We start from the raw sequence: 55,850 nt of genomic DNA, 5'->3' as shown, positions 1-55,850 counted from the left end.
GATGATTCCTGATTCTCGCCCTACGTCACACGGCGGACTTGCTATTAGCTACTGGCCTCACCCAACCCTGGCACGTAGGGGGTCGGCCGATCCTCTAATCTCAGGATGTGGCAACAATCGTCGAATACTCAGTGAATAAGGTTGATAAGAAGACTCTTGAGCTCAAGAAAGTCAAGCGTTGGCGGGTACGGTACCGGACGAAGGACGGAAGATCCGCTTCCAAGGGTTCGTTTGAGACCAAGACCGCAGCAGAGGCCTGGGAACGGAAACAGAGTCAAGCCAAGGCGGACGGCACCGCTACGCTCCCATCAGACCTGAAACTACCTCTCGGTCCGTTCATCGAGGCCCACGTGGCACGCACAATCCGCCTCAGTCCGTCAACAATCGCAAACCGGCGGGCCATCGCCAAGACGTGGGTGTTCCACGACTGGTCTGAGAAGAAACTCGGCACCATCACTCGGGCGGACGTCAATACGTGGATAGAGAGGATCACGGTGGAAAACGCCAAACCCTCCACCGTTCAGAAAGCCCATGGGATCCTCCTCGCATCGTTGCAGAGGGCTGTAGACAGCGGGGCCATCGCAGTCAACCCTGCAGCGGGCGCCACTCTGCCGCGGATCGAAGGGAGGGAACATCGTTACCTGACACATGAGCAGGTTCTTGAACTGGCAAATGCTATCGACCCACGGTCGAAGACGCTTATCGGGGTCTTGGCATACTGCGGCCTGCGATTCGGGGAGTTGAGTGCTCTCCGGGTTGAACGCGTGGACCTCGGGACGCGACGACTTCGCATTACTCGTTCTGTCACTTCGGTAAATGGACGTATGGAGGAGGGTCCACCGAAGTTCGGCAAGGTTCGAACCGTCCACTATCCGGAAATGTTCGATGCCATGATTCGCGAGCAGATTGAAGGGAAGGCGCAGTCAGAGCTCGTGTTTAGCGCGCCGCGGGGCGGCTTGGTCCGGCTTGACGACTGGCGTCCGAGAACGTTCGCGGACGCCAAGGCGAAGATAAACGCCGCACGCCTTGAGGCAGCGGAACTAGTGGGCTTCAGCTTCGAGCCGTTTCCTGATATCACGCCGCACGACCTGCGACACACGGCCGTTTCTCTCAGCGTTTCGGCCGGCGCCAACATCAAGGCGCTCCAAGTGATGCTCGGTCACTCCTCAGCATCGATGACCTTGGACGTTTATGCGGACCTGTTCAGCGAGGATGAGGAAAATGTTGCCAAAGCGTTGAACGCCCAGGCGACAAAACGCGTGGGGACGGGCGCTTGGGAAACTGCATCATCTCTCGAGTTGAGTAGATAGCTCCCAGAGCAACGCCTCAGAGCGCCGTGAGAGCGATCTGTGAAGTAATTGGGTACGCGCTCCATCCTCCGTTTCTTGTGGGTGCTGAGGGCTTCGAACGGCGTTCTGCAGCCTGAGTTGCAGCCTCGGGTCCGCAGATAGTCGACACACGCGTGAATGTCGAAGGTTCACCGCATTGAGCGAGGTGAAGAACTGCGTGTCTTTTGTGTCTTTTCAACCGAACCGCGTGGGCTCAGAGAACGACGCGTTCACCAGTATTCATGACGTTTTGTGTTTTTTCGGGGTTTTTCTGATCAGAATAGAGTCTTCGAAATCCGCATTTATTCATAAAAAAACCCCCGCTGACCGGGGGTTTCTCTTTGTGGGCGATGCGGGACTTGAACCCACGACCTCTTCCGTGTGAAGGAAGCGCGCTACCAGCTGCGCCAATCGCCCAATTACTTTTCGCACAACAGCCAAGGCTTATCTTGCGACTTTTGATACTAGCCCAGACTGGCGCGCCGTCGCACATCGAGACCGCTTTGGGAGTGGCGCGGGTGCCGTGCGCGGCCAGCAGTCAGGTCACGGCAGGCCGTCGCGCCGACCGACGCAACACGCCGTAAACGGCTCGGTTTGGTTTCCGTCTTGCTATTCGGCTAGAGTCTTCAAGTACGCAGAAATGCGGACAGTTGCGGATGTGGCGCAGTGGTAGCGCATCACCTTGCCAAGGTGAGGGTCGCGAGTTCGAATCTCGTCATCCGCTCGAATGAACTGGAATCGGTCGAAAGGCCGGTTCCTATTCGTTTGGTATGAACCCATATGGTGTAAACCCACATGGTGGATTGGCCGAGAGGCGAGGCAGCGGCCTGCAAAGCCGTTAACACGGGTTCGAATCCCGTATCCACCTCCATTCTTTGTGCACGTCCTGAAGAATAGATAGTTCCCAGAATCTTGGGCGATTGGCGCAGCGGTAGCGCGCTTCCCTGACACGGAAGAGGTCACTGGTTCGATCCCAGTATCGCCCACAGAGCTTTTCCAGCTGAATGAGAACCCCGGTCATCCGGGGTTTTTTTCTGCCCGAAGCCTCGGCGCACGTCGCCGACCGGCCGGGAGCAGCGGGGTTCTCGGCACCAATTTCGTGATTGAACGCTCGACGGAATCGGAATCGGAATCGGAATCGGAATCGGTGTGAGGTCGGAGCCCGGACATGACCGGGCTGCGCCCTCACACCCCCTGCTACCGAACTACCCGCACGATTTTCGGCACGGTCAACGCCTGAGCGAAGTTCGACGTGCCCAGGTAGCGGGCGACCAGCACGTGAGCGCCGACCTTGAGCGACGCGTACCGAAACGTGGCTGAACCGTTCTTGAGCGCCACCGGGGTGCCGACCTTCGTTGTCACGTCGTAGAACTGCACGAAACCGGTCACCACGGCGGTGCCGGAGCGCGGAGCGAATTTCGCCACAGCCGTGACGGCGGTACCGACATTGACCTCACCTCTCGGCGAGAGGGTCAGCGTTCCAGCTACTTTGCTGGCCCCGGCGGTCTTTGCCAGAACCGTGACCGTCACCGCCGGCGACGTCGACGACTCGTAGAACACGGCGAAACTTTGGGCGGTGATGCGGTGCACCCCCACGGACAGACTCGTCGTGGTCAGGGTGGAGTGCCATTCGCCGAACACCTGGTTGCCAACGAGTGGCTGGCCGTTGTCGTAGAAAGTGATCTCTTCGCCTGATCGGTCACCGTTTAGGGCGCGCCCCTGACTGTCCGTGACGTTCGCCGTGAAAGTGATGCGCTGCCCGGCCGTTACGGTGCCGGAGGGCGCCGCGGTCAGCGTCGTTTTCGTATCAGGACCGGTCGGCACGAAGTAGTTGAAGGTTTTCGAGGCCGGGGCAAAGTTCTTATCCCCGAGGTAGTCCACTCGAAACTGGCGCGTTCCGGCCACGCTGGGATGAGCGTCGGAGTAGAACACACCGGCCGTGTCGCTCGGCAGGAGCGTCGGCGTTTCGGTGGGGTTGCCCGGCTCGAGGGAGACGACCCGAACAGTCCCCGTCGGGACGCGTGTGGCGGGGGCGGTGGGCGTGATCTCGCCATAAACGGACGCGGCCTGCCCGGCGAAATAGATATCGAAAGTGCCGGCCACGATATTGACCGTGGCCCGCCCCGTGGAAAGGGCCGTGGCATCCGTTACCGCTGATGCTGCCGGCGCGGCGATGAGGGCGCCGAGCATCACGGCGGCCGGTAATATCAGCGCAGGAAAACGCCACGAGCGCCTCGCGCCCGCATGGCTGGAATGGGATGGGTGCGGTGCAAGTATCATCTTTCGCTTCTTTGCGGTCGGTAGTGATCGGCCCCCCAAATTACGGACAAGATACTCCGATATCGGCGGGGCTAGAAGTGCGGGCGTGCGTTTTCGCGGCCGCGCGCTCTGGCAACCGACGAGCGCACCCGCGCACGCCGCTAAAGTTGACGGGTAGGCAAACAACAGGGAGTTATACACGTGGCTGACGGCTTTGCGCTTTTCACCGATCGATCCATTGTCGCCATGCGCGTCAACGGCGAGTTGAAAGACCTGGCCGCCACGGTGTTGCCAACGGATGCCGTCGAGCCGGTCAGCATAAATTCTCCCGACGGCCTCAGCATTCTGCGCCACTCAGCCGCTCACGTGCTCGCCCAGGCAGTGCAAACGGTCAACCCGACCGCCAAGCTTGGCATCGGCCCGCCCATCACCGACGGGTTCTACTACGACTTCGACGTCGAGGTTCCGTTCACCCCGGACGACGTGAAATCACTGGAAAAAGCGATGGATCGCATTATTCGTCAGGGTCAGCGCTTCGTGCGCCGAGTCGTGACCGATGACGAAGCCCGAGCCGAACTGGCTGCCGAACCGTACAAACTCGAACTCATCGGGCTGAAGGGCGGCTCCACCACCGAAGACAACGAGTCCGTCGAGGTCGGCGGCGCCGAACTCACCATCTACGACAACGTTGACCCTAAGACGGGGGAGACGGTCTGGAAAGACCTCTGCCGCGGCCCGCACCTGCCCAACACCCGCATGATCGGCAACGGCTACTCGCTCACCCGGCTGGCCGCCGCCTACTGGCGTGGCTCCGAGAAGAACCCGCAGCTGCAGCGCATCTACGGCACCGCCTGGCCCACCAAGGACGAACTGCGCGCCTACCAAACCCGCCAGGAAGAGGCCGCCAAGCGCGATCATCGCAAGCTCGGCGCCGAACTCGACCTGTTCAGCTTTCCTGAGGAGATCGGCTCGGGTCTGGCCGTGTTCCACCCCAAGGGCGGCATCATCCGTCAGGAGATGGAAAGCTACTCCCGCAAGCGCCACGTTGAAGCCGGCTACGACTTCGTCTACTCGCCGCACATCACCAAGTCGACCCTGTTCGAGACCTCGGGCCACCTCGACTGGTACCGCGACGGCATGTTCCCGCCGATGCACCTCGACGAGGAACGTGACGAGACCGGCCATGTCACCCGCCAGGGCGTCGACTACTACCTGAAGCCGATGAACTGCCCGTTCCACAACCTCATCTTCAAGTCCAGCGGCCGCAGCTACCGCGAGCTGCCGATGCGCCTGTTCGAATTCGGGTCGGTCTACCGCTACGAGAAGTCCGGCGTGCTCAACGGGCTCACCCGGGTGCGCGGCATGACCCAGGACGACGCCCATATCTACACGACCAAAGAAGGCATGAAAGAGGAGCTCACCAGCACGCTTAACTTCGTGCTGCAGCTGCTCGCCGACTATGGCCTCGAGGACTACTATCTCGAACTGTCCACCAAAGACCCGAAAAAGTTCGTCGGCAGCGACGACGCCTGGAATGAAGCGACCGAGACACTGCGGGAAGTCGCGGAGGCATCCGGTCTCGATCTGGTCGCCGACCCGGGCGGGGCGGCGTTCTACGGCCCCAAGATCTCGGTGCAGGCCCGCGATGCCATCGGCCGCACCTGGCAGATGTCGACCATTCAGCTCGACTTCAACCTGCCCGAACGGTTCGACCTCGAATACACGGCGAACGATGGCAGCCGCCAGCGCCCGGTCATGATCCACCGCGCCCTGTTCGGCTCGATCGAGCGCTTCTTCGCCGTGCTCACCGAGCACTATGCCGGGGCGTTCCCGGTCTGGCTGGCGCCGGTGCAGGTCGTCGGCATCCCCGTCTCCGAGCAGTACGGCCCATACCTCGACGACGTGATCGCCACACTGAAGAAGGCTGGAGTGCGCGCAGAAGTCGACCATTCCGACGACCGCATGCAGAAGAAGATTCGCACCCACACCAAAGCCAAGGTGCCGTACCAGCTCATTGTGGGCGAGGACGACCAGGCCAACGGAGCGCTGAGTTTTCGTTTTCGTGACGGTACGCAGCGAAATGGCGTACCGATCGCCGAGGCCGTGCGCCTCATCGTGGAATCGATCGAGAACCGCGCGCAGGTCACCACGAGCCCAGTTACCCCGATCGCGGCCGAAGTACAGGCGTAGCATGACGGAAATTCCGGACGATCGGCTGCGCGGCTCGGACACTGGCGACGCGGGTGCGAGCGAAACCGCTGCCGAGTTCGCGGCGGTTCCGGATGCCTTCCAACGGCTCTGGACACCGCATCGGATGGTCTATATCCAGGATGGGCAACAACCGCACCCGGATGACTGCCCGTTCTGCATCGCTCCGGGTCTGGACGATGAGAAGGCGCTGATCGTGGCGCGCGGCACCCACGCTTATGTGCTGCTCAACCTATTTCCGTACAACAGCGGTCACCTGCTGGTCTGCCCGTATCGGCACGTTGCCACCTACGACCAGGCCACACCAGAGGAGGTCGCCGAGATCGGCGAACTGACGCAGATCGCCATGCGGGTTCTGAAGCAGGTGTCCAATTGTGACGGATTCAATATCGGCATGAATCAGGGACGCATCGCCGGGGCGGGCATCGCCGAGCATCTGCACCAGCACATCGTGCCCCGCTGGGCCCTCGACTCGAATTTCTTTCCGATCATCGCCGGCACCAAGGCCATTCCGCGCCTGCTCGGCGATGTGCGGCGCGAAATCGCTGACGGCTGGCCAAGCGTCGCAAAGCCCGCTGCGGCGACCCGCTAACTCGATTCACACCGGACGCGTGTCGGCGCGTCCGTTCTTCCCCTGTCAGTGCACCAGCCACCGACGAGACCACTACCGTGCAAGGAATACAATCGTGTTATGACTAAATCAACCTCCGCCGAGCAGTTCGGCTCGAGCCGCGTCAAGCGTGGACTCGCCGAGATGCTCAAGGGCGGCGTCATTATGGACGTCGTCACCGCTGCCCAGGCTCGTATTGCTGAAGACGCCGGCGCTGTCGCCGTCATGGCTCTTGAACGCGTGCCCGCCGACATTCGCTCACAGGGTGGCGTAGCCCGGATGAGCGACCCCGACCTCATCGACAGCATCATCGCGGAGGTCAACATTCCGGTCATGGCCAAGGCTCGTATCGGCCACTTCGTCGAGGCGCAGATTCTTGAAGTGCTCGGCGTTGACTACATCGATGAGTCCGAGGTGCTCAGCCCGGCCGATTACATGAACCACATCGACAAATGGAATTTCACCATTCCCTTCGTCTGCGGTGCTACCAACCTCGGGGAGGCGCTTCGCCGCATCAATGAAGGCGCGGCCATGATTCGTTCCAAGGGAGAGGCCGGCACCGGCGACGTCTCCGAAGCCACCAAGCACATCCGCACCATCAACGGCGAGATCAAGCGTCTCACCTCACTCAGTCGCGACGAACTGTACGTCGCCGCCAAGGAGCTGCAGGCACCCTACGAGCTCGTCGCCGAGATCGCCTCGACCGGTAAGCTGCCCGTCGTGTTGTTCACCGCCGGAGGCGTGGCCACCCCGGCCGACGCTGCCATGATGATGCAACTCGGCGCTGACGGCGTTTTCGTCGGCTCCGGCATCTTCAAGTCGGGTAACCCTGAGCAACGCGCAGCGGCCATCGTCAAGGCCGTCACGTTCTACGACGACGCCAAGGTCATCGCAGATGTCTCGCGTGGCCTCGGCGAAGCCATGGTCGGCATCAACGTGTCGGACATTCCCGCGCCGCACCTCCTCTCGACCCGCGGCTGGTAACTGAGCGGTTCGTGACGATCCTCTCCGTGCGCACCCGACTGGCAGAAACCGCTGTACCGGCAGGTCTGCGGGTCGGGGTGCTCGCCCTGCAGGGCGATTTTCGCGAGCACGCGCACGTGTTGCACGAACTCGGCGCACACGTCGACCCGATACGCCGCCCAGAAGAACTCGACCGAATCGACGGTCTGGTCATCCCGGGCGGTGAGTCGAGTGTCATGGACAAACTCGCCCGCACGTTCGGTCTCGCTGAGCCACTGAAGGCCGCCATTCGGGGTGGATTGCCGGTCTACGGCACGTGCGCCGGCCTCATCATGCTTGCCGACACGATTATCGACGGTATGAACGGTCAACAGAGTCTCGGAGGACTCGACATCGTGGTGCGCCGCAACGCCTTCGGGTCGCAGACGGCCTCCTTTGAGACCGACCTCGACATTCCGGTGCTCGGTCAGCAGCCGGTGCATGCCGTGTTCATTCGAGCGCCGGTCGTGGAGACCATCGGTGTGCGGGCGACTGCGCTGGCCACCCTCAATGACGGGCGCTGCGTCGCTGTCGAGCAAGGAAACCTGCTCGGAACCTCCTTTCACCCGGAAATCACCGGCGAATACCGTTTTCACCAGTATTTCCTGCAGAAAGTGTTTTCCGCGGCACAGTAAGAAGTCGGCTTAATTGTGCCGGGTGCGTGAGTGTGGCTAGGGTTCAGACATGACTCAGACAACCGGTGGTCAATGATGACCCGATATGTAGCACTGCTCCGCGGCATCAACGTCAACGGCATCACCATAGCCATGACGGATCTTGCTGAAACATTTCACGAACTCGGTTACACCGACGTCAAAACCGTGTTGGCAAGCGGCAATGTGATCTTCAGTATCGACAGTCCGCTCGTCGATAAGACGGATGCGGCCGCGCTCAAGGCCCGCATCGAGAAGGCCCTGGCCGCTCGGTTTGACTACGAGGCGTGGATCGTACTCGTCGACGCCGAATCCCTCGACCGGATCGTTCGCGCTTACCCCTTCGACGCGGACCGCGACGGCTGGCATCCGTATGTGATGTTCTCCTCCGACCCGGGACATCTCAGCGAGCTCGCCGGACACCGCAAAGAACTCGCGGCCGCCGAGGAACGCATCGAACTCGGCCATGGTGTGCTCTACTGGGAGGTTCGCAAGACGGTCGGCATCAAGAGTGCTTTCAGTAAGAAGAGTGCCAAGCTCAAATACCGCAACACGACGACCACCCGCAACCTGCACACTCTGCACAAGCTGCTGGAACTCACACCGGGATAGACTGGTTTAGCACCTACGTGTGCACCAACCACGCACTGCCGCCGCCCGCAGCGTAACGGCCACATGGCCACGGGCCGCCGGCGCCTGCTGCACCACGTCCAAACGATCGAGCACAACAACGGGAGATGTATGTCCGGGCATTCCAAATGGGCCACCACTAAGCACCAGAAGGCGGTCACCGACTCCAGGCGGGCCAAGGCGTTCGCCAAGCTCATCAAGAACATCGAGGTTGCGGCTCGATTGGGCGGCGCTGACCTCTCGGGCAACCCAACGCTGGTCGACGCCATTCAGAAGGCCAAGAAGACCTCGGTACCCAACGACAACATCGACCGCGCGGTCAAGCGCGGTGCCGGCCTATCGGGCGAGCAGGTCGACTACACGACCATCATGTACGAGGGCTACGCCACGCACGGTGTCGCGATCATGATCGAGTGCCTCACCGACAATAAAAACCGCGCCGCGGCCGAGGTGCGCACCGCGATGGCTCGCAACGGCGGGGCCATGGCCGATCCGGGCAGCGTGGCCTACAACTTTCACCGCAAGGGCGTCGTTGTGGTCAAGCACCTGCCGACGCTCACCGAAGACGACATCATGCTTGCCGTTCTCGATGCCGGTGCCGAAGAGGTCATTGACGAGGGTGAGACCTTCGAGATTCATTCCAATGTGAGCGACCTGGTCGCCACCCGCACCGCGCTGCAGACCGCTGGAATCGACTATGAGTCAGCGGATATTGCGTTCATTCCCTCGCTCAAGATCGAGGTTGACGCCGAAACCGCTCGTAAGGTGTTCCACCTGATCGACGCAATGGAAGATCTCGACGACGTGCAGAACGTGTATTCCAATTACGACCTGTCGGCCGAGGTGCAGGCGGCACTCGCGAGCGAGTCCGAGTAATTCGATGGCGGTACGGGTTCTCGGCATCGACCCGGGCCTCACCCGTTGCGGTGTGGGCGTGGTCGACGTCGAGGGTAACCGCTCGGCTCGCCTGGTGGATGTGACGGTTCTGCGCAGTGCACCCGACCTGCCCCTGGAGCAGCGGCTGCTGCTCCTGGCCCAGGGTTTGGAAGACATGCTCGACCGCCATCGGCCTCAATTCATTGCCATTGAACGCGTCTTCGCCCAGCACAACGTGCGTACCGTCATGGGTACCGCGCAGATCAGCGGTGTCGCCCTGCTGCTCGCCGCGAAGCGCGGTCTGCCGGTAACCCTGCACACCCCGAGCGAAGTGAAGGCGGCGATCACCGGCTACGGTGCTGCCGACAAGAAACAAGTCGGCACTATGGTCGCGCGGATCCTGGGGCTCACCGAAATTCCCAAACCGGCCGACGCAGCGGATGCCCTCGCCCTCGCGATCTGCCACGCCTGGCGTACCGGGGCATCCGGTGGCACTCTGCCGACCGTCACCTCCGTGAAAGCGGCCACCGTCATGCCCGGAGCACCCACCCCCGCCCAGAAAGCGTGGCGCGACGCCGAACGCAAATCGGTGACAGCAGTGTCGGCGGTGCCCCGTAGTCTTAAGCGGTGATCTCCTCCGTACGTGGCCCTGTCCGCTCAGCTGTCGGCTCAACTGTCGTGATCGAGGTCGGCGGTGTCGGTCTCGCCGTGCAGGTGACGCCAGCCACCGCACTCGGCCTGCGCATCGACGAGGAAGCCCGGCTGGTGACCATCCTCATCGTGCGCGAGGATTCGCTCACGCTCTATGGCTTTCCCACTGCTGATGAGCTCGCCGTCTTCGAATTGCTCGTCGGTGTGACCGGTGTGGGCCCCAAGTCCGCTCTCGGCGTGCTCGCGGTGCTCACCCCCAACCAGATCGCGCAGGCTGTCGCCGGTGATGACGACGGCGTGTTCCGCAAGGTCAGCGGCATCGGACCGAAAACGGCAAAGCTCATCGTGCTCTCCCTGGCCGGCAAACTCGCTGTGACGGCGGCAACTTCTCCACCCCGGGCACGAGGGGCCTCGTCGGTCGCTGCCAGCGTGCTGGCTGCACTGATCGGCCTCGGCTGGTCGGAGCGAGTCGCAGCGGAGGCGGTCGATGAGACCCTGTCCGAGCTGGCGGATGTCGCCGGCACAGACTCCGCGCCGCCGGCGGTTGCCGCTGTGCTCCGGTTGGCCCTCGGCCGGCTTGGACCGGCAGCGCACCACGTTACCGGTGCGGCGGCCGCGGCGAGCACCGGAACGGCTCGCTCGTGACAACCGATCCATCCATCGAGAACCCCGCCGTCAAGGTGGTCGACCCCTCGCTGGAAAGCGAGTCAGAGCTAGCGTTCGAGGGCGCCCTGCGCCCGGAGAGTCTGGCCGAATTCGTCGGACAGAAGAAGGTTCGTGGACAGTTGCAGCTGCTGCTGACCGCCGCCACAATGCAGAATCGCACCCCCGACCACATCCTTCTGGCCGGCCCTCCCGGCCTCGGCAAGACCACCCTGGCTATGATCGTCGCCTACGAGGGCAACCGACCGCTGCGCATGTCGAGCGGTCCGGCCATTCAACACGCTGGCGATCTCGCGGCCGTGCTGTCGTCCCTGGTGCCCGGCGAGGTGCTCTTCATTGACGAGATCCACCGCATGGCTCGCTCCGCCGAAGAGATGCTCTACCTTGCCATGGAGGACTTCCGCATCGACATCATGGTCGGCAAGGGCGCCGGCGCTACCTCCGTCCCGCTCGAACTGGCCCCGTTCACCCTGGTCGGCGCTACTACCCGCTCCGGGCTGCTGCCAAACCCCTTGCGTGACCGATTCGGTTTCACCGCCCATCTCGAGTTCTACGCTCAGAGCGAGCTCGAACAAGTTCTGGCTCGTGCAGCACACCTAATCGACCTGCCGATCAAAAAAGATGCCCTCGCCGAGATCGCTGGGCGATGCCGCGGCACGCCGCGCATCGCGAATCGCCTGCTGCGTCGGGTACGGGACTATGCGCTCGTGCACGGGGGAGCGGCCGATATTGCCGCGGTGCACGCGGCTCTCGAACTTTATGACGTCGATGCGATCGGCCTCGACCGCCTCGACCGTGAGGTGATGAAGATCATCCTGACGCGGTTCGGGGGAGGGCCTGTAGGGCTCAACACCCTGGCCGTGTCCGTCGGTGAAGAGTCCGAAACGGTGGAGGCGGTCGTAGAGCCGTTTCTGGTGCGGATAGGATTTCTCACGCGCACCCCGCGAGGTCGAGTTGCCACCAGCGCAGCGTGGCAACATTTCGGTCTGACCTCTCCTCAGGGCAGTGCGACCCTTCTTGATCTATAATTCAATTTGGCCCGTCTGCCTATAGCTCTAATTCAGTAGGCGCGTCCCCGCAAATCGGGCCCCCATCACAAGCTTCGGCCACTCGTGCCGCAATCGAAAGGTAATACAATTTTATGGATTCATTGACTCTCGTCATGTTGGCCGTTCTGGCCGTTCTCGTCTTCTTCATGTTCCGCAATGGCCGCAAGCGCAAGAAAGACCAGGAAGCGCTGCAGGCCACCATGGTTGCCGGCGCAGACGTCATGACCAACTTCGGCATGTACGGCACGATCATCGCTATCGATGAAGAGGCCAACAAAGTCGAGCTGCAGATCGCGCCCGGCGTCGTCGTCGAAATTCACCGTCAGACCATCGCCCGTGTGGTGGAGCCGGTCGTCGTCGACGTTTCCGAGGACTCTAATGTTGATAGCATCGACTCGCTCACCGAGCCGGAATTCGGCCAGCGCGTTGCCGATGCCGACACCGACACAACCGAGCAGCCCAAAAAGGGTGACGCGTAGTTTCTCACTTTTAGGCAATACTTCGCTGGCACCATAGTTAACACAACGCACGTACTGCATCACGCGGCGCGCCCACGCATTCTGGCGTGGGCGCCAACAGAAAGCTGAGTTCATAGGTGGCTAAGTCGTCTCCGGTTAAGAAGGCCTGGCGTTCCCTGACCTGGCTTGGCGTGCTTATCGTCGGCCTGATCGCCCTCAACGCTTTCGGCGTATTCACCCAGAGCGGATCGTGGACGCCGAAACTGGCACTCGACCTCGAGGGTGGAACACAGATCATCCTCGCCCCACAGGTTGAGAGTGGCGCGACCGTGACTTCGGAGCAGCTCACCGAGGCGGTGGGCATCATCCGCCAGCGTGTCAACTCCTCGGGAGTATCCGAGGCGGAGGTCAACACTCAGGGCGGACGAAACATTGTCGTGTCGATCCCCGGTACCCCCGATGACGCCACCCTGGACCGCATCAAGTCGTCGGCCAAGCTCGAGTTTCGTGCGGTGCTCGTCGCCGGTCAGCCGTCCGGCCAGACCGTCGGCGCTGACGGTACCGCAACGCCTGCACCGCAGGCTCCTGTCGATCCGAGCCTGTCGACCACGCCCGCCGTCGAACCGACCGACGCGAGCGATCTGAACTACGTCACCCCCGCACTCCAGGCCGAGTACGACGCCTTCGACTGCGGCAAAATCAACACGACCAATGTTGCGCCGGCCAATCAGCCCCTGATCACCTGCGAAACCGACGGCACGGTCAAGTACATCCTCGGCCCGGTCGAGGTCGACGGGTCAACGATCGCCGACGCGACCAACGGCCAGCGCACCACGCAGAGCGGCGCGACCACGGGCGAGTGGGCTGTCAATATCGTCTTCAACAGCACGGGAACGTCGAAATTCGCTGATGTCACAACACGACTGTTCAACCTCACCGGTGTGCAGAACCAATTTGCGATCGTGCTCGACGGCCGTGTTATTTCGGCGCCGGCCACCCAGGGCGCCATCCTCGATGGCAGGCCGCAGATCACCGGTTCCTTCGATCAGGACAGTTCCAAGGCTCTGGCTGACCAGCTGAAGTTCGGTGCTCTCCCCATCAGCTTCACCGTGCAAAGCCAGGACACCATCTCGGCGACGCTCGGTTCGACGCAACTCCTCAATGGGCTCATCGCCGGCCTGATCGGTTTGATCCTCGTTGTCATGTACTCGCTCGCGCAGTACCGCCTTCTCGGTCTGATCACGGTTGCGTCCCTCGGCGTGGCAGCGGTGATCACCTACCTTTTGATCACCATCCTGTCCTGGCGCGAGGGCTATCGCCTGTCCCTGGCCGGTGTCGCCGGTTTGATCGTGGCCATCGGTATCACCGCCGACTCATTCATCGTCTACTTCGAACGCGTGCGAGACGAGCTGCGTGACGGCCGCGGGCTGGAGTCCTCGGTCGAGGCCGGCTGGAAGCGAGCCTTCCGCACCATCGTCGCCTCCGACGTTGTCAACTTCCTTGCCGCAGCCGTACTGTTCGTGCTCGCCGTCGGCAACGTGCGTGGTTTCGCACTGACCCTCGGCCTCACCACGGTCGTCGACCTCCTCGTGGTCGGCTTGTTCACCCACCCGATGCTTCAGCTGGTCGCTCAGACGAAGTTCTTCAACGAGGGCCACAAACTGAGCGGGCTCGATCCGCGAGCGCTCGGTGCCGTGTACCGGGGACGCGCTCGATTTGAGCCCTCGGCAGCCGTATCGGGGACCAAAGCTTCCTCCTCCAGCAAAGAGGCGGCCAAACGGCAGACCATCGCCGAACGTAAGGCATCGGAACTCGTCGGAACCAGCACTGATCGATCGACAGACAGGAAGGATTCCTGATGGCCAGTTTCTCGCAGTTCGGAAATGACCTCTACACGGGCGCGCGCTCGCTCAATATCGTCGGGCGCCGCAAACTGTGGTACCTCATCGCCGGTGGCATGATTCTCATCGCCATCGTCGGTCCGTTCCTGCTGCGCGGAGGCTTCGTCTTCGGTATCGAATTTACCGGGGGCAGCGAGTTCGTTGTTTCGCAGACGACGAGCCAGTCCGAGACCACGGCAACGGATGCCGTCGCAAACGTCGTTCCCGAAGCTGTGGCGAAGATTTCCACCATCGGTTCTGATGGTGTCCGGGTGCAGACTGATCAGCTGTCGGAAGGGCAGACTTCGGAAGTGCGTGACGCTCTCGCCACGGCGTATGACGTGCCCGTCACTGAAGTCGCGACCTCCTTCATCGGTGCGACCTGGGGTCAGGACATCACCGGACAGGCCCTGCGGGCGCTTGTGGTGTTCCTGGTACTCGCCGCCATCATCATGGCCGTGTACTTCCGAACGTGGAAGATGTCGGTGGCGGCCATGGTAGCGCTGCTGCACGACCTCGTCATCACGGCCGGTTTCTACGGAATCACGGGTTTCGAAATCACGCCGGCGGCAGTCATCGGATTCCTCACGATTCTTGGCTACTCGCTTTACGACACCGTTGTGGTCTTCGATAAGATTCGCGAGAACACCAATCTTGACGGTTCAGGCTCGAGCCGAACCTTCTCCGAGTCGGTCAATCTCGCCGTCAACCAGACGCTCGTTCGCTCGATCAACACCTCGGTCGTGGCTGCCCTGCCCGTGGCATCCATTTTGTTCATCGGTGCGTTCGTTCTGGGTGCCGGCACCCTGCGCGATATCTCGCTCGCGCTGCTCATTGGAGTTCTGGTTGGTACCTACTCGACCATCTTCATTGCCACACCGCTGTACGCCCAGCTGCGAAACGGTGAGGATGCCATTCGCAAGCACGACAAAAAAGCCCTCGCCGCTCGTGCCAAGGCATCAGCTCCAACCGCGGGGATGGTCACGGTGTAGTCGCACGAACGTGCACGACGAGAAGCGGCCGGCCCTTTCGGGTCGGCCGTTTCCGCATGTGATCGATACGTGATCGCTGGGGGCGTACGGGTGAGCCTCAGAGAACCGGCATAATTGACAGTACGCACACCCGCCCCTGCAGAGCGTGAAGTACGAGGTGAGATTATGACCGACACGACAACCCCATCCCCGGCCTCGCTGCGCCGACTAGTGCCGCGCATTTTCTCGCGCGCGCAGCCTGCCGGTGCCGTCGATCGCTTGATCAAGACAGTCCGGTCGAACCACCCCAAGGTCGATCTATCGATCATCGAACGCGCGTATACCGCTGCCGAGCGAGCACACGACGGGCAGTTTCGGCACAGCGGGGAGCCGTATATCACGCACCCGGTTGCGGTAGCTCAGATTCTGGCCGACCTGGGGATCGGTACCAAGACCATCGCCGCAGCGCTGCTGCACGACACCGTGGAAGACACAAAATACACCCTCGACGCACTCCGGGCCGACTTCGGTGATGAAATCGCGATGCTGGTGGATGGGGTCACCAAGCTCGACAAGGTGAAGTACGGCGATTCGACCCAGGCTGAGACCGTGCGCAAGATGATCGTCGCAATGTCCAAAGACATTCGGGTGCTCATCATCAAACTCGCCGACCGGCTGCACAATGCGCGCACCTGGGGCTTCGTGCCCAACGCATCCGCCGTGCGAAAAGCGACAGAGACGTTGGAGATCTACGCGCCCCTAGCGCATCGGCTGGGTATCCAAACCATCAAATGGGAACTCGAAGACCTGTCTTTTGCGGTGCTGTACCCCAAGTTGTACGCCGAGATCGAAAGTCTGGTCAAGCAGCGCACGCCGCAGCGCGAAGAGTTCGTTCAGCAGGTCATCGATACCATCAACGATGACCTCAAATCGGCACGCATTCGCGGCAAAGTTGCCGGTCGACCCAAACAGTACTACTCGATCTACCAGAAGATGGTCGTGCGCGGCCGGGAATTCGATGAGATCTACGACCTTGTCGGTATTCGCGTTCTCGTGAACTCTGTGCGGGACTGCTACGCCGTGCTGGGTTCCGTCCACGCCCGGTGGACACCGCTGCCCGGCCGGTTCAAGGACTACATCGCCACCCCGAAGTTCAACCTGTACCAGTCCCTGCACACGACCGTGCTCGGCCCGAGCGGTCGCGCAGTGGAAATTCAGATTCGCACCACCGAAATGCACCAGCGTGCTGAGTTTGGCGTTGCCGCGCATTGGAAGTACAAGGAACAGGTCAACGGTAAGAGCACCGGCGGGCCAGGTCTCCAGAGCGATACCGATATGGCGTGGCTCGCGCACATCTCTGACTGGCAGGCCGAAACGGCCGACCCGGGCGAGTTCCTTGACTCCCTGCGTTATGAGATCGGCGCCAAGGAGGTTTACGTCTTCACGCCGAAAGGCCGGGTCATTGGCCTGCCCTCCGGCGCCACCCCGGTTGACTTCGCCTATGCGGTGCACACCGAGGTTGGCCACCGCACCATGGGTGCCAAAGTCAACGGCCGACTGGTGCCGTTGGAGAACGAGCTGATCACCGGCGACGTCGTCGAGGTGTTCACTTCCAAGAACCCTGACTCCGGCCCGAGCAAGGATTGGCTGAACTTCGTCAAGAGCCCCCGGGCGCGCAACAAGATCCGGCAATGGTTCACGAAAGAACGCCGCGACGAAGCCATCGAACAGGGTCGCGACGCCATCGCGCGTGCGATGCGCAAGCAGAACCTCCCCCTGCAGAAGCTGATGAACCAGGATTCCTTCGCGGAGGTCGCGGCCCAGCTCAAGTATGAAGACGTATCGGCGCTCTATGCCGCTGTGGGTGAAGGTCACGTTTCAACCCAGTCGGTACTTGAAAAGGTTGTCTCCTCGGTGCAAAGCATCGACGACAACGACAACAACGACTTTCCGGTCGCCGCACGGGGTCGCACCCAGTCCACCCGCAATACTGATTCGGGTGTGCTCGTGCGCGGTGCGCCCGACATTCTGGTCAAACTCGCCCGTTGTTGTACTCCGGTGCCCGGTGACAAGATCGTCGGGTTCGTCACTCGTGGCGCCGGCGTTTCGGTGCATCAGGCTTCCTGCCACAATGTGCAGTCGTTGCTCAAAGAACCTGAGCGCATGATCGAGGTCGATTGGGCACCCACCTCCAAGAGCCTCTTCCTCGTGCATATACAAATTGAAGCTCTCGACCGTGCCGGGCTGCTCTCCGATGTCACCCGGGTACTGTCAGAGCACCACGTGAATATTCTCTCGGCTAGCGTCAACACCTCGAGTGACCGGCTGGCGCTGAGCCGTTTTGTATTCGAAATGGGTGACACGACTCATCTCGATCGCGTATTGAACGCGGTGCGTCGCATCGATGCCGTTTATGACGTGTACCGGGTCAGCGACGGCTAACCTGCGGTGATGGTGGCAGCATGCTGCGGGCCCTGCAGCCGCAGGGCCTGCAAGGGCGCCCGAACGGCCGCCAATCGCTCCACGGCGAGTGTGCTGTGAGCGGGGCTGCCGCGTTTGCAGAGGCGAATGGCGGCCGAGACATCGGGGTACTCGCCGTAGTGCAGGAGGCGGGCCAGCAGGGCGGTGAGTCCGGCGGCCGACGTGGTACCGGGCGTGTAGCGCGCAAGGTCGACCGCGGTACGCAGGGGCGTGGTAACCCGCACCCCCGAGATGGTGCGGACGTCATCGGGAGAACGCACGATTTCACGCACCTGCGCCCGCGGAGACCACACAGCGGTGGCGCGCGCGCTGATCAGCACACAGAACTGGTGGCGACGCGGCTCCGGTGCGAGGCCGTAGATCCACGCGGCGGTGAGTTGTTCGGCGATGGCGCGGGGCGGGACCAACTGGCTGGCGGCGATAGCCCGAGTATCACATCCGTCTATCTCATCGATCACGCACCAGGAATCAGCTACTTGAAAGACCTGGCCATCGAGGCGGGCGCTGTAGAGCTCGGTGAGCGGGAGATCGTTTATGGTGAGCGGTCGTCCCGGTAGATTCGTCATGCTCCCAGAGTGACGGCCTTACCGATTCAGATCCCTTGAGGGGCCGCATCTGTGGATAAAGTGCGGACCCCCGTGGAGTGTGCATAACTCCGCGGGAGTCCGCTGCCGCTCTGGCTACTGGCCGATCGCCTTCAGCCAGGCCTTGCGGGCCTCGAGCGCTTCGGTGGCGTCCTTGATGGCGCGGGCGTTTTGGCCTTTCTGCGCCGCGACCAGCTCAGCTTCGAGCTTGGCAATCGCGTCGTTCAGCTGGCCGGCGAGGCCCTCCGTACGGGCCTTCGTCTCCGGGTTGTTGCGCTTCCAGTGGTCGTCATCGAGTTTGCGGACGACGGCTTCCACCTTGCGCAGACGATCCTCGATCGGCTTGACCTGATCGCGGGGGACCTTGCCGATTTCATCCCACTTACGCTGGATCACGGTAAGCGTGTCGCGGCCGGCGTTACGGTCACTCGTGGTGAGCAGGGTTTCGGCCTCGGTCAGCAGCTCGAGCTTGAGCACGAGGTTCGCGGAGAACTCCTCGTTGTCCTGGGCTTCGACCTCGCTCTTGACCGAGTAGAGCACATCGCCGGCGGCCTTGAACTTCGCCCACATGGCGTCGTCCTGCTTCTTGCCGCTGCGACCGGCCTTCTTCCACTCGTCAAGCAAGTTTCGGTACGTCGAGACGCCATCGGCACCCTGCGGGGCCAGGGCCTCCGCCTGTTCGATCAAGTGCTGCTTCTTGGTGCGCACGTCTTTGTGAGCGCTGTCGAGCTCGGCGAAAAAGGCCTTGCGGTTCTGCTCGATCGTCGTGCGTGCGGCACGGAAGCGCTTCCAGAGGTCGTTGGCTTCCCCCTTGGGAATGCGCGGGGCATCGTGCTGGTGTGCCTGCCATTTAGCAAACAAGTCGTCTAGGGCAGCGCTGGTCTGCTTCCACTGCGTCTTCGCCGGATCTTCGGCGGCGAGACGCTCGGCCTCGGTCACGATCTCGGCCCGCTCAGCGACGGCGGCAGCGGACGCGGCCTTGGTCTCGATGCTCTGCTGCTCGGTGAGCTCACTGACGGCCCCGTCGAGAGCACCGAGACGTTCGGCCAGTGCGGCGAGATTGCCAACGGCGTTGGCGTTGGCAACGGCGACGGTGAGGTTGGCGACCGACTTGGCGATATCCGCCGCCGGAGCGCCACCCTTCGCACGCTGTTCGAGCAGGGTGACCTGCCCGTTGAGCTCAACGTACTTGCGTTCGAAGTAGGCCAGGGCCTCTTCCGGAGTGGCATCCGGGTACTGGCCGACGGCGCGTTCGCCATCGGCCTCGCGCACGTAGACCGTGCCGGTTTCGTCTACGCGACCCCATGGTTGCTGATCTGTCGTAGTCAAGAGCCTCACCTTTGCTGAGTTGTTGTGTGTGAATCCGCGGGAGTGACGAGTGCGGAGCCAGGAAATACCCTGATAAGCCTATTGCAATAGCGCAGGCGGGTCGATTGATCCTACTGAACTGTTATGCCCGTGATCGTCGTTGGCACCTTCGGGGCACCGTCGCCGGCACCATCCGCGGTTCCGGCATCCGTGATCTGGGCCTTGAGCTCGTCCAGGCCACTCGTCACGTGGCCGAGCACGGTATAGCCACCGCCCGCGTCCGATGGGATGGTCGTGTCGTCATAGACCACGAAGAACTGACTCCCCATGCTGTACCCATTTCCGCCTTGACGGGCCATCGCGAGTGTTCCGGCGGGGTAGATATTGTCGGCCGGGGCGTTCTCCACAGGCCCATAACTGTAACCCGGGCCGTGCGTGGCATCTGCGCTGGTTTTTTCGGCGTCAGGATCGCCGCACTGCAGCACGAAGAACCCACCCGTGGTGAGGCGATGGCACGTGACACCGGTGTAAAAACCGGTCTGGGCGAGGCTGATGGTGGAAGAGACTGCCTGTGGTGCCAGGGCACCGTCAAGCTCGATGCCGAGGTTGACATCGTTGAGGGTGAGGGTTCCAGTCCAGGTGCGACCTTCGGCGAGGGTGCTCGCGGGGACGTCTCCGCTATTCTCACCCGCTGCTGCTGTGCCGGGCGCTGTCGGAGTGGCACTCGCTGCTGCTGTGGGTGCCGGGGTGCCGGGGCCGCCGTCGAAGTAGAAGACCTGAGCGATTACGATCAGGGTCGACACCACGAGCAGACCGCCACCGGCGATCACGTTGTCGCGCACACGACGCTTCTTCTGGTGCTCGTGCACGGCCCGTCTGGCTTGGTAGGAACGAACGCGTCCGCGCTCTTCACGTGCCGCACGCTCAAGCTTGTAATTCGAAGCCACTAGAACCCCTCCAGGGTCGTCGGGGTTGGCGACGACCGAACACAAAGCAATCGGACGCGTCGTGCCCCCGACCTCGTAGAACTCTACGCACAAACTACGCTGGAAGAATGTCGGATGCTCAACCGGGTCTGCGCAGTGGTGCGACCCCCCTCGCCGTACGAATGCGCCCAAAAACTCTTGACGAGGTCGCCGGTCAGCGCCACCTGCTGACGCCGGGTTCGCCACTGGTGAGTCTCGCGAGCGACAAGACCGGGGAGCGCGGCAGCGTATCGGTCATCTTGTGGGGACCGCCCGGTACCGGAAAAACAACGCTCGCGCAAGCCATCGCGCACAGCTCAGGGCGACGATTCGTCGAGTTGTCCGCCGTGACGGCCGGCGTACGTGACGTGCGGCAGGTAATGGAAGATGCCCGTACCAATCGCGATTTGTACGGCCTTGCGACGGTGCTGTTTCTCGACGAGATCCACCGCTTCTCCAAGGCCCAACAAGACACCCTGCTGCCCGGGGTCGAGAACGGCGTCGTCATCCTGGTCGCCGCGACGACCGAAAACCCGTCGTTCTCGATCATCTCCCCCTTACTGTCTCGTTCCCTGTTGCTCACCCTCGAAGTTCTCAGCGACGACGACCTCGGCATCGTCGTCGATCGTGCCGTCACCGATGCGCGCGGCCTGGCCGACCGGTTCGAACTCGAACCAGAAGCCCGCGGCGCGATCATTCGACTCGCCTCCGGTGATGCGCGGCGGGCACTGACCGCGCTGGAAGCAGCATCCGTTTCGGCCGAATCAACGCTCGAAGCGGGAGCGACCAGCAAGCCCGTCATCACGACCGATGTTGTCGCCCTCGCCGTTGATCGTGCCTTGCTGCGCTACGACCGCAACGGTGACGAGCACTACGACGTGATCAGCGCGTTCATAAAATCGGTGCGCGGCAGCGATGTCGACGCTGCACTGCACTACCTGGCGCGCATGATCGAGGCCGGCGAAGACCCGCGCTACATTTGCCGGCGCATTATCGTTCTCGCCTCCGAGGACATCGGTATGGCGGACCCGCAATCGCTCCTGATCGCTGTAGCCGCTGCCGACGCCGTGCAACTGATCGGCATGCCTGAGGGCCGCATACCCCTGGCTCAGGCCGTCGTGCACCTCGCGACCGCACCCAAGTCCAATGCCGCCTACATGGCGCTCGACGCGGCGATTGCCGATGTGCGGGCCGGCAAGATGGGCCGAGTGCCCAAGGGCATGCGCGACGCGCATTACCCTGGTGCCAAACGACTCGGTCATGGGAAGGGGTACCTGTACCCGCACGATGATGCGCTCGGCGTGGTCACCCAACAATATCCGCCGACCGAATTGAAAAACACCCGCTACTACGAGCCCACCGAACACGGCCACGAACGCGACATTTCTGCGCGCCTGCTCAAAATTCGTAGAATAGTGCGCAATCAGTAAGAGTGCCCCCGTGTGCTAGCCTTATCTCTGCCTACAACTGGTTTCGGCATGCGGCTGCGTCCGTTTCCAGTTTGGAGGGGAATCGTTCTGTAGCCGAACGTCCCGTGGCACCCAATCCTCTGATCTCCCATGACCTGTGTCGATTACGTCCACACTCGCCCTGGTATCCCTGTTATTGAGTCCGATCGAAAGGAAACCGTGTCTACCAAGTCACGTACCCGCAGTAAAACTCGCCTCTCGCGCGCCCTGGGCATTGCCCTCACGCCGAAGGCAGCCCGCTTCCTCGAGAAGCGCCCCTATGCACCTGGCGAGCACGGCCGCACCAAGCGCAAGACCGATTCGGACTACGCTGTGCGTCTTCGCGAAAAGCAGCGCTTACGCGCCCAGTACGGCATCCGCGAAGCCCAGCTCAAAATTGCCTTCGAGCAGGCTCGTCGTCGTCAGGGACTGACCGGTGAGAACCTCGTGGAGATCCTCGAGACCCGTCTCGACGCCCTTCTCGTTCGTTCCGCGATTGCGCGCACCACGGCCCAGGCGCGTCAGATGATCGTGCACCGTCACATCCTCGTTGACGGAGAGCTCGTCGACCGGCCTTCCTTCCGCGTGAAGCCGGGCCAGCTCATGCACGTCAAGGCTCGCAGCGAGGGCATGGAGCCCTTCCAGGTTGCAGCAGCCGGCGGACACGTCGACCTGCTCCCCAAGCTCCCGCCGTACCTCGAGGCTGAGCTCGACAAGCTACAGGCCCGCCTCGTGCGCGCCCCGAAGCGCATCGAGATTCCGGTGACCTGTGAAGTTCAGCTCGTCGTGGAGTACTACGCAGCTCGCTAAGTACCTGACCGATTGAGGGCAGCCCCCGGCTGCGTGAAACGGTACGCTGAAAGGCGGATCACCCCAGGGTGATCCGCCTTTTTGTATACCCGAGCTCCGCAGGAGCCGATCGAACTGAGTGGAGTCATCGTGTCAGGTGGAGATATTGCCGGTCTTATCGCAGCCGGCGTGTTCGCGATTCTGGTCGCGGTCATCGCTGTTCCGCTGGTCAAATTGGGTCGAGTGTTTGATGAAACCACCGCGGCCATCCACGAACTCAGCGAGGGAATCACTCCGATGCTGACCGAAACGACCGATGCCATTCGCGGGGCGAATCAACAACTGGCGCGGGTGGACACCATCACGAGTAACGTGGCGGATGCCACCGGTAACGTTTCCGCGCTCGTCGCGTTGTTCGCCGCGACGGTTGGCGGCCCGCTGATCAAGCTCGCCGGGTTCTCTGCTGGCGTGCGGGCGGCCGTTCGCGCCGGGCGGCCTCGGCGTGATCGGGGTTGACCGGCTACTCTGGAAACGGCGCTGATATTCTCGCGCCCGACTTATCGATGGCTACGGCTAGCGCAGATTCAGGGAGAAGTGCAATGAAGAACGTCATCTGGTTGGTCATCGGCGTGGCCGCGGGCTTCGTGGTGGCCCACGAGGTCAATAAGACCCAGCAAGGTAAGCAGTTCTTCACCGAACTCGACACCAAGGCCCGCGAGTTCGGCGAGGCCATCTCCGAGGGCTACCGGCAGCGTGAGGCAGAGCTGCACGCCGCACTCGGCGACGCGCCGACGCCCACCGCGCCGTAGGCGTCCCGTTACACAGAACCACAGTCTTTCGCACCACCACACTCACGCACCATCAAAGCTACGGACACCATGCAGACTGCTGACATTCGCGGGCGCTGGCTCGACTTCTTCGCCGATCGTGGACACACCGTTGTGCCGTCCGCGTCACTGGTGAGCGACGATCCCACCCTTCTTTTCACCGTGGCCGGCATGGTACCGTTCGTGCCATACCTCACCGGGCTCGTTCCAGCGCCATATCCGCGCGCCACGAGCGTGCAGAAGTGCATTCGCACTAACGACATCGAAGAGGTCGGCAAAACACCCCGGCACGGCACCTTCTTTCAGATGAACGGCAACTTCAGCTTCGGTGACTACTTCAAGGAAGAAGCCATCGGCTTCGCTTGGGAGCTGCTCACCACCCCGGAGAACCAGGGCGGCTACGGCTTTCGCGAAAGCGAGCTGTGGGTCACCATCTACCTCGATGACGACGAGGCCTACCGCTACTGGCGTGCCATCGGCGTGCCGGACAACCGCATCCAGCGCCTCGGCATGGAATCCAACTACTGGTCCACCGGCCAGCCCGGCCCGGCTGGCCCCTGCTCAGAGATATTTGTCGATCGTGGCCCAGCGTATGGAGCCGATGGCGGCCCGGCCACGGACGATGACCGTTATGTCGAAATCTGGAACCTCGTCTTCATGCAGTACTTGCGCGGTGAAAGTACCGGAAAAAACGACTTTGAAATTCTCGGCGACCTGCCCAAGAAGAACATCGACACCGGCATGGGCCTCGAACGCGTCGCCTTCCTCAAACAGGGCGTCGAGAACATGTACGAAATCGACCAGGTGCGCCCGGTACTCGACCGTGCCGCCGCACTCACTGGCCGCCGCTACGGCGCCGACCACGACGATGACGTGCGCATGCGCATCGTCGCCGACCACGTGCGCTCCTCCCTCATGCTCATGAGCGACGGAGTCATGCCGTCCAACGAAGGTCGCGGCTATATTCTGCGCCGCCTCCTGCGTCGTAGCGTGCGCGCCATGCGCCTGCTCGGCGTCGACACCGTCAGCCTGCCCGAATTACTGCCCGTCTCGCGTGACGCCATGAGCGCCGCCTACCCCGAGGTCAAGAGCGACTTCGGGCGTATCAGCCAGGCCGCCTTCGCCGAGGAGGAAACCTTCCTGCGCACCCTCGCGAGCGGCAGCACCGTGCTCGATCTTGCGGTGGCGAAGACGAAAAAAGCCAACAAGACCGAACTGGCCGGCCCAACGGCCTTCCTGTTGCACGATACCTACGGGTTCCCCATCGAGATCACCCTCGAGATTGCCGAAGAAGCCGGTCTGAGCGTCAACCGTGACGCCTTCGACGTGCTCATGACCAAGCAGCGCAGCCTGGCCAAGGCCGACGCGAAGTCCAAGAAGACGACCCTCGCCGACCTCGGCGTCTACAGCCCGTTCCGAGCCCTCGGTGAGACCGTCTTCACCGGGTACGACAACCTGCGGAACGAGTCAAGAGTGCTCGGCCTCATCGTGGACGGCGAGTCCGTCACGAACGCGGTTGCCGGTCAAACAGCCGAGGTTATCCTCGCCGAGACCGCGCTCTGGGCCGAATCCGGCGGGCAAGAGGCGGATTCCGGCCTCATCGTCGGCGCCGGTTACGAGCTCAAGGTGCTCGACGTGCAAAAGCCGGTCAGGGGTCTGATCAGCCACAAGGTGCTCGTGCAGTCCGGCGAGGTCGGTGTGGGCGAGCGCGCCACGAGCGTCGTCGACGAAAGCTGGCGTCGCGGCGCCCGCCAGGCGCACTCGGGAACGCACGTGCTGCACGCCGCCCTGCGCCAGGTGCTCGGCCCGAATGCGCACCAGTCCGGCTCCTACAACAAGGCCGGTTTCTTTCGGCTGGACTTTTCCTGGAACCAGGCACTCTCCCCGGCGACCCGCACCGAGATCGAAGAGATCTCCAACAACGCCATTCGCGACAACCTGCCGGTGACTACACGCGAACTGCCGATCGCCGAGGCGAAAGCGCTCGGTGCCATGGCGCTGTTCGGTGAGAAGTACGGCGATGTCGTGCGCGTCGTCGACATTGGCGGTCCGTGGTCGCGTGAACTCTGCGCCGGAACGCACGTGTCCAGCAGCGCTGAGATCGGCATGATCAACCTCATCAGTGAAGCTTCGGTCGGATCGACCAACCGCCGCGTCGAGTCTCTGGTCGGCCTTGAGGCCTTCCGCGATCTCGCCGCCGAACGAGCCCTCGTCTCGCAGCTCACGTCGAGCCTGAAAACGCCGCGCGAACAGCTGCCAGAACGCATCAGTGACCTCGTGACGAGCCTCAGGGCGGCGGAGAAGAAGATCGCCGCCTTCGAAGCCCGCGCCCTGACCGACCGTGTTCCGGCCCTGCTGACACGGGCCCGCCGGGTCGGCGCCGTGACCGTTGTCGCCGAAGACGTCGGCGTGCTCGGGTCGCCGGACGATCTGCGCGTGCTGGCTCTGGCAACCCGAGATCGCCTCGGCACCGACGCGGTCGTCGTGGCGCTCTCCGCCACTGCCGCGGGTAAGCCCGTCGTGATCGTCGCCACCAACACGGCTGCGCGAGCTGCCGGTCACAAGGCCGGAAGCCTCGCCAAGACCGTTGCGGGAATTCTCGGCGGAGGCGGTGGCGGCAAGGATGACGTCGCGCAGGGGGGTGGCCCCAACGGCGACGCCATTCCGGCCGCGCTGCAGGCCGTCGTAGCAGCGATCAGTCGCTAACGATGCGGTCAGGGGTGCGTGTCGGCGTCGACGTCGGCAAGGTGCGCATTGGCGTCTCCCGCAGCGACAACCACGGGATGCTCGCTACACCGGTCGAAACCGTTGCCCGCGACCTGGCCGGGCTGACCGACCTCGTGCGCATTCGAGCCGTGGTGCTCGAGCTTGACGCGATCGAGGTCATCGTCGGTTTGCCCCTGGCATTGTCGGGAAACGTGACCGCGTCGACCGACGACGCGATCGATTTTGCAGCGCGGCTCAACCGAATTCTCGACGTACCGGTGCGCTTGGTCGATGAACGGCTCTCGACAGTGTCTGCGCAGTCGGCGTTGCGGGCGTCCGGTCGGTCCACGAAAACGCACCGGCCAGTGATTGATCAGGTGGCCGCGACTATCATTCTGCAACACGCGCTCGACAGTGAGCGTGCCTCAGGGCGGCCGCCAGGGTCGCCCGTCGAACCGACAGAGAGGCCGTAACCGTGCCGAGTTCCACCCCGGAAGAGCCGCTGCCGAGCCGTCGGCAGTTGCGCGCGCAACAGGCCGCAGCGGAACAAGCGGCCGTGGGAGAGAGCCAGGCTGCGCCGCCTCCTGTCGCCGTCGTCGGAGACGGACCGCTGTTGCCTCGATTGGCCGGCGAAGCAGCCGTGCCCCCTACCGACGCCACCATTTTTCGGTCGGCACACGAGAGTGGCGGCTCCGGCTCCGGCTCCGGCCGCGGCCGTGCAAACCGGCGCTCACTCCTGGCCGACGAACCTCCACGAGAAAAGCACAGTCGTAAGGGGGCCTGGGGTTGCCTCATCGTCATTGCCGTGCTGGCTGCGCTCGTGGCCGGGGCCTACTTCTTTCTCCAAGGTCCCATCTCGCAAATCATCGCGGCCACACAGGGGCCCGCCGATTTTACGACCGAGGAAGCGGCCTCCGGTGAAGACGTGGTCGTTATGATTCACGGTGGTGACGGCGGCTCCGACATCGCCACCACCCTGGTAGACCGGGGCGTAGTGAAGAGCTTCGATGCGTTTTACACGCTTCTCTTACAGGCTAGCCCGGAGCCGGTTTTCCAGCCCGGTGCCTACCAGCTGAAGACCAAAATGGTCGCGAGCACAGCCCTGGATGCGCTGCTCGTTGACGGTACGCGACTACGCCAGACCGTCGTCGTTCCGGAGGGAACCGCGGCCGCCGACGTGTTGCAATCGATATCCGAGGGCACTGACATTCCTCTCACCGACGTGCAAGCCGCTGCGGCCAACGTGGGCTCGTTTGGGTTACCGCCCGAAGCGACCACGCTCGAAGGTTTCCTCTTTCCTGCCACCTACACGTTCTCACCGGGGGACACCGCCCAGGTCGTCCTGCAGGCCATGGTTGATCGGCAGTTTGAGGCCCTCGACTCGGCCGGGGTCGCTGTTGCCGACCGCTGGTCGACCGTCGTGTTCGCCTCACTCATTCAGCGAGAAGCTGGCCTCGCCGACGATTACTACAAGGTGTCCCGGGTCTTTCTGAACAGGCTGGAGCCGGCGCGGTGGGCGAGCGGTCTGCTCCAGTCCGATGCGACCGTCGCTTACGGCACGGGAAACACCCACCTCGTGACCACGACCGACGCCGAACGCGGCGATGCCGGCAACCCGTACAACACCTACGTGCACCCCGGCATGGTCGTCGGCCCCATCTCGAACCCGGGTGACCTGGCCATTGACGCCGCCCTGCACCCGCTGGATGGTCCGTGGCTGTTCTTCGTGACCGTCAACCTCGATACCGGCGAGACGGCCTTCTCCACGACCGCGGCAGAACACGACGCCGCGGTCGTTGTCTGGCAGAACTGGATGAGGGAGCACCCCGAATATGGATAGCCCCACCTCGAATCGACTTGCGGTGCTCGGCTCGCCGATCAAGCATTCTCGTTCGCCGCTGGTGCACCGAGCCGCCTACCGGCAACTGGGACTGGACTGGTCCTACGATGCCGTCGAGGTCAAATCAGGATCCCTCGCCATGTTCCTGAGCAAGCTCGAGCCAGAATGGCGAGGTTTGTCACTCACGATGCCGCTCAAGCAGGAGGTTCTGCCGTTCATCGACGACTGCGACCGGGTTGCCCAGCTGACCGGTTCTGTCAACACAGTGCTGCTGCGCCGGGTAAAGGGGCGCGGCACACTGAGCGGCTTCAACACGGATGTTGCGGGTCTGGTGCGCGCCCTCGCCGAAAGTGGAGTCACCCAGGCGACGCACGTGACTCTGCTCGGAGCTGGCGCGACGGCGTCATCCGCTCTGATGGCGGCAGCAGAACTCGGCGCCGAGTTCGTCACGGTGCTCATGCGGGACGCACGAAGAGCGCAGCCACTGGTCGAGCTCGGCCGAACGCTGGGCGTGGTCGTCGACCTGCAGGATTTCAGTGGGGTGAGCCGGGTCGACAGCGATGTCGTGATCAGCACACTGCCGGGAGGAACCGTGCTGCCGTCGCTGCTTCCGCTGGAACTGCGCGAACATGCCGTCTTGTTCGACGTCGCGTACTCACCGTGGCCGAGTGGGGTCGCCACGTCGTGGCAGGCGGCGGGGGGCACGGTGGTGAACGGACTTGGAATGCTGCTGCATCAGGCACTCATCCAAGTGCGGGTCTTTGTTACCGCTGACCCGTTTGAACCATTACCCGACGAGCCGTCCGTGCTTGCGGCCATGCGTGGTGCGCTCACCCGTGACACTGGCTTCGACGATGCTGTGGAAAGATAGGAACCATGCTTCGTTGGCTCACCGCCGGAGAATCTCACGGCCCCGAACTCATCGCCATTGTCGAGGGTTTGCCCGCTGGAATCCCGGTCACCCTAGAATCGATCCGCCTCGATCTGGCGCGCCGCAAGCTCGGCTATGGCCGAGGTGCGCGCATGAAATTTGAAGAGGACGAGCTCACCCTCTCGGGTGGTGTGCGGCACGGGCTCACCCTCGGCGGTCCGGTCGCACTGCGCATTGGCAACTCGGAGTGGCCCAAATGGGTCGACGTGATGAGTGCAGCACCGGTGGACCCAGGCACGATCACACGCGGTCGTGGGGCGCCGCTGACCCGGCCCCGGCCCGGTCACGCCGACCTGGTCGGCATGCAGAAGTACGACTTCGACGAAGCCCGCCCGGTGCTGGAACGCGCCAGCGCTCGGGAAACGGCCGCACGGGTGGCGCTGGGCGCTGTCGCCAGGTCCTTTCTGAACGAGCTGGGGATTCACCTGGTCAGCCACACGATCGCCATCGGACCGGTGCGCGTGCCAGACGGCGCGCCGTTGCCGTTGCCCGGAGACGTGGACGCCCTTGACGCTGACTTGCTGCGCTGTTTCGACGCCGCGACATCCGCTTTGATGGTCGCTGAAGTGGATGCCGCGCACGATGATGGTGACACCCTCGGCGGCGTCGTCGAAGTGCTCGCCTACAATCTTCCCCCAGGCCTCGGGTCATTCGTGCACTGGGACCGTCGTCTGGATTCGCAGCTCGCCGCTGCCCTCATGGGCATACAGGCGATCAAGGGTGTCGAGGTTGGCGACGGTTTCGAGACCACCCGTCGTCGCGGGTCCGACGCGCACGACGAACTCGTGCAAGCGGATGGCGTGATTGTGCGGGTCAGCGACAAGGCTGGCGGCACAGAAGGCGGTATGAGCACCGGCACGGTATTGCGCGTTCGCGCCGGCATGAAGCCGATCGCCACGATTCCCCGGGCACTGCGCACGGTCGACGTGGCAACGAGCGAGCCGGCAGCGGCGCACCACCAACGCTCCGATGTCTGTGCGGTTCCGGCGGCCGGTGTTGTCGCCGAGGCCATGGTGGCGCTTGTGCTCGCGAATTCGGTGCTCGAGAAGTTCGGCGGCGACTCGATCACAGAGACCCGTCGTAACCTCCAGTCTTATTTGGCCGAAATTCCCGCCAACCTGCGCACGGGAGCGTCCAGCGACGCGACACTATGACGAGCTTTCGGCCCGAGCGATGCTGAGTCTGCGTAACTCGTTGCTGCCGATCGTCTTCATCGGGCCGATGGCCTCCGGCAAGACCAAGATCGGTCGACGAGTGGCGCGCGGCCTGAACGTGCCCTTCATCGACACCGATAAACGCATCGTTGAACGCTACGGTCCGATTGGTGAGATCTTCGCTCGCGAGGGCGAAGAATATTTTCGCATCATCGAGCGCGAAGCCGTCGATTGGGCTCTCGGCGAGCCCGCCATCGTGTCGCTCGGCGGGGGAGCGGTGCTGAATGCCGACACCCAGTCCGATCTCGAAAACGCGACGGTCGTCTACCTGAGCGTGACGACGGCGGCCGTGCAAGCGCGCCTGGGGGGCAGCAAAAGGCCGCTTCTGGCGGGGGGAATCACCGACTGGGAACGAATTTACAACGTTCGTCGCTCCACCTATGAGGCCCTCGCGACGATTCAACTGGATACTTCCAACCGGCCCATCAGCGGCATCGCCGATGAAATCGTGAGCTGGGTACAAGAAAGAAATGATGAGTGAGATTTCCAGGATGACCGAGATGACCGAGCAGCCCGCCACTACCGTGATCACCGTGACGGGGGTCGATAGCTATCAGGTCCACGTGGGGCGTGGCCTCGTGACCACCGTCGCCGAGCAGCTGGGCAGCGGCGTCACCAAGGTACTTATCGTGCACACCTCCACCGTCGGTGCCCGCGCCGTTGCACTGCGGGACAGCCTGCTCGAAACCTATTCCGAAGTGTTGCTCGCTGAGATTCCTGACGCCGAGGCCGCCAAGCGCGTCGAGGTGGCAGCGTTCTGCTGGGGCGTGATGGGTCAATCCGACTTCAGCCGCACCGACGCCGTGATCGGACTCGGCGGCGGCGCGGTCACCGACCTCGCCGGTTTCGTCGCGGCTACCTGGCTGCGCGGTGTGAAGCTCGTGCAGATTCCCACGAGTGTGCTCGGCATGGTCGACGCCGCCGTTGGCGGTAAGAACGGCATCAACACCGCCGAGGGCAAGAACCTCGTCGGCACCTTTTATGCGCCCGCCGCCGTGCTCTGCGACCTGGACCTGCTCGACGCGCTGCCGAAGAATGAGATCCTGGCCGGTTTCGCGGAAATCGTGAAGGCCGGCTTCATCCAGGTTCCCGAAATTCTCGACATCATTGAAGCGGATGTCGACCGCGCTACCGACCCGACCACCCCCGAATTTCGCCGGCTGATCGAACTGTCCATCGCGATGAAAGCCCGCATCGTGGGGGAGGACTTCAAGGAGGTCGGCCTCCGTGAGATCCTCAATTACGGCCACACCCTCGGCCACGCGGTCGAGCACGCCGAACGGTACGGCTGGCGCCACGGCGCTGCCGTTGCCGTCGGCATGATGTTCGCGGCCGAGCTTGGCGCCCTGAGTGGCCGGCTCCCGGTCGAGGTCGTCGACCGGCACCGCAGCATTCTCGAATCGCTGACCCTGCCGACCGGCTATCCGGTGGGCCGCTGGCCCACCCTGCTCGCCACGATGCAGCGCGACAAGAAGACGCGCAGCGGCATGCTGCGCTTTGTCGTGCTCGACGATGTGGGCAAGCCGACCATCCTCGAGGGCCCGGACGCATCCCTGTTGTTCAGCGCGTACCAGGCCATCGGTCAGTAGCCAGGCGCCAGGCGCCAGGCGCCAGTAGCCAGTAGCCTCAGGCTGGAACAGCCTTCGTGGCACTGGCCACGGCATCTTCTCCGGCGGTGTCGCTGTCAGCCGAGTCGGCAAACGGGGTCATCGTGGTCATAAGCTCGGAGCGGATGAGAAAGCGCACACCGCGCGGGGCTTCGGCGCTGAAGCCGCTCCCGCGACCCGGTACGACGTCGACAGTGAGAAAGGTGTGGCTCCAGTACGTGAACTGTTCGGCCGACATCCAGAAGTCGAGGGGCTGGCTGGGCTCATTGGCCGGAGCGATATCGAACTGGCCGAGGCGCACGTCCTGGTCAGAGGTGATGAACTCGCCGGCCATGAACAGCATCGGGGAACTACCGTCGCAGCATCCGCCAGACTGGTGGAACATGAGGGGCCCGTGCTCCTCCCACAGGCTGCGGAGCAGATCGACCGCGGCCGGGGCAAGTTGCACGCGGGGAACGGTTTCATCGGCGATCGTGACCGATGCGGTGATCGTGGGTGTCGACATTGACTGACCTCCTGCTAGACGGATGATGATAAAAGGAGCTGCCTACGACGTTACGTCGTTGGCAGCCCCCGGGCCAGATCTCCAGCGAACTCCCACCGATAGGGCTGCTCGGCGGCCCGATTGATCGGTTTAGAAGAAGCCGAGCTTATTTTCGGAGTAGGAAACCAGCAGGTTCTTGGTTTGCTGGTAGTGACCGAGCGCGAGCTTGTTGTTCTCCCGGCCGATGCCGGAGCTCTTGTAACCGCCGAATGCCGCGCCGGCCGGGTAGGCGTGATAGTTGTTCACCCAGACACGGCCGGCCTGGATGTCGCGGCCGGCCCGGTAGGCGACGTTGCCGTTGCGCGACCAGACACCGGCTCCGAGGCCATAGATGGTGTCGTTGGCGATGGAGATAGCGTCGTCATAATCCGTGAAGCTCGTCACGGCGAGTACCGGTCCGAAGATCTCCTCCTGGAACAGGCGCATCTTGTTGTGGCCCTCGAAGATGGTCGGCTGCACGTAGTAGCCGTCGGTGAGGTCACCGCCAAGATCGGCACGTTCACCGCCGAGCGCCAGTTTCGCGCCCTCCTTGGTGCCGATATCGATGTACGACAGGATCTTCTCGAGCTGGTCGTTGCTGGCCTGTGCGCCCATCTGGGTGTCCGTGTCGAGCGGGTTGCCCTGGATGATCTTTCTGGCGCGGGTGACCGCGTCCCCGAGGAAGCTGTCGTAGATCGGCTTCTGCAGCAGCGCCCGGCTGGGGGCCGTACAGACCTCGCCCTGGTTGAAGGCGAACAGCACGAAACCTTCCTGCGCCTTGTCGTAGAAAGCATCCTTCGCTTCTGCAACGTCACTGAAGAAGATGTTCGGGCTCTTACCGCCGAGCTCGACGGTCGACGGGATGATATTGGCCGAAGCGTACTGAAGAATCAGGCGGCCGGTGGTGGTTTCCCCGGTGAAGGCGATCTTGCGGATGCGGTTGCTTGAGGCGAGCGGCTTGCCGGCCTCGAGGCCGAAACCGTTGACGATGTTGACCACTCCCGGGGGGAGGATGTCGCCGATGAGCTCCATTAGCACGAGAATCGAGACCGGGGTCTGCTCTGCTGGCTTGAGGACGACCGCATTGCCGGCGGCGAGGGCGGGGGCCAGCTTCCAGACGGCCATCAAAATGGGGAAGTTCCACGGAATGATCTGGCCGACGACGCCGAGCGGCTCGTGGAACTGATACGAGACCGTGTCGCCGTCGAGCTGGGCGTGGTCGCCATCCTGGGCGCGGATCGCCGCGGCGAAGTAGCGAAAGTGGTCGGCGGCGAGGGGAATGTCGGCATTGATCGTTTCGCGAATGGCCTTGCCGTTGTCCCAGGTTTCGGCGACGGCGAGCATTTCGACATTGGCGTCGATGAGGTCGGCGATCTTGCCCAGCACCGCGGCGCGCTCGGCGGGACTGGTCTTACCCCAGGCGGGAGCGGCCTTGTGGGCGGCATCGAGCGCTAGTTCAATGTCTTCGGCGGTGCCCCGAGCGACTTCGGTGAACGCCTTGCCGGTGACCGGGGTGATGTCTTCGAAGTACTGGCCTTTGACGGGGGCGACCCACTCGCCGCCGATCCAGTTCTCGTAGCGGGACTTGAAGGTAATTTTGGAGCCGGGTGCTCCTGGGACTGAATAGACGGTCATGTCACTCCTCTTTCGACGACGGTGTCGGGCTCGCAAACCTGCGGCCTAACTCGACTCTAGGAGGGGGGACGTTGCGAAATGTTGCGACGGCCACCGATTTCGATTTCGATGCGCGCAAGATGCGCCACGACCGTTGCACGTTTGGGCGATCGGGCCGGAAGCAGCTCGAGGCAGGCCCGCCAGACTTCGGTGTCCCAGGTGGCTTCTTCGGTACGCGCGTAGGTGAGTAGCAGGTCGACCGAAGCATCCGCGAGCATTGCCTCGCGCAGTCGGCTGCTCACTTCTGAACGGATTTCGATGATCCCGGGAGCGGACGATCCTGGGAGTACAGCTCCGCGGTAGGCGCCGAGAGCCACCCGGTGAGCGCCGCGCTCCAGAAAGGCCAACACCTGTTGGGCATCGAGTTCGAGCCGTGATTCCAGCCGATACGGTCGGGAGGTGATCGTGATCGAGGGATCGAGGAGGGCGAGTACCTTGCGTACCCTCACCATTTCGGCGCGCAGCGTTTCCACCGCTGTGTCCAGATCAAAGAGGTAGCTGGCCAGACGATCGGCGGAAAGTCCTTCGCGGTGCCAGGCGAGAAGTGTGAGAATCTCGGTGTGGCGGGGCGAGACATCCACGGTGCTGCCGCCGCAGCATAACTGGCCGTGATCGGTGCCGAGCACACTCAGACCGGCCGGCGCCAGTCGCCGCACGGTCGTTGGTAGCGATGTATGCGACCGGCGGGCGCGCGGCGAAGAATTCGGCTGGCCGAGGCGCTGGATGCGCAACTCTGCCTCCATCGCGGCGACAGCAGCTTCAACCAGGGGGAGTGTTTGCGGTGCGACCGCCTGATCGCCGCCGGTGATGTCGATCACGCCGAGGATTTTGCCGGTGTCTGGATCGTGGATGGGTACGGCCGTGCAGCTCCAGGGGTGCGCGAGGGCGTTGAAGTGTTCGGCCCGCCGAATCTGAATACCGCGGTCCAGGGCCAGTGCAGTACCGGGGGCGCTGGTTCCGACCCGTTTTTCTGACCAGTCCGCCCCCTCGACGAACAGCATTTCCTCGACCTGGCGGCGCAGCGCCCGGTCGCCGTCGATCCAGAGCAACCGGCCGGATTCGTCGCCGATGGCCACGAGTAACTCAGCATCAAAGGCGTGGCGGATAAGCAGGTTCTGCACGACGGGTAATACCGTGGCGAGCGGATGCTGGTTGCGCAGGTCCCGCAGTTCGATATCGGTCAGCGCCCGCTCGGCTGCCACACTGCCGGGGTCGAGGCTGAGAGAGAGCGACCGCTGCCAGGAATCCTGCACGAGCTGGCGCACGCCGGACTGGAAGACTCGGTCTGTGACGGCGGATTCGTGGGCCCGTTCCAGGGCGAGCAGACTCGCGCGCGCCGACCCGGACGGAACCGACGAGGTACTCTTCAAGCCGTGTCCCATCAGCGTCTGCCTCCATTAGCAGTAGCGGGCGCAGCTGCCGCGGCCGCCGTTTCAGTTTCATTCTACGGGCACTGCCGCAGCGGGGTGTGCTGACCATCGAACTGCCCGAACCGTGCCGTCGCCGACGCCCGAATTGAACCGCAACGTCGCCGACGACCGGATTGAATCGCAACGTCGCCATCGCCGACGACCGGATTGAATCGCAACGTCGCCATCGCCGACGACCGGACGACCGGACGCCCGCCGAAAGATACCCACAGCCGAGCGGATTCAGGAAATTCCTGTGGATAATTCTCCGCGACCGCGAGACCGGCTCATGCTGGGCACATGACAATCAACATCGACGACGCTCCGCCCGTGAGCACTGTGGTGCAGGCCAAGGCACGGGTTTTCGACCTGATCGGCTACGCCATCCGCCGCCAGCTCTGGCTTATGGTTCTCGACGCCCACGGGCAACAGCTCCCGCTGATGATTCCCATCGACGGCATTCCGCTCCGGCCGGAACCGGGTTCGGTGCGACCGTTCGCCGTGAGAATCAATGAAATCCTGGCCAGGGACGCCCCGGGAGGCAGCCTCATAGTGACCCTGGAACGACCAGGGTCAGCGGCCCGCACCGCCCCAGACCAGGCCTGGGCAGTGGAACTGACCGAGTCCTTTGGCAAACTCATGCGCATTACCGGCCTGTTCGTCGCCCACGATGACGGCGTGGCCGTACTCACTCCCTGACGGAGGCTGCCGACACGGCAGCTGCACGGGGACGGCCTAGGCTGAGTGGATGAGTACAGTGCTGGTTCTGAACGGTCCGAACCTCGGGCGCCTGGGTAGTCGCGAGCCGGACGTTTACGGGTCGGCGAACCTGGAGGACCTGCGCGAGCTGCTCGTCGCATCCGCTCGTGACGGGGTCACGATTGACCTGCGACAGACCGACGACGAGGCTGAGCTGATCCACTGGCTCTACGAGGCTGTTGACGAGCGGATGCCGGTCATTCTGAATCCGGCAGCGTTCACGCACTACAGCTACGCGCTGAGGGATGCCGCTGCCCTCGTCACTAAGGCTGGCCTGCCGTTGATCGAGGTGCACATCTCGAACCCGCACGCTCGTGAGACGTTCCGCCACACGAGTGTGGTGAGCGCCATCGCGACCGGTGTCATTGCCGGTCTTGGCTTCGACTCCTACCGGTTGGCACTGGACTTCGTCACCGCTTCGTGACGCAGGGTCGAAACGGTGCCTTTGGCGCTTGTGGCTTCGGCACCTAGACTTCACACGGTGCCATTTGCACCCGCGCACCTTATCAATTGAACGGAACACCCCTCCCATGGCTTCTACCGCTGATATCAGAAACGGCGTCGTACTCAACATGGATGGCCAGCTCTGGGCCGTCGTCGAGTTTCAGCACGTCAAGCCGGGCAAGGGTGGCGCCTTCGTTCGTACCAAGATGAAGAACGTCGTCTCGGGTAAGACCGTTGACCGCACGTTCAACGCCGGCGCCAAGATTGAGACCGAAAACGTTGATCGTCGCGACTTTCAGTACCTTTACAACGACGGCGAGGCCTACGTCTTCATGGACGTCGCCGACTACGACCAGATCACCGTCTCCGCTGCGGTCGTGGGTGATGCGAGCAACTTCATGCTCGAAAACCAGGCCGTGACCGTGGCCCTGCACAACGGCAACCCGCTGTACGTCGAGCTGCCGGCATCCGTCACCCTGGAAATCACCTACACCGAGCCAGGCCTGCAGGGCGACCGCTCCACCGGCGGCACCAAGCCGGCCACAGTGGAGACCGGCTACCAGATTCAGGTTCCGCTGTTTCTGGAGCAGGGCACCAAGGTCAAGGTCGACACCCGCACCGGCGACTACCTCGGCCGCGTCAACGAATGAGCGCACGTACCAAGGCTCGTAAGCGCGCCATTGACATCCTGTACATCGCGGATGTGCGCCAGATCAGCATTCCGGAGTCGCTCGCGATCGAGGCTGAGCGCGCAGCCAGCGAGCCAGCCCGCCTGGTGTCCTGGCTGTATGCCCGGGAGCTCGTCGACGGGGTCGTCGACCACCGCGAAGAGATCGACGAACTGATCGAGACTTACTCGCAAGGCTGGTCGCTCGCTCGCATGCCCAACATCGACCGCGCCATATTGCGGATCGGTATCTGGGAGATCCTGTACAACGACGCAGTACCGCACGCCGTCGCCATCGATGAAGCCGTCGAAGCCGCCAAGATTTTTTCAACGGATGACTCGGCCGGTTTTGTCAACGGACTGCTCGGCAAGATCGCCCAAACCGCGCCGTCGGCCTAACGACCCGGCCGGGTTTGTCAACGGACTGCTCGGCAAGATCGCCCAGACCGCGCCGTCTGCCGAACGGCCCGACCGGCAGGCTCGGCTGTTGCCGGGCGCGCCTCGACGTCACTGAAGGACACGAATATGGATAGCGTCGGACCGAACGGCTTCCGCGACGAGCCGTTGCCGCCCAACTCATATGCGCCGCCGCTGCCGCTGCCGGGGCCGGTCGTTTCGTTTGCGACCGTACCGAAGACCAACACCCTGGCGATTGTGTCCCTCGCGTCGTCGTTCTTCGTTCTTCGTTGGTCTCGTCGGAATCATCACGGGGCACATCGCGCTGGGGCAGATTCGCGCACGCGGCGAACTCGGCCGCGGCTTTGCGCTGGCCGGTCTCATCATCGGATACGTCCACGTTGCTGTGACGGCCCTTCTGGTTGTGTTGCTGATCGTGTTCGCCTCCGCTGCCGGAGCATTCTTCGTCGCGCTGAATGCAGGCCTGACCTCCTCGACGCCGACGGAATCTACGGCACCGGTGCCGACCGGTCAGCTGGGCGCAGCCAACTTCGATGGCGGATATCTCGAATTCGGTACCGGCGCCGTCATCGTCGACGAGTACGTGGATTTGATGTGCCCGTTCTGCGCCCAGTTCGAGGAGACCAACGGAGAACTGTTGGCCGCGGGTGTGGAAAGCGGTGTCATCACCCTCCGGGTGCACTCGCTCACCTTTCTCGACCGAGTCTCTCAGGGCACGAACTACTCCAGCCGCGCATCCGCAGCGCTGACCTGCCAGGCCACCCTGAACTCCGATCAGACCCTCGACTATCTGTCAGCGTTGTTCGCCAAGCAACCACTCGAACAGACGACCGGGCTCAGTAATAGCCAACTCGTAGACCTCGCGTCCGGTGCGGTCAGCATCGCCGACTGCGTTGCAGCTGGAAAATATCAGACCTGGTCGCAGCAGAACACCGAAACAGCCGTGACCGGGCCGATCGCCGGAGCAGAGGTCGCGTCTATTCAGGGCACCCCAACCGTGCTCGTTGACGGGGCGCTGTACACCGGCAGCAACCTTGACCGAGCCGAATTTCAGGCTTTCGTTGCCGCTGCTTTTTCGTAATTCGCTTCCCCTGAAGCCGGTGGTGCGCAGACAACGGCGCCAACGGTAAGCTACTGACAATCAGACATCCTTTAATGATCCGTCCTGTGAGACGGGGAAGGAGGTCGGCATTTGGTGCACATTGTGCTCACCCAAGCTGACATCACCCGCGCGTTGACTCGAATTTCCCACGAGATCCTGGAGTCCAATCGGGGGCCGGACAACCTCGTCATTCTCGGCATCCCGACGCGGGGCGTGATCCTCGCCCGCCGCATCGCCGAGATCATCCAGCGGATCGAACCAGCGGCAACCGCCCTTCGGGTCGGATCGCTCGACGTGACGCTGTATCGTGACGATCTCGCCCACGGACGTACCCGCACGCCGTCGCGCACTGAGGTTCCTGGTCGCATCGACGATGCTACCGTCGTGCTCGTCGATGACGTGCTGTACTCGGGGCGCACCATCCGCAGCGCCCTCGACGCGCTCGGCGACCACGGTCGCCCGAACATCGTGCGCCTGGCCGTGCTCGTTGATCGCGGCCATCGTGAACTGCCGATTCGCGCCGACTTCGTCGGGCGAAACCTGCCGACGGCTGCTGACGAGCGCATCAACGTGCACCTCGAAGAGATCGACGGTGACGAATCCGTCTCGATCGATGGACGGAGTGACCGATGAGGCACCTTCTCTCCACCAAGGACGTCTCCCGCGACGAGGCCATCAACCTGCTCGACATTGCCGAAGACATGGCGGATGTCGCACAGCGCGAGGTCAAAAAGCTCCCGACCCTGCGTGGCAAGACCGTGGTGAACCTTTTTTTCGAGGACTCCACCCGCACCCGCATTTCCTTTGAGGCGGCTGCGAAGCGACTCAGCGCCGACGTGATCAACTTCAGCGCCAAGGGATCGAGCGTGTCGAAGGGTGAAAGTTTGAAAGATACCGCTCAGACCCTCGCCGCAATCGGTGCAGACGGCGTCGTCATTCGCCATCCAGCCTCAGGAGCCCCCGCCGTGCTCGCTGCGAGCGGGTGGATCGACGCCGGCATCATCAACGCCGGCGACGGCACCCACGAGCATCCCACCCAGGCCCTGCTCGACGCGTTCACCATCCGCCGTCGCATCCACGGCCAGGCCTCCCGTAGCCGGGGACTCGACGGGGTCACGGTCACCATCGTCGGCGACGTACTGCACTCCCGGGTGGCCCGCTCCAACCTCTGGCTGCTCACCACCCTCGGCGCGGAGGTCACGTTCGTCGCCCCGCCCACCCTGTTGCCGAGTAACACCGCACTGTGGCCGGCTCGCTTCAGCTTTGACCTCGATGATGCGATCGATGCCGGCCCCGACGTGGTCATGATGCTGCGCATCCAGACCGAACGGATGAACGCAGCGTTTTTTCCGAGCAGCCGCGAGTACTCCCGGGTCTGGGGACTCGACGACGCGCGATTTGGCCGACTCGGTCCGGCTAGCATTGTTATGCATCCCGGCCCGATGAATCGTGGTCTGGAGATTTCCTCGGCGGCGGCCGACTCCGCGAATTCGACCGTACTGGAACAGGTCACGAACGGTGTCTCCGTGCGGATGGCCGCGCTCTATTTGCTCTTATCCGGTGATCGGAAGGAATCGAAGAATGTCGATTGACGGATTACAGCAACACGACGTGCACGAACCCTGGCTCATTCGCGGCGCGACCTTGCCGGACGGCACGCGCACCGACATCCGTCTCGCTGCCGGGCGTATCGCCGAGCTCGGGACCGGCCTGTCCCCGAGCGGCGCGCGCGTGCTCGACGCCGACGGCCTCATCGCGCTGCCCGGCTTGGTCGACCTGCACGCCCATCTGCGCGAACCCGGCTACGAGCACAGCGAAACCGTGCTGAGCGGCAGCCGCGCCGCTGCCCGGGGTGGGTTCACGAGTGTGTTCGCCATGGCCAACACCCTGCCGGCCCAGGACACTGCCGGGGTGGTCGAGCAAGTACTCGCCCTCGGCGAGAGCGCCGGCTACGTCGACGTTCAGCCGATCGGCGCCGTCACCGTTGGCCTGGCCGGCAAACAGCTCGCCGAACTCGGAGCCATGGCATCGAGCAGGGCTCGCGTGCGGGTGTTCTCGGACGACGGATTCTGCGTCTCGGACCCGCTCCTCATGCGCCGTGCCCTCGAGTACGTCAAGGCCTTCGACGGCGTCATCGCGCAGCACTCTCAGGAACCACGCCTCACCGAAAAAGCCCAGATGAACGAGGGCGCCCTCTCCGGTGAGCTCGGTCTCATCGGCTGGCCAGCCGTCGCCGAAGAGTCGATCATCGCCCGCGATGTCCTGTTGGCCGAACACGTCGGGTCCCGCCTGCACGTCTGCCACGTCTCCACGGCCGGTTCGGTCGACGTGATCCGCTGGGCCAAGGCTCGCGGCATCAACGTGACGGCCGAGGTCACCCCGCACCACCTGCTGCTGACCGAAGACCTCGTGCGCGGCTACGATGCCCGGTTCAAGGTGAATCCGCCGCTGCGCAGCCGCGAAGACGTCGAGGCGCTGCGCGTCGGACTAGCCGACGGCACGATCGACATCGTCGCGACCGACCACGCACCGCATCCAGCCGAAAGCAAGGACTGCGAGTGGGATGCCGCCGCCAATGGCATGGTGGGGCTGGAATCGGCTCTCTCGGTCGTGCATGCCGCCGTTGTCGCCACCGGGCTGCTCGACTGGGCCGACATCGAACGCGTTCTGTCGCGCACCCCGGCCCGTATCGGTGGCCTGGCCGGTCAGGGCAACCCGATCGCGGTCGGTTCGCCGGCCGAGCTGGCGCTCTACGACCCGGCAGCGACCCGAGTTTTCGGCCGCGCCGACCTGGCTGGTACCAGCTCGAACTCGCCCTACCTGTCCATGACGCTGCCCGGCGACGTGCGAGCGACGTTCCACCGTGGCTATGCCACGATGCTCGACGGCGCGGTTCGCAGCAGCCTTGAGATAGCCGGCCACGCCCGAGGAGTAGTCACCCATGGATAGGTCCATTCCCGCCATCATCACAGGCCTTGTTCTGCTCGGCGTTCTCGTGCTCATGTGGCGCAGTTGGCGCAAGCGCAGTCGACGAGATGGCGCCCTTGCCGCCGGCTACCCGATGCCGGAGGACACCGGAGCGGCACTGGCCGGTGCCGCGACCTACTATGTGGCGACCACCCCCCGCGATGCGCCGCTCGAGCGGCTGGCTATTCGCGGGCTGGGCTTTCGGGCTCGCGCCGCTGTCACCGTGACCGAGGCCGGCGTGACGCTCGACCTCGATGGTAACCAGCCGGTGTTCATTGCTGCCAGCGCCATCGACGCGGTTGGTGCGGCCCAGGTGGCCATCGACCGGGTGGTCGAAACCGACGGTCTGGTCTGCCTGGGCTGGCGTCTCGCTCCGGGCGCCACTGCCGGGCCCGACGACCGCCGCGCCGTTGACAGCTTCTTTCGCATCATCGATCCCAATGATCGTGCTCGCCTCGTCGACTCGATCCGAACCATTGCCGCTACGGCTCATCAAGATGAAAGCGAGGCCTGACGTGCCCGACTCGACCGCTCCAAACCAGGCAGAAGCAATCCAGGCTGTACCAACGGATGCCGCACCAAGCGACGCCGTCGCATCCGCTGCCGCCGTATTGCCCGCATCGGGTAGCACTTTCTCGGCGACCGACCGGCCGGGCCCGGCCGTACTCGTTCTCGAAGACGGCCGCCGCTTCGTGGGCCGCCGCTACGGCAGCGAAGGCCAGACGCTCGGCGAAATCGTCTTCGCTACCGGCATGACCGGCTATCAGGAAACCCTGACCGACCCGTCCTACGCCGGGCAGATCGTACTCATGACTGCCCCGCACATCGGCAACACCGGAATGAACGACCAGGACATGGAGTCCAAGAAAATCTGGGTCGCCGGCTTCATCGTGCGGGAACCGGCCCGGATCGCCTCGAATCATCGTGCCACCCGCACCCTCGACGATGACCTCGAAGCCCAGGGCGTCGTCGGGATCAGCGGCATCGATACCCGTGCGATCACCCGCCACATTCGCTCGAAGGGCGCGATGAAAAGCGGCATCTTCTCGGGCGACATGTTCGGCTTGTCCGACAGTGAACAGCTCGAACGGGTGCTCTCGGGCGCGCCCATGCGCGGTCGCAATCTCTCGCTGGAGGTCTCGACGGTCGAACCCTTCTCGATTCCCGCCCAGGGCGAACGCATCGGCTCCGTCGCGGTGCTCGACCTCGGTGTGAAGACCAGCACGCTCACCTACCTCGCCGAGCGCGGGTTCGAGGTGCTCGTCTTGCCGCAGTCGGTCACCGCCGAACACGTTCTCTCGCTGAAGCCCTCTGCCCTGTTCTTCTCCAACGGACCCGGTGACCCGGCCGCCTCCGACGCCCACGTCACCCTGCTGCAGGAGGTGCTTCGCGCCGGCATTCCCTACTTCGGTATCTGCTTCGGCAACCAGCTGCTCGGCCGGGCGCTCGGTTTTCGCACCTACAAGCTGCCCTTCGGGCACCGGGGCATCAACCAGCCCGTGCTCGACAAGACCACCGGACGAGTGGAGATCACTTCGCAAAACCATGGATTCGCCGTCGACATGCCCATCGAGGGCGTCCACGACTCGCGCGCCGGGTTCGGCCGCGTGGAAGTCAGCCACTACAGCCTCAACGACCAGGTAGTCGAAGGCATCCGCTGCCTCGATATCAACGCTTTCTCGGTGCAGTACCACCCGGAGGCAGCCTCCGGCCCGCACGACGCCAACCACTTGTTCGATCGATTCAGAGACGTTGTGCTGGCTTCGCAGCGCGGCATTGCAGGAGAAACCAAATAATGCCCAAGCGCGACGATATCAACAGCGTTCTTGTCATCGGCAGCGGCCCGATCGTCATCGGCCAGGCGTGCGAGTTCGATTACTCCGGCACCCAGGCCTGCCGGGTGCTGCGCGAGGAAGGCGTTCGCGTCATCCTGGTCAACTCGAACCCGGCCACCATCATGACCGACCCCGACTTTGCCGATGCGACCTACATCGAACCCATCACGGCCGAGATTCTCGAGACGATCATCGCCAAGGAACGGCCGGATGCGATTCTGCCGACCCTGGGTGGGCAGACCGCCCTCAACGCGGCGATCCAGCTGCACGAGCGCGGAATCCTGCAGAAGTATGACGTCGAGCTGATCGGCGCGAGCTTCGACGCCATCAACAAGGGCGAAGACCGCATGATCTTCAAGCAGCTTGTTCTCGACGCGGGCGCCGGCGTGGCCCGTTCATTCATCGCCCGCACGGTCGAGGAAGCCGTCGGCTACGCCGCCGACCTCGGCTACCCGCTAGTCGTGCGTCCCTCCTTCACCATGGGCGGACTCGGCTCGGGCTTTGCCTACACCGAGGTAGAACTGCGCCGCATCGTCACCGACGGCCTGCACCACAGCCCGACGACCGAGGTGCTGCTCGAGGAGTCGATTCTCGGCTGGAAAGAGTACGAGCTCGAAATGATGCGCGACACGGCCGACAACACCGTCGTCGTCTGCTCCATCGAAAACGTCGACCCGGTCGGTGTCCACACCGGCGACTCGATCACCGTCGCCCCGGCACTCACCCTGACAGACCGTGAATTCCAGCACCTGCGCGACATCTCCATCGACATCATCCGCGCCGTCGGCGTCGACACCGGCGGCTGCAACATCCAGTTCGCGATCAACCCGGCCGACGGCCGCGTCATCGTGATCGAGATGAACCCGCGGGTCTCGCGTTCCTCTGCCCTGGCCAGCAAGGCCACCGGCTTTCCGATCGCCAAGATTGCGGCCAAGCTCGCCATCGGTTACCGTCTCGACGAAATTCCCAATGACATCACCGGTGTCACCCCGGCAAGCTTCGAGCCCACCCTCGACTACGTCGTGGTCAAGGTGCCGCGCTTCGCGTTCGAGAAGTTCCCGGCCGCCGATGCGCGCCTGACCACGACCATGAAGTCGGTCGGTGAAGCCATGGCGATCGGTCGCAGCTTCGCATCCGCTTTGCAGAAGGCGCTGCGCTCGCTCGAGAAGCGCGGCTCGAGCTTTCACTGGGGTGAGGAATCCCGCACGGTCGACGAACTGCTCATCGCCGCCGAGATTCCAACCGACGGCCGCATCGTCACCGTGCAGCAGGCCCTCCGCCGTGGCGCGACCATCGATCAGGTCTTCGCCGCCACCAAGATCGACCCGTGGTTTCTCGATCAGATCGTTCTGATCAACGAGATCGCCGACTCGGTCAAGGCCGCCGACCGGCTCGACCGCGACGTTATGATCCTCGCCAAGGACCACGGCTTCTCCGACGCCCAGATCGGCGAGTTGCGCGGTTTCGGCGAAGCGGATGTCCGCACCGTGCGCCACATTCTCGGCGTGCGTCCCGTGTTCAAGACCGTCGACACCTGCGCGGGGGAGTTTCCCGCCCTCACGCCGTACCACTACTCCAGCTACGACGACGAGACCGAGGTCGTCGCCAGCGACCGCCGCAAAGTCGTCATCCTGGGTTCCGGCCCGAACCGCATCGGGCAGGGTGTCGAATTCGACTACTCGTGCGTGCACGCCGCTTTCGCACTGTCGGAGGCCGGCTACGAGACCATCATGATCAACTGCAACCCCGAAACGGTCTCCACCGACTACGACACGAGCGACCGGCTCTACTTCGAACCGCTCACCCTTGAAGACGTGCTCGAGGTCATCTACGCCGAAAGCCAGAGCGGCGAACTCGTCGGTGTCGTCGTGCAGCTCGGCGGCCAGACCGCATTGAGTCTCGCCCGAGGCCTGGAAGCGGCCGGTATCCCCATTCTCGGCACCACCCCCGACGCGATCGACCTCGCTGAGGAACGCGGACTGTTCTCGAAGATTCTGGACGATGCCGGCCTGCTCGCCCCCCGCAACGGAACAGCGATCGACTTCGCCGGAGCCGTCGTGGTCGCCGAAGAGATCGGTTACCCGGTGCTCGTGCGCCCGAGCTACGTGCTCGGCGGCCGCGGCATGGAGATCGTCTACGATTCCCTGTCGCTCGCCGATTACTTCACCCGCATGGCCGGGCAGGGAATCATCGGCGCGGGGCATCCGCTTCTCGTCGACCGTTTTCTCGACGACGCGATCGAGATCGACGTCGACGCCATCTACGACGGTCACGAACTCTACATCGGCGGCGTCATGGAGCACATCGAAGAAGCCGGAATCCACTCCGGCGACTCGAGCTGCACCCTGCCGCCGGTCACCCTCGGGCGCGCCGAAATCGACCGGGTACGCGAAGCCACCCTCGGCATCGCCCGCGGTATCGGCGTGAAGGGCCTGCTCAACGTGCAGTTCGCGATCGGCGCCGGTGTGCTCTACGTGCTCGAGGCCAACCCGCGCGCCTCGCGCACGGTGCCGTTCGTCGCGAAAGCGCTGGGCATCACGCTCGCCAAGGCCGCCGCGCTGATCATGGTCGGCACGACCATCGCCGAGCTCAAGGCCGAGGGCAAGCTGCCGCTGATCGACGGCTCTCGCGTGTCGATCGAATCGCCGGTCGCGGTGAAGGAAGCCGTGTTGCCGTTCAACCGGTTCCGCACCCCCGAGGGCCTCGTCGTCGACTCCATCCTCGGCCCGGAGATGCGCTCCACCGGCGAGGTCATGGGCATCGACCGCGACTTTCCACGGGCCTTCGCTAAGAGCCAGCTGGCCGCCTACGGCGGAATTCCGCTGTCTGGTACCGTCTTCGTGTCGGTCTCCGACCGCGACAAGCGCGCGATCATCCTGCCCATGCTGCGGCTGCAGCAGCTCGGCTACGAGATCACCGCGACCATCGGTACCGCCGAGGTGCTGCAGCGCAACGGTATCCGTGCTCGCGTCGTGACCAAGTTCAGTGAGAAAACGGGGGAGGACGACGTCTCCATCGTCGAGCTCATTCGGCGCGAAGAGATTCAGATCGTCATCAACACCCCCGGTGGCAGCACGGCCAGGGCCGACGGCTATGAGATTCGTGCGGCCGCCGTTGCCGGCGACCTGCCGTTGTTCACCACGATTGCTGAGCTCAGCGCCGCGGTCGCCTCAGTCGACTCCATTCGCGACGGGTTCGAGGTGACCTCGCTCCAGGAATACGCCATCGCGCGAACGGCACTGTTGTGACGACGTCGCCTGAACCGGGCGTGACCGGATCGGTGCTCTCCTTCGGTGATCGTCTCGCTCGAGTGTTCGCCGAGCGCGGCCAGCTGTGCGTGGGCATCGATCCGCATGCCTGGCTGCTGAGCGACTGGAACCTACCCGACACGGCCGCCGGCGCCGAATCCTTCGGCCGCACGGTTGTCGCCGCTGCGGCCGGTCGGGTCGGCCTGGTCAAACCTCAGGTCGCTTTCTACGAACGTTTCGGTTCGGCCGGGTTCGTCGCGCTCGAGCGGGTACTGGCCGACGCGCGGCAGGCTGGTCTGCTCGTGATCGGCGACGCCAAACGCGGCGACCTCGGCACGAGCGCCCTGGCCTATGCCGAGGCCTGGTTCTCACCCGGTTCCCCGCTCGAAGTGGATGCCCTCACCCTGGCCGCGTACATGGGAGTCGGTTCGCTCGACTCGTCACTCAGTCTTGCGGCCGCACACGGCAAGGGTGTCTTCTTGCTTGCAGCGACGTCCAACCCCGAGGCCGGAAACATTCAGCGAGCAATCGTGGCCGACGGAAGGTACGCCGGTTCGAGTGTCGCTCGCGCCATTCTCGTCGATGTCGGAGAGCGCAATGCGCGTAACGGCAGGGCCAGCGAAGTGGCGGCATCCGTTCGGGCAGTGGCCGGTCTCGGGTCGATCGGCGTCGTGCTGGGAGCCACTGTCGACCTGGCCCTCTTTGGCATTGACGTGCACCAGGCGCCGACCGAATTTCGAACACCCGTGCTCGCACCGGGCTTCGGACACCAAGGTGGGAATATTATGGATCTGATCTCGATATATGGCGGATACGCCGATGGGGTTATCGTGAGTGAATCGCGCAGTGTGCTCTCGGCCGGACCCCACCGAATCGATGAAGCCATTGAGCGCCGAGTAGCCGAGGTAGGTGCCGTTCGTGGCTGAAAATCGTCCAACCCCGCCCGAAGTTGACCGGGTGGCTGCCTCGCGGGCCGCTGTTGCGGCACGCCGCGCTCGCGCCCAGGTCAAGGCGGAGGTTGCCTCTGGCGAACGGACCGCGCTCGAGGTACTCGCCACAGCGATTGCGAACCCGATCGGAACCGAAGGTCGGCTGCGAGTGACCGAGCTGCTCGTGAGTATTCCGGCCATCGGCGTGACCAAGATGCAGCGCATCATTCACCGCTTGGAGATTTCACCGTCCAAACGTCTCGGTGGGCTCGGCCGTCACCAGCGCGATCGGCTGCGCGATTTTCTCTCTGAACGACCCACCCTGCGCCATAGCTCGGTCGACTCCAAGCTCATCGTTCTTGCTGGCCCGACTGCTGTCGGCAAGGGAACTGTTGCCGGGTACATTCGCGAGAACTACCCGCACGTGTTGCTCTCCGTTTCAGCGACGACCCGAGCGCCGCGTCCGGGAGAGGTCGAGGGAGTGAGCTATTTCTTTGTCTCTGACGACGAGTTCGATAAAATGATCGAATCCGGCGAATTGCTGGAGTGGGCCACAGTGCACAACGCTTACCGCTACGGCACCCCTCGCGGACCGGTCGACGACGCCATCGCTGCAGGCAACAGCGTGCTTCTCGAAATCGATCTGCAGGGCGCCCGCGCCGTTCGGCGTGCCATGCCGGAGGCCCGCCTCGTGTTCCTACTGCCACCGAGCTGGGAGGAACTGGTGCGCCGCTTGATCGGTCGCGGCACCGAAGACGCGGCAGAACAGGCCCGCCGTCTGGAGACCGCAAAGCTGGAATTAGCGGCCCAGGGCGAGTTCGATTATCGCGTGATCAACCATGATGTCGGCGACGCCGCTCGTGAGGTCGTAGACTTGATGGAGATCCGCGCTGCATCCAGCATGCCGTAGCGCCCGCTTCTTATGAATTCTTGCGAGTCCTCGGACGCGCTTGCCCCTCGTATGTTCTCGTTCAACAACAGATTCGCACAGGCCACGGCCGTGCTCTATTAGGAGTGTGACACCAATGGCGAACAAGCCCACTGGCATCATTGACCCGCCCATCGACGACCTGCTGTCCAAGGTTGATTCGAAGTATGCCCTCGTGATTTTTGCGTCCAAGCGTGCGCGCCAGATCAACGACTACTACGCCGACCTCCACGAAGGCAGCCTGTTCGACAATGTCGGACCGCTCGTCGACTCAACCGTCGAGGACAAGCCGCTGTCGGTTGCACTGCGCGAGATCAACGACGACAAGCTCGTTTCCCGCCCGATCGTCGAGGCCTAGAACACCACCCACTAAGCGCGCAGGATGAAGACACCTCGCACGATCGTCGTCGGCATCACCGGCGGCATCGCAGCGTACAAGGCAGTCAACATCGTGCGCGCTTTCGTGTTGAACGGCGACTCGGTGCACGTCGTCGCCACCACCGCTGCCCTGCGCTTCGTTGGCAAGCCGACCCTTGAAGCGATCTCGCGTAACCCGGTGTACACAGACCTCTATGAGGGCGTTGCGGAGGTGCGCCACGTAGCCATCGGGCAGAGCGCGGACCTCATCGTCGTGGCCCCGGCTACGGCTAACAGCATTGCCAAACTCGCCGTTGGCCTCGCCGACGATCTGCTCGGCAACACGATTCTGGCCAGCACCGCGCCGCTCGTGATCGCCCCGGCCATGCACACCGAGATGTGGAACAACGCGGCCACGGTCGCCAATGTCGCCACACTGAGGTCGCGCGGCGTCACCATCGTCGGCCCCGGCGTCGGCCGCCTCACCGGAACCGACACCGGCGCTGGGCGCATGGAGGAACCCGAGACCATCGTGGCGATGGCTTTGGCCGTGCTCGACCGCTTGCAGCCCGGTGGTGAGTCCGCGGCATCCGCTGTGCACGATCTGACCGGTCGCCGGGTGCTGATCAGCGCCGGCGGCACCAGGGAACCTCTCGATCCGGTGCGGTTCCTCGGCAATCGGTCGAGTGGAAAGCAAGGCGTCGCACTCGCTCAGGCTGCGCTGGCCCGGGGAGCTCAGGTCACCCTGGTCGCCGCCAACCTCGAGGTGCCGGTTCCCACCAGCGTCACCACCGTCAGGGTCACCAGCGCCCTGGAGATGCACGAGGCTATGACGCTCGCCGCCGAATCAGCCGAGGTCATCATCATGGCCGCCGCGGTGGCCGACTATCGGCCCAAGACCGTGCAGGTCGGTAAAATCAAGAAGGAAGACGTGGGGGATACCCTCACCCTGGAACTTGTCAAAAATCCCGACATCCTGGCCAGCCTGTCTGCTGCGCGCCGGCGGGGCCAGCTGATCATCGGCTTCGCCGCCGAGACGGAAACGGATGCCGATCGGCTGCTCACCCTCGGTCGCGCCAAAATCTCCCGCAAGGGTTGTGACTACCTGGTCGTGAACAGGGTGGGCCCGAGCGTCGGTTTCGGCACGGAACGTAACACCGTGACGGTGCTCGATCGCGACGGAGTTATAGTGAATGAGGCCTCCGGCAGCAAAGTGTCGGTGGCCAATTGCATACTTGACCTGATCGGCTAGCGTCCGCTGCGACAGGCGACAACTCCTACGTTTTCATTCAAAACTACGTTTTTCAGTAAACAGAGACGGGCCAGATGAGCGATCTTCGCCTCTTCACCTCGGAATCAGTGACCGAGGGTCACCCCGACAAGATCTGCGACCAGATCTCCGACAGTATCCTCGATGCCCTGCTCACCGATGATCCGCACAGCCGGGTGGCGGTTGAGACCCTGGTCACGACGGGGCTCGTGCATGTGGCGGGCGAGGTCTCTACCGAGGCGTATGTCGAGATTCCCTCGATCGTACGCAAGTGCATCACAGACATCGGCTATGACTCTTCCGACGTCTGGTTCGACGGCCGCTCCTGCGGTGTTGAAATCTCTATCGGCGGCCAGTCGCCCGACATCGCCCAGGGCGTCGACAACGCCTTCGAAACGCGCGAGCAGTCCAGCCTCGACGACTTCGACCGCCAGGGCGCCGGCGACCAGGGCATCATGTTCGGCTACGCCACCCGCGAAACCCCCGAACTCATGCCGATCCCCATCTGGATCGCCCACCGCCTGGCCGAACGCCTCGCCTTCGTGCGCAAGAGCGGCGAACTCGATTACCTGCGCCCCGACGGCAAGACCCAGGTCACCATCGGCTATGACGGAATCGTTCCGCGCACCGTCGAGACCGTCGTGGTGTCAACCCAGCACGCGCCCTCGGTTTCCACCGAGCAGTTGCGCCTCGAGGTGGAAGAGCTCGTGATTCGTCCGGTGCTCGACCTGATCGATCTCGATTCTTCTGCGCTCACAACCCTGATCAACCCGACGGGGCGCTTTGAAATCGGTGGCCCGCAGGGCGATGCCGGCCTCACCGGTCGCAAGATCATCATCGACACCTACGGCGGATCGAGCCGTCACGGCGGCGGTGCGTTCAGCGGCAAGGACCCGTCCAAGGTCGACCGGTCTGCCGCCTATGCCATGCGCTGGGTTGCGAAGAATGCCGTGGCTGCCGGCCTGGCTGAGCGCCTCGAGGTGCAGGTTGCCTATGCGATCGGAAAGGCGTCCCCGGTTGGCCTGTACGTGGAAACTTTCGGCACCGGTGTGCTGCCCGACAAGGAGATCACCGCGGCCATTCGCGCCGTGTTCGACCTGCGACCGGCAGCCATCATCCACTCGCTCGACCTGTTGCGTCCCATCTACGCGCAGACGGCCACTTATGGCCACTTCGGCCGGGAGCTTCCCGACTTCACCTGGGAGCGTCTCGACAAGGTCGACGACCTGATCCGCGCCGCCGGCCTCTGAAGTCGGCGCAGTCATGACGCACTCCGGCCTCGTCGCACGGGTGCTGATCGAGTCCCCCCTGCCGCAACTGGACCACCTGTTCGACTACGGCGTCCCCACCGAACTGGTCGGTCAGGTTGCGGCGGGAATGCGCGTCAAGGTGCCCTTTCGCTCCGGCGGCCGTGTCGTCGACGCGTATGTGATCGAGGTGCTGGATCCGCGATCCGCTCGGCCCCGGTCCGACTCGGAAACGGATGTCGCCTTCCGCGGCGCCCTGAGTCCGATCGACTCGGTCGTGTCCCCGGCCGTTGTGCTCACGCCCGAGGTGTGGAAACTGGCGCGCCGGCTGGCGGATCGGGCTGCCGGGAACGCGAGTGACATCATCCGACTTGCGGTGCCGCCGCGGCAGGTGCGCGTTGAAAAGGCCTGGTTGGCTGCGCAGGCCGTTCCTGCTGTTTTGAGCACGGGTACGGAGCCGGCTGATCCTGCTCCGTCACCCGTATCGGTCGGTCTGGCCGCTCCCGCCTTCGTCGGCTACCCGACCGGACGGCTCGACAGTGTGATCATGGAGCACCACCGCGTCGCCGTCGCCGCTATCCCCGAACTCACGCAGCTGGTCGACGGCAGCACGATCGGCCGTTGGGCCCAAACCCTGGCCGAACTCGCCGTCGCCACCGTCAGCGCAGGTCAGAGCGCCATTCTCTGCGTGCCCGACTTTCGTGATCAGGACCAGGTACAGGCCGCCCTGGCCCAGCTCGCCCCGACGCTGCAGCTTTGCCGGGTCGATGCCCGTCAGCCGAACCCCGACCGGTACCGCGCCTTTCTGGCCTGCCTCGAGCCCGCGCCGCGCATCATCCTCGGCAACCGCTCGGCCGTCTACGCCCCCGCGCACGACCTCGGCCTCATCGCCGTCTGGGACGACGGCGACCCGCTCTACTCCGAACCGCTCAGCCCCTACGTCAATACCCGCGACGCGGCCCTGGTGCGCCAGCAGGACAGTGACTGCGCCCTCGTGCTGCTCGGCCACTCGCGCAGCGTCGAATCCCAGCGCCTGGTCGAGCTGGGGTACCTGACCGAAGTGAATCCGGCCGCCGACCGACACCCGCGCATCATCCCCACTGATTTTCAATCCGAACCCGACCAGCAGGCGCGCGCGGCCCGCATCCCGTCGGCCGCGTGGCAGGCCGCCCGGGAGGCGCTCGCGCTCGGGCCGGTATTGGTGCAGGTCGCGAGCCCGGGGTATGCCCCGATGCTCGCCTGTCAAAGCTGCAAGAAAGCCGCCCGGTGCACCCACTGCCAGGGTCCGCTCGGGCTGAAGTCAGCCTCGGCCGTGCCGTCTTGTCGATGGTGCGGCGCCCTCGCCGCCGGTTGGACCTGCGCACACTGCGAAGGCACCAGACTGCGCGTCGTGACGCTCGGCACCGGGCGCACTGCCGAAGAACTCGGCCGTGCCTTTCCCGGCGCGCGCGTCATCGTCGCCGACGGAGAACACACGATTCAGACCCTCGGCGCCCAGCCCGCTCTCGTGATCGCCACCCGGGGCGCCGAACCGGTGCCGACCGGCGGTTACCGGGCCATCCTCATCCTCGACGGCGAGCGGATGCTTGCCCGCGAATCGCTGCGCGTCGCTGAGGACTGCCTGCGCTGGTGGGCCAACGCGGCCGCTCTTGCCGCACCCGGCGCTCCCGTGTTGCTCGCCGGGGTCGGGGGCGCCCTCGCCCGGGCGCTCAATTCCTGGCGGCCAGACAGCTTCGCGGCGAGCGAGCTCGCCGACCGTCGCCAGCTGCGGTTTCCGCCGGCCGTGCGCGTGGCTTCGGTCACCGGCACCGCTGCAGACGTCGACGCTGCCCTCGCCGATCTCGGTGCGGTGGCAGGCCTTGACATACTGGGCCCGGTCGACACCGACGCCCCCCTGGTGCGGGCGGTCGTGCGGTTCGGTTACGCCCGCGGCGATGAAGTGGCCCACGCGCTCAAGGCGGCGGTCGTGCGAAACGCCGCCAAACGCCGCAAGTCGAAGTCGGGTTCGTTCCAACCGCCACCTACACTTAAAGTTCGATTCGACGACCCGGAGCTGCTCTAAATGAAACTCGTCTTTGCCGGCACGCCCGAGGTCGCGCTGCCCAGCCTCACGGCCCTGGCCAGCTCCGATAACGAGATTGTCTCCGTGATCACTCGAGCGGATGCTCCGCTCGGCCGCAAGCGCACCCTCACTCCGTCGCCGGTCGCGCAGGCCGCGGTGGCCTATGGCTACCCGGTACTGAAAACCAACCGACTCGACGCTGAGGCCACCGAGACTATCCGTGCCCGGCAACCTGACCTCGGTGTCATCGTCGCCTACGGCGGCATCGTGCGCGAGCCTCTGCTCTCCGTTCCCCGCCTCGGTTGGATCAACCTGCACTTCTCCCTCCTGCCACGGTGGCGGGGGGCCTCCCCGGTGCAGCGCGCCGTCATTGCCGGTGATGAACTCACCGGCGCCGCAGTGTTCCAGCTGGTACCCGAACTCGACGCCGGTGCCGTTTTCGGAAGTTTTTCCCAGCCTCTCGGCGCACATTCCACATCAGGAATACTTCTCGATGAGCTCAGTCACAGCGGCGCCGCTCTGCTCCTGCGGGTCGTCTCCGAGCTCGCCGCCGGCACCGCCCTGGCCGTGGCGCAGACCGGCGAGGCGACCCTCGCGCCCAAACTGGTCCGGGACGATGCGCGGATCGTGTTCAGCCGACCGGCGGCATCCGTTTACAACCATATTCGCGGAGTGACCCCGGAGCCGGGTGCGTTCACGACCGTGAACGGCGCCGAATTGAAACTTCTCGAGGTCGCTCCGAGCGTCGACCAACCCAACCTGCCTGCCGGAACTATTGTGCAGCGCGAAAAGATAGTGCTGGTAGGCACGCAGACCGAACCCCTGGTTCTGCTGCGCGTGCAACCGGCCGGAAAGACAGCGATGACAGCGAACGACTGGTGGCGCGGAGTGGCAGCAGAATCGGTGACGGCGTCATGAGTGACGACCGCTCAGGTTCGGACCGCGGAGGCTCGGACCGTCCACGCTCGCCCCGCGCAGGCTCGGACCGTGCTCACTCGGACCGTGCGGCCGAGTCGGCACCGTCGGGTAATGCCCGGTCTCGCCCGGCCCCGGCCGACTTTGTGCAGCCGGCCCGACGCATCGCCTATGAGGTGATTGCGGCGGTGCGCGAATCCGACGCGTACGCGAACCTGCTGCTGCCGACCCGCATTCAACGTGCAGCCCTGAATACGGCGGATGCCGCCCTCGCGACCGAGCTCACCTACGGCACCCTGCGCATGCAGGGGTTCTATGACCGTGTGATCGCCCTCGCCGCCAACAGACCGGTCAGCGCCATCGATCCGGCTATTCTCGATGTGCTCCGCCTTGGCGCCCATCAGCTGCTGGCCACCCGCATCGCGACCCACGCCGCGGTCAACGAATCCGTCTCGCTCGCCAAGCAGGTCGGTTCACGCTCCGCGACCGGTTTCACCAACGGCGTGCTGCGCACCATCTCCCGATCGAGCGCCGAGGAATGGCGTGACCGGGTGCTCCAAGGTGCGGTCAACGTCGATGACCGGCTCGCCGCCGAATATTCGCATCCCGCCTGGATCGTGCGGGCCTTTCGGCAGGCACTGCGTGCGGAAGGTCACGAAGACGAGTTGGCCGATCTGCTCGCAGCTGACAACATGGCCGCGAAGGTCAATATGGTCGCGTTGCCCGGCCTCGCCACCGACGAAGACCGCGAACGGCTGGGCCTCGCCGATGAATTCTCACCGGTGGGTTTTGTGTTGGACTCCGGAGACCCCTACCACCTCGTGACGGCGACGGCGGGTCGCATTCGGGTGCAGGATGAGGGATCGCAGATCGCCGCTCTGGCACTCAGTCGGGCCCGGCCGATCGTTGCGGGGGAGCGGTGGCTCGACCTCTGCGCCGGCCCCGGTGGCAAGGCCGCCCTGCTCGCTTCCGAGGCACGCGCCGGGGGAGCCGAACTTGTGGCCAACGAGCTCGTTCCCGCCCGGGCGACCCTCGTGCGCACCGCCCTCGAGGCTCTCCCCGAGCCAGTTGCGGTGTGGGAAATCGACGGCACGACCATCGGCCGAACGCACCCGGAAACCTTCGACCGTATTTTGCTCGACGCCCCCTGCACCGGCCT

Annotated in this window: 50 protein-coding genes, 4 tRNA genes and 1 pseudogene (1 of these 55 running past the window's edge); 47 read left to right on the top strand and 8 right to left on the bottom strand. The window is 63.9% G+C overall.

Annotation, left to right across the window (positions count from 1 at the left end; translation table 11 throughout):
* The first annotated feature begins 107 nt into the window (after window positions 1–107).
* Window positions 108–1,310, top strand: coding sequence for a site-specific integrase (locus tag CXY74_RS13150; protein ID WP_104200821.1), 1,203 nt, complete (start codon window positions 108–110; stop codon window positions 1,308–1,310).
* 362 nt (window positions 1,311–1,672) lie between these two features.
* On the opposite strand, the gene CXY74_RS13145 is transcribed toward CXY74_RS13150, so the two are convergent.
* A tRNA-Val gene (locus CXY74_RS13145) sits at window positions 1,673–1,745 on the bottom strand.
* Between the two features lie 235 nt (window positions 1,746–1,980).
* On the opposite strand from CXY74_RS13145, the gene CXY74_RS13140 reads away from it, so the two are divergent.
* The 3 genes from CXY74_RS13140 to CXY74_RS13130 all read left to right on the top strand — a co-directional run bounded on the left by CXY74_RS13140 (window position 1,981) and on the right by CXY74_RS13130 (window position 2,314).
* A tRNA-Gly gene (locus CXY74_RS13140) sits at window positions 1,981–2,052 on the top strand.
* Window positions 2,053–2,125: 73 nt separating this feature from the next.
* Window positions 2,126–2,199: transfer RNA gene (locus CXY74_RS13135), tRNA-Cys, on the top strand.
* A 43-nt stretch (window positions 2,200–2,242) separates the two neighbouring features.
* Window positions 2,243–2,314, top strand: a tRNA-Val gene (locus tag CXY74_RS13130).
* Between the two features lie 211 nt (window positions 2,315–2,525).
* On the opposite strand, the gene CXY74_RS13125 is transcribed toward CXY74_RS13130, so the two are convergent.
* Window positions 2,526–3,518 (bottom strand): Ig-like domain-containing protein, encoded by a 993-nt coding sequence (locus CXY74_RS13125; RefSeq protein WP_233193391.1) that lies wholly within the window; start codon window positions 3,516–3,518, stop codon window positions 2,526–2,528.
* 315 nt (window positions 3,519–3,833) lie between these two features.
* Between CXY74_RS13125 and thrS the strand changes: the two genes are divergently transcribed.
* From thrS to CXY74_RS13060, 13 genes are all read left to right on the top strand, one after another.
* Window positions 3,834–5,777, top strand: coding sequence for a threonine--tRNA ligase (gene thrS / locus CXY74_RS13120; RefSeq protein ID WP_233193390.1), 1,944 nt, complete (start codon window positions 3,834–3,836; stop codon window positions 5,775–5,777).
* Window position 5,778: 1 nt separating this feature from the next.
* A complete protein-coding gene (locus tag CXY74_RS13115; protein WP_104200818.1) occupies window positions 5,779–6,387 on the top strand; it encodes an HIT domain-containing protein in 609 nt (202 codons plus the stop codon).
* 99 nt (window positions 6,388–6,486) lie between these two features.
* Window positions 6,487–7,389 (top strand): pyridoxal 5'-phosphate synthase lyase subunit PdxS, encoded by a 903-nt coding sequence (gene pdxS / locus CXY74_RS13110; RefSeq protein WP_104197914.1) that lies wholly within the window; start codon window positions 6,487–6,489, stop codon window positions 7,387–7,389.
* 11 nt (window positions 7,390–7,400) lie between these two features.
* Window positions 7,401–8,042 (top strand): pyridoxal 5'-phosphate synthase glutaminase subunit PdxT, encoded by a 642-nt coding sequence (pdxT, locus tag CXY74_RS13105; protein WP_104200817.1) that lies wholly within the window; start codon window positions 7,401–7,403, stop codon window positions 8,040–8,042.
* A gap of 75 nt (window positions 8,043–8,117) precedes the next feature.
* Window positions 8,118–8,672: a DUF1697 domain-containing protein gene (locus CXY74_RS13100; RefSeq protein ID WP_104200850.1), complete on the top strand. Its 555-nt coding sequence runs from the start codon at window positions 8,118–8,120 to the stop codon at window positions 8,670–8,672.
* A 129-nt stretch (window positions 8,673–8,801) separates the two neighbouring features.
* On the top strand, window positions 8,802–9,566 hold the full coding sequence (locus CXY74_RS13095) for a YebC/PmpR family DNA-binding transcriptional regulator (protein ID WP_104200816.1): 765 nt from the start codon (window positions 8,802–8,804) through the stop codon (window positions 9,564–9,566).
* Between the two features lie 4 nt (window positions 9,567–9,570).
* Window positions 9,571–10,197 (top strand): crossover junction endodeoxyribonuclease RuvC, encoded by a 627-nt coding sequence (gene ruvC, locus CXY74_RS13090; protein WP_104200815.1) that lies wholly within the window; start codon window positions 9,571–9,573, stop codon window positions 10,195–10,197.
* Entirely contained in the window at window positions 10,194–10,862 is a 669-nt protein-coding gene (ruvA, locus tag CXY74_RS13085; RefSeq protein WP_104200814.1) for a Holliday junction branch migration protein RuvA, read from the top strand. Before ruvC ends, ruvA begins: the two co-directional genes overlap by 4 nt.
* Window positions 10,863–10,897: 35 nt before the next feature.
* Window positions 10,898–11,908 carry a Holliday junction branch migration DNA helicase RuvB gene (gene ruvB, locus CXY74_RS13080; protein ID WP_104200849.1) on the top strand — a complete coding sequence of 337 codons (1,011 nt, stop codon included), beginning with the start codon at window positions 10,898–10,900 and terminating at the stop codon, window positions 11,906–11,908.
* A 113-nt stretch (window positions 11,909–12,021) separates the two neighbouring features.
* Window positions 12,022–12,408 carry a preprotein translocase subunit YajC gene (gene yajC, locus CXY74_RS13075; protein WP_104200813.1) on the top strand — a complete coding sequence of 129 codons (387 nt, stop codon included), beginning with the start codon at window positions 12,022–12,024 and terminating at the stop codon, window positions 12,406–12,408.
* Between the two features lie 116 nt (window positions 12,409–12,524).
* A complete protein-coding gene (secD, locus tag CXY74_RS13070) occupies window positions 12,525–14,246 on the top strand; it encodes a protein translocase subunit SecD (RefSeq protein WP_104200812.1) in 1,722 nt (573 codons plus the stop codon).
* Window positions 14,246–15,259, top strand: coding sequence for a protein translocase subunit SecF (gene secF / locus CXY74_RS13065; RefSeq protein ID WP_104200811.1), 1,014 nt, complete (start codon window positions 14,246–14,248; stop codon window positions 15,257–15,259). The genes secD and secF overlap by 1 nt, the downstream gene beginning before the upstream one ends.
* 165 nt (window positions 15,260–15,424) lie before the next feature.
* Window positions 15,425–17,680 (top strand): bifunctional (p)ppGpp synthetase/guanosine-3',5'-bis(diphosphate) 3'-pyrophosphohydrolase, encoded by a 2,256-nt coding sequence (locus CXY74_RS13060; protein ID WP_104200810.1) that lies wholly within the window; start codon window positions 15,425–15,427, stop codon window positions 17,678–17,680.
* On the opposite strand, the gene CXY74_RS13055 is transcribed toward CXY74_RS13060, so the two are convergent.
* From CXY74_RS13055 to CXY74_RS13045, 3 genes are all read right to left on the bottom strand, one after another.
* Window positions 17,677–18,285 (bottom strand): type IV toxin-antitoxin system AbiEi family antitoxin, encoded by a 609-nt coding sequence (locus CXY74_RS13055; RefSeq protein ID WP_104200809.1) that lies wholly within the window; start codon window positions 18,283–18,285, stop codon window positions 17,677–17,679. The genes CXY74_RS13060 and CXY74_RS13055 overlap by 4 nt on opposite strands.
* A 114-nt stretch (window positions 18,286–18,399) precedes the next feature.
* A complete protein-coding gene (locus tag CXY74_RS13050; protein WP_104200808.1) occupies window positions 18,400–19,632 on the bottom strand; it encodes a DUF349 domain-containing protein in 1,233 nt (410 codons plus the stop codon).
* A gap of 110 nt (window positions 19,633–19,742) precedes the next feature.
* Window positions 19,743–20,558: a peptidylprolyl isomerase gene (locus CXY74_RS13045; RefSeq protein WP_104200807.1), complete on the bottom strand. Its 816-nt coding sequence runs from the start codon at window positions 20,556–20,558 to the stop codon at window positions 19,743–19,745.
* A 107-nt stretch (window positions 20,559–20,665) separates the two neighbouring features.
* Here CXY74_RS13045 and CXY74_RS13040 point away from each other — a divergent pair, with 107 nt between their 5' ends.
* From CXY74_RS13040 to aroB, 11 genes are all read left to right on the top strand, one after another.
* Complete coding sequence (locus tag CXY74_RS13040; protein WP_104200806.1) at window positions 20,666–22,006, top strand: replication-associated recombination protein A; 1,341 nt, start codon at window positions 20,666–20,668, stop codon at window positions 22,004–22,006.
* Window positions 22,007–22,204: 198 nt separating this feature from the next.
* Window positions 22,205–22,834, top strand: coding sequence for a 30S ribosomal protein S4 (gene rpsD, locus CXY74_RS13035; protein WP_104200805.1), 630 nt, complete (start codon window positions 22,205–22,207; stop codon window positions 22,832–22,834).
* A gap of 129 nt (window positions 22,835–22,963) precedes the next feature.
* Window positions 22,964–23,329: a DUF948 domain-containing protein gene (locus CXY74_RS13030; protein WP_104200848.1), complete on the top strand. Its 366-nt coding sequence runs from the start codon at window positions 22,964–22,966 to the stop codon at window positions 23,327–23,329.
* Between the two features lie 83 nt (window positions 23,330–23,412).
* A complete protein-coding gene (locus CXY74_RS13025; RefSeq protein WP_104200804.1) occupies window positions 23,413–23,622 on the top strand; it encodes a hypothetical protein in 210 nt (69 codons plus the stop codon).
* A 69-nt stretch (window positions 23,623–23,691) separates the two neighbouring features.
* Window positions 23,692–26,346, top strand: coding sequence for an alanine--tRNA ligase (gene alaS, locus CXY74_RS13020; protein WP_104200803.1), 2,655 nt, complete (start codon window positions 23,692–23,694; stop codon window positions 26,344–26,346).
* Between the two features lie 2 nt (window positions 26,347–26,348).
* The gene (gene ruvX, locus CXY74_RS13015; RefSeq protein WP_104200802.1) at window positions 26,349–26,819 is read left to right on the top strand and encodes a Holliday junction resolvase RuvX; all 471 of its coding nucleotides are present in this window, start codon (window positions 26,349–26,351) and stop codon (window positions 26,817–26,819) included.
* 2 nt (window positions 26,820–26,821) lie between these two features.
* Window positions 26,822–28,186 carry an endolytic transglycosylase MltG gene (mltG, locus tag CXY74_RS13010; RefSeq protein ID WP_233193382.1) on the top strand — a complete coding sequence of 455 codons (1,365 nt, stop codon included), beginning with the start codon at window positions 26,822–26,824 and terminating at the stop codon, window positions 28,184–28,186.
* On the top strand, window positions 28,179–29,057 hold the full coding sequence (locus CXY74_RS13005) for a shikimate dehydrogenase (protein ID WP_104200801.1): 879 nt from the start codon (window positions 28,179–28,181) through the stop codon (window positions 29,055–29,057). Before mltG ends, CXY74_RS13005 begins: the two co-directional genes overlap by 8 nt.
* A 5-nt stretch (window positions 29,058–29,062) precedes the next feature.
* On the top strand, window positions 29,063–30,271 hold the full coding sequence (gene aroC, locus CXY74_RS13000; protein WP_104200800.1) for a chorismate synthase: 1,209 nt from the start codon (window positions 29,063–29,065) through the stop codon (window positions 30,269–30,271).
* 19 nt (window positions 30,272–30,290) lie between these two features.
* Window positions 30,291–30,812: a shikimate kinase gene (locus CXY74_RS12995; protein ID WP_233193381.1), complete on the top strand. Its 522-nt coding sequence runs from the start codon at window positions 30,291–30,293 to the stop codon at window positions 30,810–30,812.
* A gap of 19 nt (window positions 30,813–30,831) precedes the next feature.
* The gene (gene aroB, locus CXY74_RS12990) at window positions 30,832–31,920 is read left to right on the top strand and encodes a 3-dehydroquinate synthase (protein ID WP_104200845.1); all 1,089 of its coding nucleotides are present in this window, start codon (window positions 30,832–30,834) and stop codon (window positions 31,918–31,920) included.
* A 127-nt stretch (window positions 31,921–32,047) separates the two neighbouring features.
* Here the strand turns inward: aroB and CXY74_RS12985 are convergent.
* The 3 genes and pseudogenes from CXY74_RS12985 to CXY74_RS12975 form a co-directional block, all read right to left on the bottom strand.
* Window positions 32,048–32,443 (bottom strand): annotated as a pseudogene (locus CXY74_RS12985) (DUF779 domain-containing protein); the annotation flags it as partial.
* 129 nt (window positions 32,444–32,572) lie between these two features.
* Complete coding sequence (locus tag CXY74_RS12980; protein ID WP_104200798.1) at window positions 32,573–34,096, bottom strand: aldehyde dehydrogenase family protein; 1,524 nt, start codon at window positions 34,094–34,096, stop codon at window positions 32,573–32,575.
* Window positions 34,097–34,152: 56 nt separating this feature from the next.
* Window positions 34,153–35,505: a GAF domain-containing protein gene (locus CXY74_RS12975; protein ID WP_233193380.1), complete on the bottom strand. Its 1,353-nt coding sequence runs from the start codon at window positions 35,503–35,505 to the stop codon at window positions 34,153–34,155.
* Window positions 35,506–35,844: 339 nt separating this feature from the next.
* Here CXY74_RS12975 and CXY74_RS12970 point away from each other — a divergent pair, with 339 nt between their 5' ends.
* The 19 genes from CXY74_RS12970 to CXY74_RS12880 all read left to right on the top strand — a co-directional run.
* Window positions 35,845–36,243 carry a hypothetical protein gene (locus CXY74_RS12970; protein WP_104200796.1) on the top strand — a complete coding sequence of 133 codons (399 nt, stop codon included), beginning with the start codon at window positions 35,845–35,847 and terminating at the stop codon, window positions 36,241–36,243.
* Window positions 36,244–36,292: 49 nt separating this feature from the next.
* Window positions 36,293–36,727, top strand: coding sequence for a type II 3-dehydroquinate dehydratase (locus CXY74_RS12965; RefSeq protein ID WP_104200795.1), 435 nt, complete (start codon window positions 36,293–36,295; stop codon window positions 36,725–36,727).
* A gap of 106 nt (window positions 36,728–36,833) precedes the next feature.
* Window positions 36,834–37,397 carry an elongation factor P gene (gene efp, locus CXY74_RS12960; protein ID WP_104200794.1) on the top strand — a complete coding sequence of 188 codons (564 nt, stop codon included), beginning with the start codon at window positions 36,834–36,836 and terminating at the stop codon, window positions 37,395–37,397.
* Entirely contained in the window at window positions 37,394–37,813 is a 420-nt protein-coding gene (gene nusB, locus CXY74_RS12955) for a transcription antitermination factor NusB (RefSeq protein ID WP_104197938.1), read from the top strand. The genes efp and nusB overlap by 4 nt, the downstream gene beginning before the upstream one ends.
* A gap of 253 nt (window positions 37,814–38,066) precedes the next feature.
* A complete protein-coding gene (locus CXY74_RS12950) occupies window positions 38,067–38,912 on the top strand; it encodes a thioredoxin domain-containing protein (RefSeq protein WP_158252367.1) in 846 nt (281 codons plus the stop codon).
* A gap of 111 nt (window positions 38,913–39,023) precedes the next feature.
* Window positions 39,024–39,566, top strand: a complete 543-nt coding sequence (gene pyrR, locus CXY74_RS12945; protein ID WP_104200792.1) for a bifunctional pyr operon transcriptional regulator/uracil phosphoribosyltransferase PyrR — start codon at window positions 39,024–39,026, stop codon at window positions 39,564–39,566.
* Entirely contained in the window at window positions 39,563–40,525 is a 963-nt protein-coding gene (locus tag CXY74_RS12940; RefSeq protein WP_104200791.1) for an aspartate carbamoyltransferase catalytic subunit, read from the top strand. The genes pyrR and CXY74_RS12940 overlap by 4 nt, the downstream gene beginning before the upstream one ends.
* Window positions 40,515–41,882: a dihydroorotase gene (locus CXY74_RS12935; protein WP_199183226.1), complete on the top strand. Its 1,368-nt coding sequence runs from the start codon at window positions 40,515–40,517 to the stop codon at window positions 41,880–41,882. The genes CXY74_RS12940 and CXY74_RS12935 overlap by 11 nt, the downstream gene beginning before the upstream one ends.
* Window positions 41,875–42,414, top strand: a complete 540-nt coding sequence (locus tag CXY74_RS12930) for a hypothetical protein (RefSeq protein ID WP_104200790.1) — start codon at window positions 41,875–41,877, stop codon at window positions 42,412–42,414. Before CXY74_RS12935 ends, CXY74_RS12930 begins: the two co-directional genes overlap by 8 nt.
* A 97-nt stretch (window positions 42,415–42,511) precedes the next feature.
* Window positions 42,512–43,696 (top strand): glutamine-hydrolyzing carbamoyl-phosphate synthase small subunit, encoded by a 1,185-nt coding sequence (gene carA, locus CXY74_RS12925; protein ID WP_233193389.1) that lies wholly within the window; start codon window positions 42,512–42,514, stop codon window positions 43,694–43,696.
* Window positions 43,696–46,983, top strand: a complete 3,288-nt coding sequence (gene carB / locus CXY74_RS12920) for a carbamoyl-phosphate synthase large subunit (protein WP_104200788.1) — start codon at window positions 43,696–43,698, stop codon at window positions 46,981–46,983. Before carA ends, carB begins: the two co-directional genes overlap by 1 nt.
* The gene (pyrF, locus tag CXY74_RS12915; protein WP_255409537.1) at window positions 46,980–47,909 is read left to right on the top strand and encodes an orotidine-5'-phosphate decarboxylase; all 930 of its coding nucleotides are present in this window, start codon (window positions 46,980–46,982) and stop codon (window positions 47,907–47,909) included. Before carB ends, pyrF begins: the two co-directional genes overlap by 4 nt.
* Window positions 47,902–48,822: a guanylate kinase gene (gene gmk, locus CXY74_RS12910; RefSeq protein ID WP_104200842.1), complete on the top strand. Its 921-nt coding sequence runs from the start codon at window positions 47,902–47,904 to the stop codon at window positions 48,820–48,822. Before pyrF ends, gmk begins: the two co-directional genes overlap by 8 nt.
* Before the next feature lie 115 nt (window positions 48,823–48,937).
* Window positions 48,938–49,198, top strand: coding sequence for a DNA-directed RNA polymerase subunit omega (rpoZ, locus tag CXY74_RS12905; RefSeq protein ID WP_092107764.1), 261 nt, complete (start codon window positions 48,938–48,940; stop codon window positions 49,196–49,198).
* Window positions 49,199–49,222: 24 nt separating this feature from the next.
* Complete coding sequence (coaBC, locus tag CXY74_RS12900; protein WP_104200787.1) at window positions 49,223–50,449, top strand: bifunctional phosphopantothenoylcysteine decarboxylase/phosphopantothenate--cysteine ligase CoaBC; 1,227 nt, start codon at window positions 49,223–49,225, stop codon at window positions 50,447–50,449.
* A 74-nt stretch (window positions 50,450–50,523) separates the two neighbouring features.
* A complete protein-coding gene (metK, locus tag CXY74_RS12895; RefSeq protein WP_104200786.1) occupies window positions 50,524–51,717 on the top strand; it encodes a methionine adenosyltransferase in 1,194 nt (397 codons plus the stop codon).
* A 13-nt stretch (window positions 51,718–51,730) separates the two neighbouring features.
* The gene (locus CXY74_RS12890; RefSeq protein ID WP_104200785.1) at window positions 51,731–53,776 is read left to right on the top strand and encodes a hypothetical protein; all 2,046 of its coding nucleotides are present in this window, start codon (window positions 51,731–51,733) and stop codon (window positions 53,774–53,776) included.
* Window positions 53,777–54,694 (top strand): methionyl-tRNA formyltransferase, encoded by a 918-nt coding sequence (gene fmt / locus CXY74_RS12885; RefSeq protein WP_104200784.1) that lies wholly within the window; start codon window positions 53,777–53,779, stop codon window positions 54,692–54,694.
* Window positions 54,691–55,850 carry the 5' portion of an RsmB/NOP family class I SAM-dependent RNA methyltransferase gene (locus tag CXY74_RS12880; RefSeq protein ID WP_104200783.1) on the top strand. The gene runs 355 nt beyond the window's last position, so only the first 1,160 of its 1,515 coding nucleotides appear in the window; it begins with the start codon at window positions 54,691–54,693; the stop codon falls past the right edge of the window. The genes fmt and CXY74_RS12880 overlap by 4 nt, the downstream gene beginning before the upstream one ends.

Origin of the sequence: Cryobacterium sp. Y29 (assembly GCF_002929825.1) — a bacterium.
In the GTDB taxonomy this organism is placed as follows: domain Bacteria; phylum Actinomycetota; class Actinomycetes; order Actinomycetales; family Microbacteriaceae; genus Cryobacterium.
This window is presented reverse-complemented; position numbering and strand designations above follow the sequence as displayed.

Excerpts from the sequence above, each read along its gene's own strand:
- CXY74_RS13125 (WP_233193391.1), bottom strand. The coding sequence starts at position 3,518 with ATGCTCGGCGCCCTCATCGCCGCGCCGGCAGCATCAGCGGTAACGGAT.
- thrS (WP_233193390.1), top strand. The coding sequence starts at position 3,834 with ATGCGCGTCAACGGCGAGTTGAAAGACCTGGCCGCCACGGTGTTGCCA.
- CXY74_RS13115 (WP_104200818.1), top strand. The coding sequence starts at position 5,779 with ATGACGGAAATTCCGGACGATCGGCTGCGCGGCTCGGACACTGGCGAC.
- pdxS (WP_104197914.1), top strand. The coding sequence starts at position 6,487 with ATGACTAAATCAACCTCCGCCGAGCAGTTCGGCTCGAGCCGCGTCAAG.
- CXY74_RS13100 (WP_104200850.1), top strand. The coding sequence starts at position 8,118 with ATGACCCGATATGTAGCACTGCTCCGCGGCATCAACGTCAACGGCATC.
- CXY74_RS13095 (WP_104200816.1), top strand. The coding sequence starts at position 8,802 with ATGTCCGGGCATTCCAAATGGGCCACCACTAAGCACCAGAAGGCGGTC.
- ruvC (WP_104200815.1), top strand. The coding sequence starts at position 9,571 with ATGGCGGTACGGGTTCTCGGCATCGACCCGGGCCTCACCCGTTGCGGT.
- yajC (WP_104200813.1), top strand. The coding sequence starts at position 12,022 with ATGGATTCATTGACTCTCGTCATGTTGGCCGTTCTGGCCGTTCTCGTC.
- secF (WP_104200811.1), top strand. The coding sequence starts at position 14,246 with ATGGCCAGTTTCTCGCAGTTCGGAAATGACCTCTACACGGGCGCGCGC.
- CXY74_RS13060 (WP_104200810.1), top strand. The coding sequence starts at position 15,425 with ATGACCGACACGACAACCCCATCCCCGGCCTCGCTGCGCCGACTAGTG.
- CXY74_RS13055 (WP_104200809.1), bottom strand. The coding sequence starts at position 18,285 with ATGACGAATCTACCGGGACGACCGCTCACCATAAACGATCTCCCGCTC.
- CXY74_RS13040 (WP_104200806.1), top strand. The coding sequence starts at position 20,666 with ATGTCGGATGCTCAACCGGGTCTGCGCAGTGGTGCGACCCCCCTCGCC.
- CXY74_RS13025 (WP_104200804.1), top strand. The coding sequence starts at position 23,413 with ATGAAGAACGTCATCTGGTTGGTCATCGGCGTGGCCGCGGGCTTCGTG.
- alaS (WP_104200803.1), top strand. The coding sequence starts at position 23,692 with ATGCAGACTGCTGACATTCGCGGGCGCTGGCTCGACTTCTTCGCCGAT.
- ruvX (WP_104200802.1), top strand. The coding sequence starts at position 26,349 with ATGCGGTCAGGGGTGCGTGTCGGCGTCGACGTCGGCAAGGTGCGCATT.
- CXY74_RS13005 (WP_104200801.1), top strand. The coding sequence starts at position 28,179 with ATGGATAGCCCCACCTCGAATCGACTTGCGGTGCTCGGCTCGCCGATC.
- aroC (WP_104200800.1), top strand. The coding sequence starts at position 29,063 with ATGCTTCGTTGGCTCACCGCCGGAGAATCTCACGGCCCCGAACTCATC.
- CXY74_RS12995 (WP_233193381.1), top strand. The coding sequence starts at position 30,291 with ATGCTGAGTCTGCGTAACTCGTTGCTGCCGATCGTCTTCATCGGGCCG.
- aroB (WP_104200845.1), top strand. The coding sequence starts at position 30,832 with ATGACCGAGCAGCCCGCCACTACCGTGATCACCGTGACGGGGGTCGAT.
- CXY74_RS12980 (WP_104200798.1), bottom strand. The coding sequence starts at position 34,096 with ATGACCGTCTATTCAGTCCCAGGAGCACCCGGCTCCAAAATTACCTTC.
- CXY74_RS12970 (WP_104200796.1), top strand. The coding sequence starts at position 35,845 with ATGACAATCAACATCGACGACGCTCCGCCCGTGAGCACTGTGGTGCAG.
- CXY74_RS12965 (WP_104200795.1), top strand. The coding sequence starts at position 36,293 with ATGAGTACAGTGCTGGTTCTGAACGGTCCGAACCTCGGGCGCCTGGGT.
- efp (WP_104200794.1), top strand. The coding sequence starts at position 36,834 with ATGGCTTCTACCGCTGATATCAGAAACGGCGTCGTACTCAACATGGAT.
- nusB (WP_104197938.1), top strand. The coding sequence starts at position 37,394 with ATGAGCGCACGTACCAAGGCTCGTAAGCGCGCCATTGACATCCTGTAC.
- CXY74_RS12940 (WP_104200791.1), top strand. The coding sequence starts at position 39,563 with ATGAGGCACCTTCTCTCCACCAAGGACGTCTCCCGCGACGAGGCCATC.
- CXY74_RS12935 (WP_199183226.1), top strand. The coding sequence starts at position 40,515 with ATGTCGATTGACGGATTACAGCAACACGACGTGCACGAACCCTGGCTC.
- CXY74_RS12930 (WP_104200790.1), top strand. The coding sequence starts at position 41,875 with ATGGATAGGTCCATTCCCGCCATCATCACAGGCCTTGTTCTGCTCGGC.
- carB (WP_104200788.1), top strand. The coding sequence starts at position 43,696 with ATGCCCAAGCGCGACGATATCAACAGCGTTCTTGTCATCGGCAGCGGC.
- rpoZ (WP_092107764.1), top strand. The coding sequence starts at position 48,938 with ATGGCGAACAAGCCCACTGGCATCATTGACCCGCCCATCGACGACCTG.
- coaBC (WP_104200787.1), top strand. The coding sequence starts at position 49,223 with ATGAAGACACCTCGCACGATCGTCGTCGGCATCACCGGCGGCATCGCA.
- metK (WP_104200786.1), top strand. The coding sequence starts at position 50,524 with ATGAGCGATCTTCGCCTCTTCACCTCGGAATCAGTGACCGAGGGTCAC.
- CXY74_RS12890 (WP_104200785.1), top strand. The coding sequence starts at position 51,731 with ATGACGCACTCCGGCCTCGTCGCACGGGTGCTGATCGAGTCCCCCCTG.
- fmt (WP_104200784.1), top strand. The coding sequence starts at position 53,777 with ATGAAACTCGTCTTTGCCGGCACGCCCGAGGTCGCGCTGCCCAGCCTC.